Below are 56747 nucleotides of genomic sequence, written 5' to 3'. Positions count from 1 at the left end.
TCCTGCAGCCTGCTTGGGGCAGTTTCTACCAGATTCAGGACAGTTCCTACAATCTGAGGAAGAACTGTGTATATCAGAAGGGCTGCAACGCCGAAAATAATTGCGAGGCAGCATATTGAAGCGATCAATCTGGCCCTGGACAGAATTTTGTGGTTACCTATTGCTTCCGCATCCTCCTCTGAAAGATTTGCTTCTTTTTTCTTCTGGGCAACAGCTTCATTAAAGCCTTTTCGATATCCTATTATCTTATCCTTTGCCAGAGCGTCTGCATCAACGCCAGTCTGCTCATCTGATGCAGATAAAACCAGGCCCTGAGAACCCGTTCCCCTTTCGCTGAGGCGGCTGAGCTTTTCTCTCTCTCTCCTGGCCTTGTTCAAATCCCTGCCTTCTTTCATGAAACCGTAACATTTCCTTACGATGGCATTGTAGATAGGGCATAGGACAAAGGCCAGCAGAATACCGATATAAACTGGCATCAGGGTACTGTTGATCTTGTCCACAACTGCATGAAAACTGGTGGTCTCCATGATTCTCCTGAGGACCAGCAAAATAGTTCCTGCAAGAATCATGGCTCCTGCTGCTTTCACATATGAGCTTCTGAAAAACTTTCTCAAGGCACGTTCCTCCGGCACACTTCTCCCATTATCATTATCAAAATATAATACATCATTTTTACCGGAATTTGAACCTTGCAGCCATGGTATTAAGAAACCGGCGGAGTCCGGCGCGTATGTAAAACCATGTTCCCTGCTTCTCTGCTGCATAAAAAAACACAGAGACCATCAGGGTCTCTGTGTTTCCTCCATGTTTCTGCAGGGGAAAGTGGTTTTATTTCCCCAATTGTTCTGTCAGAACCAGCACTCTAGATGGTGATCTTCTGGAAGTTGAATATTCCGGCTTTCTTATCGCTTTCGATACTGTAAACCGTATACTCATCATCAGCCAGCTCGCTGCCGGCTTTAAAAAGCCTTACTGATTCATCGAACTTCTCTGTTTCTACTCTTACGGAAATCCCGCAGCTAGTTGAAATACTCCGAGGCACCGGCATTACGGTGCAGCCCAGGGACTTCATCAGCTTCTCTGTGGATATGGCTCCGTGAGTAGATTCAAAAGTGTATAGATAATAATGTTCCATTCTGGATGTCTCTCCAGTTCAAGTGTATTTACAGGGTAATCACCTTGGAAACTTCCTGCATAGCGCCCAGTATATCATACATATTGCTTACTGTGCCAACCTTGCAGTCATCTTTCACACCGTAGAAGTTCAGGCATGTTCCGCATACCAGCACCTTTGTTCCCTTTTCAATCAGGGTGTTCAGGTTGTCTACAATCTGTGGCTCGATTCCAGTTGTAAGCTTAACTCCGCCGTTCATAAACAGAATATAGCTTGGAATGTTGTCTTCCTGCTGGCTGAGAGTGAAGATAGCCATCTTTGCCAGGTTCTGTCCCAGCTCATCATCTCCGGCTCCTACTCCGCCTTTATTGAAGAATACAGCATAGCTTCCCTCATCATAGCTCTTTGCTGTCTCAGGGATAGTTCCGTCTCCGTCTTCAAAGGTAACCAGGAATCTGTCTCCCTCTGGAGCTGCAGATGCCTTTCTGCCGTACGTATCTCCAAGACGGGTCAGGTTGTCGATCTGAGTCTGTCCGTCTACTACGATAGACAGATCCTTTGTTCCCTTATCCATCTCTTTCTTAGCCATGATTACCGGAATCGGACAAGCCTTTCCTGCTGCATCTAATTTCATTGGTACTACCTCCTGTTATATATTTCATTCTGGGTAAACCCCGGATACGATTTTACTCCCCGGAGGGATTCCATAACACCCGGCAGCACACCCTATTTTGTTTTGCAATAAAAGAATGTAAATCTATTGACTTGTTCTATCCCAGAACGTAAACCTTTACGTGCCTTCTTCCCCAGGATATGCACTGAGCTGTGCTGTTCATGTACAAGTCTACTACATTTCCCTTTACAGCTCCGCCGCAGTCGTTTGCCACTGCAAATCCGTATCCTTCTATGTACAGCCTGGTTCCATAAGGTATTACAGAAGGATCCACTGCGCAGGTGCCGTATTTGCAGATGCCTCCTGTAGATCCTCTGGCCCCTTCACCTGCATAGTATGCTGTAGTATTGCCAGTAAAGGTTCTGACTACGTTCACAGCACCGGATTGTCCCGTTGCTGAAGTGCCAAAACGGATGCCTTTGTTGGTCATTTCCTTTACAGTTTCTTTAAGGGCCTTTTCCTCAGAGGTCTTTGCTCCGTCAGTGTAGGTTGTGGTTACTGTATATATTGCCTGGCCGTCCTGGCCATTAGATGTAACTACCTTTCCTGAAGGAAGTGAAGGATCCAGAACACTTTCTTCTCCAGCAGGGATGGTTTCGGTAACATCCTTTGTTTCCTTTTCTACTCTCTGCACCTGAACCTTTGTATCTCTTGTGACCTCTGTGTCCAGGGCCGGGGTAACAATGTCCTGATCTGAATATTCTATTCCGTTGGCCTTCAGATTATCGGCCACCGTTCCTCTGGATATGTGAAATTCTTCTTCTTTTCCACCGATTACTGCGGTAGTCTTTACTGCCTCTTTCACGTGGACAGTCATGCCGTTCTTCACTCCCTGGTTCCTGCCTGGAGTGACCTTGTCGATGGAACTGATCTTAAAGCCCGGATTCTTCACTTCCTTCAGGTCTTCAAGTGCCCCTTCTACGTTCCCGGCTCTGGTCTCTACTTCCACCTTCTTGTCTCCGCTGTCAACAGAAGCATAAACCACCGTTACCCTTGAAGGAATCAGATATCTGATCTCAGCAGTCATGAGCGCAGCCACGGCGGCAACAACAAAAATGCCTGCCACCTTTCTCGGCATGGTGCTGGTAAAATATTTCCTGATGTCAAAATGCCAGAATTTTTCGAATATCCTTATCATCGTACCTCTTTCGTAATCAACAAGATATATGAATCGATCAGTCTCTTGCATGGTGCTGGTTCAGCAGCTCGTGCTTCAGGCTCCACAGAGGCTTGGACAGATCCACATAATAAGTCTGAGGATTCTCGAATCGGAGAGTCTCTCCCCACAGAGTATCAATCTGCTCTCTGCAGTAGTCTTTTATTTCATCAAGAGACGGTGAATCATATACGCACCTGCCCTTGTCGAAGATCTTCACCAGAAGTTCTCTGGCAGTGAAATTCTTCAGGTCCTTTCTCTTCCATACTGCGTGCTCATCAAAAATCTCGTAGCTTTCATTGTATGTGAGAGGGCCTTCTTCTCTAAGGGTAATAACGTCTGCCAGGGCTTTCCCTGTTTCGTTGTCATAGAGACGGAAGACGTTCTTGAATCCCGGATTTGTGATCTTCTCAATGTTCTCGGAGATCTTCATCTTCGGAGTCATAACCCCCTTGGTCTCTATGGCTGCCATTTTGTAGACTCCGCCGAACACCGGTTCTGACTTGGACGTAATAAGTCTCTCACCGACGCCGAAGGAATCTATGCAGGCTCCTTCCAGAATAACGTCTCTGATCAGGTATTCATCCAGGGAGTTGGAAATCACTATGGAGCAGTCTTCAAGGCCTTCCTTATCCAGCATCTCTCTGCACTTCTTCGTCAGGTATGCAATGTCACCGCTGTCAATTCTGATTCCCATCTTTGCAGGTTTAAGCTCTTTGAAGACCTTGATGGCATTAGGAAGTCCTGATTTAAGCACGTTGTATGTATCTATCAGCAGAACTGCATTGTCAGGGTAAATAGATGTATAGGCCTTGAAAGCCTCGTATTCGCTGTCGAAGGTCTGGACCCAGCTGTGAGCCATGGTTCCCAGTGCTGCAACGCCGAAATCTCTGTCAGCGATGGCACAGGCTGTTCCTGCGCAGCCTGCCAGGTATGCAGCCCTTGCACCGAAAATAGCAGCAGATGCGCCCTGGGCTCTTCTGCTTCCAAACTCCATAACAGGCCGTCCCTGGGCAGCCCTCACAATACGGTTAGCCTTTGTGGCTATGAGGCTCTGATGATTTATGGTGAGAAGGATCATGGTCTCCACGAACTGGGCCTGTATAAGAGGACCTTTAACAGTCACTATAGGCTCATGAGGGAAAACCGGTGTTCCCTCCGGCACCGCCCACACATCGCAGCTGAACTGGAAATTTTTCAGATACTCAAGAAACTCTTCGGAAAACTCATGCTTCGAGCGAAGATATTCTATGTCCTCATCTGAGAAATGCAAATTGTTGAGATATTCTATCATCTGCTCCAGGCCGGCCATTATGGCGAATCCTCCGTCATCCGGAACCCTGCGGAAGAACATGTCAAAGCAGGCTTCGCTATCTCTTACATCTGACTGAAAATAACCATTGGCCATGGTAATCTCGTAGTAGTCAACAAGCATGGTCAGGTTCTTTGCCTCTATCATGGCGCTATTTTCTCCTTATTCATACAAAGACAGGTGTCCCGGATCATAGTGATCTCAGGCCAGAACTTCAACTGGTGCTTCAGGGGATTCCGGCAGTGCTGCAGTACTCTCCGACGTGGCCGTGCTCTTGCTGTTTTCTGCCAGTGTGGAAGGATATTCCAGTATTACCTTCAATCTCCATGCAACAATAAGTGCAGCCACAAGAATAATGACCACAGCCAGAAGGATGTCATTTACATCATGGATTCTGTCTTTCAGAGGGCTCGGCTTTCTCCTCTTCTTATCCAAGGAGTTCCTTCTCCTGTCTGATCTCCCATTCCGCTCTCTTCTGGACATTCCTTCCTCCTTACCTGCAAAGCAATACCATGTATACTCCGCTTAGTATAAACTTTTCACCAATTCTTTGCAAACTCTCAATGCCTTGAATTTGCAATGCTGCAGCCGCAGTGATAAAATCAGCAGATGGCATGGAAGCCTTTGTGCCCTCATATTAACAGGACACAGGCCTTCCCGGACACTCAAACTCAATTCCGAAAAAGGTTTTATATGAAGGAAATAATCATCGGCCCTGATGACGGTGGAAAGCGCCTTGACCGTTTCATGAGGAAATATCTCTCCAAAGCCACTCTGGGCTCTGTTTACAAGATAATAAGGAAGGATCTTAAGATCAACGGCCACAGGGGAAAAAACGAATACATCCTGTGCGAAGGTGACCGGCTCACCCTCTACCTTGACGACGAGACACTGAAGTCTCTCACCGTATCAAAGGAAGAGAAGCTGAGGAAGAACTCAGTAAAGAAAAATTTCCATGTAGTATATGAAGATGAAAACATATTGATTGCCGACAAGCCTTTTGGCCTTCTTACTCACGGCGACAGCACCGAGAAGAAGAACCATCTGGCAAATCAGGTCGTTGACTACCTGATTGCTTCCGGTGAATATAAGGCAGGTTCCTCACGGACCTTCGTACCTGCACCGGCCAACAGGCTGGACAGGAACACTACAGGACTGGTTCTTTTCGGCAAGAACGCCGCCGCACTGCGGGCCCTTAATTCCATGATTCGCAGCGGAGATGTTTCAAAGTACTACACCACTATCGTATATGGTCATGTGGACCAGCCTCTGGTTCTCACAGGAAGCCTGTCCAAGGACGAGAGAACAAACAAGGTCACTATTTCAGATCTTTCTGTAGACCATCTGAAAGAAGACAAGGTTGTCTCTTCCGGAGATCTCAGGGGCCACGTTAATTCCGACGGTTCCAGAGACATTGAAACCATCGTGGTGCCGGTGCGAAAGCTGAAGAACTCCACACTCCTGGAGATTCAGCTGGTTACCGGGCGAACCCATCAGATAAGAGCTCACCTGGCGTCTATTGGTCATCCCCTTGCAGGAGATTTTAAATATCAGACCAGGGAAGCCTCTTTATTTAACAGGCGCCTTAAGACTTCAGCCGGCATTTCCACCCAGCTGCTCCACAGTTCAAGGCTGCAGTTTCACAATTGCCCTGAACCTTTGGAATATCTGGAGGGACGCCAGTTTACAGCACCCCTTCCCCAGACTTTTACAGAAGCTATTAATATACTGGAAAAAACCACCTCCGGTAAAAGCCGGGGAAATTCACTGAACAAGAAAAAATCAACACGCACACAAAGGAACGAGAAAAACAATGACAAATTCCGAAACAGCAAATAAACCATCAAGAGGCTCCGTTGCACTGGACCTGCTGAAAGATATTGTAATAGCAGCAATAATAGCTGCAGCGATTCTTTTTTTCATCAGGCCAACGGTGGTAAAGCAGACATCCATGCAGTCCACCCTTAATCCCAACGACTACCTGATAATGTACAAACGGGCATATGTGCACCACCAGCCTGAGCGGGGAGACATAATCATCTTCCAGTCACAGCTCCTGGACGACAGAGGCAAGCCAAAGCTGCTTATCAAGAGAGTCATAGGCCTTCCCGGGGATACCATCACCATCTCCGACGGTCAGGTCTACATTAACGGAAGGGCCTACGACGAGCCTTACCTAAAAGACGGATACACTACCGGTCAGATCTACAACTATACTGTTCCGAAGGGAAAATACTTCGTCATGGGCGATAACAGAGTTGTAAGTGTGGACAGCCGCAGCGACGAAGTGGGGCCGGTTTCCGCATCCAGCATCAAGGGCAGGGCTGTATTCAGGCTCTATCCATTCAGCAAGTTCGGTAAAATTTAACAGGGATCAGGATCAGTCAAAGATCCATAACAGGTGTAAGAAATGTCAAGAAAACCCAGAAAACTGGTGGCAGCCAACAAGAAGGCCCGCCACGACTACTTCATAGAGGCCACCTACGAAGCGGGAATAGTGCTTACAGGAACAGAAATCAAATCTGTAAGAGCGGGGAAGGTCAGCATCAAGGAAAGTTATGCCAAGGTGGAAAACGGAGAGCTGATAATCTACGGCATGCACATCTCCCCCTACGAGCAGGGAAACAGATATAACGTGGAACCTCTGAGGCCCCGGAAGCTACTGCTTCACAAGAAGGAAATCAACAAGCTTTACGGAGAGACTAAGAACACCAGCCTCACCATCGTTCCCCTCTCCATGTACATTAACGAAGATGGAAGGGCAAAGGTTGAAATCGGCCTTGCCCGAGGCAAAAAGAACTACGACAAGAGAGCAACTATTGCGAAGAAAGACGCAGACAGAAAAATGGACCGGGCCATCAAAGAATCCCGAAGACGATAAAAGCCGCACAGCTGCGGCTTTTTCTTTTGCTTATATTACTTATTTATCAGTTAATCCAGGAATATCCGCCGCTGAATCTATTATGCAGTCGGCTTTGTACTCTTCCAGCTCGGCTCTGGGCCTGAACCCCCAGGTAACTCCTACGGTGTACAGGCCTGCATTGTGACCTGTCATCATGTCCGTGTTCGTATCCCCGAAATACAGACATTCTTCCTTTTTCACTCCAAATTCTTTAAGGATCTCATATACTCCTGCAGGATCAGGCTTAATTGGTATTCTGTCGGTCTGCCCTTGAACATGGTCGAACAGCCCTTTTCCGAAAATCGTCTCAACCACGTTAACCGCACTTTCGTGAGGTTTATTGGAAAAAACTGCAATCTTGATTCCTTTGTCCTTAAGGGCATGGAGAGACTCTATCACATGGGGATAGGGCTCCACGTGATACAGAGGATCCTCGTTCATCCACTTGCGGCACATAGGAAGCCCCTCTTCCAGATGAGCTGCCTCTGTGTCTCCGGCGGCTTTCAGCGCCCTTTCAAGGGCATTTTTGATTCCGTCTCCTGCAAAATAGTTATAGTCTTCAACGGGCTGTTCCGGCAGTCCGTAGTATTTAAGGGTCATGTTAATGGGACGAGCTATGGACTCCTGAGTTCTGGTAAGAGTTCCATCTAAATCGAAAATACATGCCTTTATCATTTTTCTTCCTTCCCGATTTTGCCAAGAAAATCTTTTGCTTCTATCTTAGAGTTTCACCCTTCCTTCAATCTCCGTATCCATGGGGTCCTGTCTTGATCTAATGGGTTACCCCAAATTGATAACAGGTTGTGGTGCTGTACAATTCCCCGGCTCTGAGAATCACTGATGGGAACCGGGTATTATTTACGCTGTCCGGAAAATGCTGTGTCTCCAGAGCAAAGCCGTGGTGACTGCCGTACACGTGGCCTTTCTTGCCATTCTCTACAGAAAGGTAGTTTCCTGCATACATCTGGATTCCCGGCTGGTCTGTATAAACAGCCAGGGTAATGCCACTTCTTTCTCCAGCGGCTTCCGCAGCCTTCCGGAACCCATCCCCATCTAATGCGAAGTTGTGGTCAAAGCCTCCTGTAAACCGGAGCTGTTCATTATCTGCCTCAAGGTCCTGCCCTATGGCCTTGGGCTTTCGGAAATCCAGGGGTGTGCCAGCCACAGGTTCTACGGTGCCCAGGGGAATGGAATGTCTGTTTACAGGTGTATATCCCCTGGCCATTATTCTCAGGCTGTGGCCCAGCACGGAACCGGATCCCTCTCCATTAAGATTGAAATAGCTGTGGTTGGTCATGTTGACAACAGTATCTTCAGAAGCTGTACCCTCATAATGGATTGTCACCCTGTCATCTTCTGACAAGCTGTAAGTTACGTTTATTCTGAACTGTCCGGGAAAGCCCTGGTCCCCATCAGGACTGACAAGTGAAAAAGTAACGCTTCCATTTTCCCTGTCTATGGCTGTGCTCCACATGCGGAACTCGTAACCTTCCGGCCCACTGTGAAGGTTGTTGACCCCGGAATCGTTCAAAGAAAGATTATATTTTTTTCCACTCAGGGAAAATTCTCCAGAGCTTATTCTGTTGCAGTTTCTGCCGATGGTTCCTCCCATGTGAGGCGGGTTTTTCTCGTAGCCGCCAATGGAGTCGTATCCAAGAGCCACGTCTGTCAGCCGGCCGGCCCTGTCCGGAACCACTATATCTTTGAGGATTGCTCCGTAGTCCAGAAGGGTGATGTAATGGCCCCGGGAATTGGTGATTCTGTAAGATGTAACATTCTGCCCGCGGCTGGTTTTTCCAAATGAGCTCTGTTTTATTGCTATGGTCATATCAGGTCCTTCTGCCTTCCGGCGCTGTCATGCTATTTGGTTATGTTTCCTGACAAAGCCTTGTTTATTCCTGGTGCTCCGGGGCCTTCCGGATATCACCCTATACGCCAGAATATGAGTCTGGGGATTTTCCTATAGTCCCAGTATTTCTTCAACGATCTGAACGGCAGAATCGATGCACTTAGGGCAGCTGCACAGCACCTTCCCTGTATCGATTCCCTTGAGATCCCTGCACACCAGAGCGCCGGTCTTTTCCTTAAAGGCTTCTGTAAGTTCTCTTGAAATTCTGTAGGTGCCGGCCTTGGTCTTTGGGTGGTCCAGATCCCCGTCGCTGTTCTTCAGTCCCGCAAGCATAATGGCTCCAGACAGTGCACCGCAGGTGTTCTCCATTCCGCCCATGCCCAGGCCAAATCCTTCGCCTATCTTGAAGGCCGTAACCGGATCCACTCCCAGTTCATCGCAGAATGTAAGCAGAACTGCCTGGCAGCAGTTATATCCATTGCCATGTAATCTGGCTGCTCTCTCTTGGTTAGTCATTTAGCATCTCCTGTAAATCCTTATTGATAAGCAATCTCTAGTATTAATTAATTCAATTACTTCATGAAAAAATCCCATTTATCTGCGGAGGGTTCCGCACAAAATGAGATTTATCTGGTCTTATTATACACTTTTCACTATATTATTTAAGCCATTGCAAAGCCTGCAATAACGTAAAGCACAAAGGAAATTGCTGTAACAATTCCTATGTAAGGAAGCTGGGCCACTGCATAGTCCACATTGTTGATCCTGCATGCGGAGGCTGACAGCAGCGTAACGTCTGAATAGAAGCAGGCCTGTGCTCCGAAGCATGCAGCTGAGATGATTGCTCCCAGGGTCAGTGGAATGCTGGCACCTGTTGAAACTGCCAGAGGCAGGATGATCGGTGTGCAAACAGCCGGAACGCTCCAGATATTACCAGTTGCAAAGCATACAAGTCCAATAAGAATAAAGGCGATTGCCGGAAGCCATACAGCGTTCATATAAGGTCCTGCAATTTTAATGAGGTAGTGAGGCAGTCCCACCAGATTGATGGAATCCCTGTAGAACAGAGAGGTTACCAGCACTACTGCAATGAACAGCATGTCCTCAAGGCCCTTGTAGCAGGCGTCACAGAATGAACTCAGTGACATCACCCTTGTTGGCAGATATGTAACGAAGCATACGGCAATTCCAAGAGTAACGCCGTAAAGAATATCGTCCAGCCAGAGAGCTGAAACTATAACCACCAGCATAGGAACGATGAAGGTCCAGAGATGAGGCTCTACCTCTCTTTCCTCCTTCTTGCTGTTGTCAGTAATGGCGCCCATAACTTCTCCCAGCTCGTCTCCCTGGTTCTGCATGTTACTTGATTCAGGCCACAGCTGACCGGTCGTTGCAACTCTTTCGTACGCCTTCTTGATACCGCCCATCTTCGGCACGATGCCAAGGATTACCAGCAGCACGAAGAGAACGCAGAGGAACGGATAGAAGGTCTGAGGCGGATTTTCCGGAACCACCCGGCAGTTCTCTGCGATCAGCCGCAGTTCCTTCGCCCTTTCCGGATCACTTTTTTCACATTGAGAAGCCTTCCTCTCTGCCTCCTCTGCCATTCTGTGAGCATAGGTTATCAGCCCCTCGCACTGGATGATGCATGCGTTCCAGAAGTCCACCTTCTCCTGTTCCTCACGGGTCTGAGGAAGGTGAGCATCAATATTTCTGCGGCATTCATCCATGTAGCCCCGGAGGCCCAGCTCCATGATCTTGTCATGATCCGGCGTGGTCTCTCCGCAGACGCCGTTCTCAAGGCCTACACAGATAATATCGTCTTTCTCCAGTTCCTTGATATGTGCCGGCATAACCTGATCTGCCAGGTCTTCCATGGACTTTCCTTCCCAGTAAGGCAGGGTCTCCAGAATTGTCTTCTTGTCTTCCGGAGAAATGTAATAGGGATCCTTCTTCCTGGTGGAAAACTCGTCAATGTCGCTGGTGTACCAGGAGCTGGACTGAAACTCCGGATGGAGGCTGGCTCCTCTGTATGCATTTGTGGCTGTTCCCACAATCAGCTCGTCGTCCAGAATCAAGGTGGTCATCCTCTCCATTATGTATCTGACTACCTTTGCCCTGAAGATGGGAACCGCATCTCCGGCGAATTTCTTGTAGGCCTCTGTCTGGAGCACCAGCCTTTCGGCGGTTATACAAGGAATGGTATTCAGATGTCTTTCCTTCATTCTGCTTATTCTTGGTGAAAGCATTTTTGTCTCCTTTAAAAATAATCTCTTGTTCCTGTTACGCAGCGGTCCGGCTTTCTCTGCCGGAAGCAGTAATGCCGCCGCCTTGTGAATATTTTTCTACAGCCGCCCCAGTATCTCCGTGGCGATTCCCTTTTTTTCAAATACTTCCTTGAAATATTCCAGTCTCTCGTCTTCTGGAGGCTGAAAGCGCTCCTGAAGTCCTCCAATATTTCTCTTTTTGGCTACTCCCAGGTCGTGATATGGAAGGAAGGTGACTTTCTTGATTTCCAGCTGGCTGAGGAACTCCGCTGTTTTCTCTCCTTCTTCCCGGCTGTCGTTCAGGCCGGCTATAAGCGGCATCCTGATGCGGATCTTGGCTCTCACTGACGGGTGGCCGGCCAGCTTCCTGAGATTGTTCATGATCAGCTGGTTGCTCTGACCGGTAAGCTCTTTGTGTTTCTCCGGATCAATAGCTTTGATGTCGTACAGGATGTCTGTAACCACAGGTCTCAATCCCAGTTCCAGAAGAAAGTCTCCGTCACCGAAGCCCGATGTGTCCAGGCAGAGGCCTATTCCTTCCTTTTCCGCCAGATCTGCCATCTCCCTTACGAACTGGGGATGTGTCAGCAGCTCGCCGCCGCTCAAAGTAATTCCGCCACCTGTGTTATCGTAGAAGTCTTTGTCCTGAAGGGCTTCTTCAAAAGCTTCTTCCGGGGTCATCTCCCTCGCCACTGGTTTCAGTGCTCCTGCAAAACATCCTTCTACGCACTTCATACATTTATCACACAGGTTCCTGTCCACATCTATCCTGCCCTCATTGTCTACAAACAGGGCCTTTCGGGGACATATTTCCATGCAGTAACCGCAGTGGATACAGCTGTTTGGCATCCTGATCAGCTCCTGCTCCGGGCTTATGAGTTCCGGATTGTGGCACCACCGGCAGTTCAGGGGACAGCCCTTCAGGAAAATCGTAGTCCTTATGCCAGGGCCGTCCTCCGTTGAGAATTTTTGAATTCCTCCTACCAGTGTTTTCACATTTACTCCTTCTGATATGTTCTGATTTCCTTCGATATGTAAGGGTATATAAAAAAACAGAGGACCGAACGCCCTCTGTGATGTAACCTTCCTGCCATGGCAGATTGTACCTGTTGTATCTGGAGTCAGTGGATTTACAGATTCATTGTCCCCAACAATCTCAAGCAACCTGCAATGGATTATTTCTACAATCAGACCGCTGTGTTTTGTGAATTCGCACAACTGTAAGCTGTCATTTTACTAGCACTGTTTTTTCAAAATTCCCAGGCTGAGGCATGCCTGAAGGGACATTTTCTTCTTTCCCCGGCCTCCAAAATCAATATCCGCCTTGCCATCCTTGTCTATGCTGACTATCCTGCCTGTTCCAAAGCTCTTGTGATTCACCAGAGTTCCCGGTCTGTATGTCTCTGCCTCCTTCCTGACTGCCCCGCTTATCCTGACAGGGCCTGCTTTTTTAATTCCCAGGGCCTGATCAACAAAAGGAGTTTCCCTGTCTCCATATCTCATCATAACCAGCCTGTCTCTGGCTCTGGTTATGCCTACGTAGAAAATCCGCCTCTCTTCTTCTTCGTCACTGTCTTTCCCCGGAAGAATCCCCTGTACACCGTCAATAATTATGACTTCCGGGTATTCCAGGCCCTTGCTGCCGTGAATTGTGCTCAGCACCACAGAAACATTGTCACTGCTTTCTATATTGCAGCCTCTTTCCATAACATCTGCCATTCGCCGCAGCTTCCCGAAAAATTCCGGAATGGTTTCTCCTTCTTCTGCCAGTGCCTGGAGTATGTAAAGCTTTTCATTAGAAGCATTTCTGTAAGACATGGCATTTCTGAGACATCTGAGGGCAAAGGATGCATCATTTTTCTGCCTTATGATTCTGAACTGGTCCTGAAGGACTTTCAAGTCTTCCTTTCCAGTCTTTCCAAGGGCCGGGGAATCGGCCAGAGCATCCAGATAGGGATCATCTCCTGCCCACCTAGGTTCTTCCATGGCCATGTGAAGGGCCTTCCTTGATATCTTCACTCCGAATTTATAATAGATTCTTTCAAGAATGTGAGGATTCACAGGGTTAAGGGCGAAGGTGAGAATGTCCCGGACTTCCCTTACGATTTTATTCGTAAAAAATCCGGCATCCTGTCCTCTCAGCTGGTATGGGATGCCGGCCTTCTCAAGGCGGAGGATCAGGGGCAGCCCGCTGGCATTGTCTCTGTACAGAACAGCTGTAGTTTCACTGCTTTTTCTTAAGATATCCAGAATCTGGTCATACTGATCCTCTCTTTTTCTGACAGTTACAGCCTTGCAGACTCCTCCTTCACTTCTGTCTGCCACCATGTTTTTTTCATAGCGCTTCTGGTTGTGGCAGATCAGCGATGAAGCAGCTTCCACAATCTCTTTCCTGGATCTGTAATTTGTCTGAAGTCTGAAAATACTGGCATTTTCATAAGTTTCCCCAAACTGAAGGAGGGCATCTGGCCAGGCTGCACGGAAGCCATATATACTCTGATCCTCATCGCCGGCCATGAACAGATTGGGATTCCCGCCTGCCAGGTTCCTGATAATCTGGTGCTGAAGCTTTGACGTATCCTGGGCTTCATCCACCAGTATCCACCGGAACCTGTATCTGTATCTGTCTGCCACAGCAGCGAACCTTGGATCTCTCATTATCTGGTCTGCAAAAACTATCTGGTCATCGTAGTCCATCAATCTTCTGGACTTAAGGGCCCTGCAGTACTCCCTGTAAATCTCTGCTTCTTTGTCATCAAGGGAGCCTGTCTTGTCCAGGTCCTTGTCCGGTATGCCCATGTTCTTGATAAAAGTTATCTTCTGCGAGATATCCCTTATGTCGCTGTCAGAAGGATAGTCATTAGAAAAACGCCGGTATAGACTGGCAATAAGACTCCTTCTGTCCTGTTCTGAGATCAGTTCCGGAATCTGGCGGTTGTAAATTCTGGCATAGCTGGCACAGATCCGGAGGCAGAGGCCATTTATAGTGGAAAAAGTTACGTTGCCATAGGTGCTTCCTGGCAGTTCTCCCCCTTCCTGATGGATCATCTGGAAAAACCTGTCTCTCATGTCATCTGCCGATGCGTTAGTAAAGGTGATGACCAGAATATTTCCCGGATTGATTCTCTCATCTCTTATCATGTGAACCATGCGGGCCGTCAGGGTTGTAGTCTTGCCGCTTCCCGGCACCGCAAGAAGCAGCTGGGGGCCCTTGATGTGCTCAATGGCCTGCAGCTGCTCCTTGGATAACTGTATATTCCTAAAAAGCGGTTTTGGTTCAGAATTGTTATTGTAATCTATGATATCTTCCTCTTTGCTAGCTCAGACTTGCGAAAAACTTAGCCAAGTGCCACGTCCAGAATCATCATTATGACGAATCCGAAGGAGAAGCTTAAAGTAGCCAAGTTGGAATGTTTTCCCTCAGACATCTCAGGTATCAGTTCTTCTACAACTACGTAAAGCATTGCTCCTGCGGCAAAACTCAGCAGATATGGAAGCACAGGAATTACAAGTCCTGCTGCCAGTATGGTGATCAGTCCGGCTACCGGTTCCACAGCACCTGACATTGTTCCTGCCAGGAAGGTTTTCCCCTTGGACATTCCCTGAGATTTGAGAGGCATTGAAACAATAGCTCCTTCTGGAAAATTCTGTATAGCTATTCCCAGTGCCAGTGCCATGGCGCCTGCAGCAGTAACTCCGCTGGTTCCATATATCCATCCAGCCAGCACCACACCTACTGCCATGCCCTCAGGAATGTTGTGGATTGTTACTGCCAGAATAAGCTTTGTTGTCTTCTTGAGGCCGCTTTTCGGGCCTTCTTCCTGCTGGTCCATGTGCATATGGGGAGTCAGCTGATCGATGAGGAGCAGGAAGAACACTCCCACAAGGAATCCTGTTGCCGCAGGCATGAAGGCAAGTTTCCCCAGATGAGCAGACTGTTCCAGTGCCGGAGCCAGAAGGCTCCAGAAGCTGGCAGCCACCATGACCCCTGCTGCAAAACCTGTAAGGATCTTCTGAAGTTTCTCGCCTATCTGATTTTTCAGGAAAAAAACCATGGCCGCTCCTGCGGTGGTTCCGACAAAGGGGAGCATCAGTCCCCTGAAAACTTCAAACGTCATTACTTTTTCCTTTAATCCCTTTCCCCGATAAAACGGAACATCCGTACCGCTGCACTGTAACACAGATCTTCTGCATTTTCCATAGCCTGGTCAAGATTCATTACAGAATCCACCACCGGCATAATACTGGTGATTCCCCTGGTGAACATCTCTTCTGCGCCTTTACCCATACTGCCTACCAGAGCAAAACAAGGAATCCCTGCTGCCTTGCATCTCATTCCTACTCCACAGGCAGCTTTTCCGAAGGCTGACTGAAAGTCCATCATGCCTTCCCCTGTTACTACCATGGTTGCTCCGGAAAGAGCACTGTCAAAATCAGCCAGATCGAGAGCAGTATCTATTCCCTTCTCTATGGTGCCATTTGTAAAGGCCAGAAGCCCTGCACCCAGGCCTCCTGCCGCTCCTGCTCCCGGAATGTCAGAAATATTTTTTCCAACAGCATCTTCAACAACGGCGCAGTACCTGGCCATCATTTCATCTGCCTTCTTAAGCTCATCTTCTCTCAGGCCCTTCTGAAGACCATAAGTAAATACTGCACCAGAAGGACCAGTCAGGGGATTGGTCACATCGCTCATTACTACAATTTCTGTCTCACTGATTCTGGAATCAATGGAAGAAATGTCAGCTGAAACCAGTTTGTCCATTGATGCAGGCACCGGATCCAGCTCCTCATTCTTATCATCGAGGAATTTCACTCCAAGTGCTGCTGCCATGCCCATTCCGCCGTCGCTGGTTCCGCTTCCCCCAAGGCCTATGAAGATTTTCCTGCACCCTCTGTCCACGGCGTCCAGGATCATCTCACCTGTACCGAAAGTTGATGAGCTGAAAACATCTCTCTCACCAGGTTTTACCATGGTGAGGCCAGATGCCTGAGCCATTTCCATAACTGCAGATCCATCAGGCAAAATGGTATAACGTGCTTCTGCCGGCCTGCCCAGGGGATCCCTGACCCTGCAGGAAACCTGGCTGCCCCCTGCAGCCTTGCGGATGCACTCAGCCGTTCCTTCTCCCCCGTCAGCCATGGGAATTTCTACTATCTCCGGCTCATGGTAAACCTGCCTTGCTGCCTTGGATACTATTCTGCAAACATCAAAGGCCGAAAGAGAACCTTTGAAAGAATCTGGTGCTATGACGATTTTCATGGCCTTAACCTCTGTCTTGTTTCACGTCTTACTTGTTGTGGCTTTTCAGATATCTGCTTATTACTTCAACGGTCTGATTCTGCTGTTCTGTTCTGCTTATATAGGCTTTTCCGTCTCCAGACTGGATTCCGTAGTTGCCGAACTGTGCATGATTGCCACCCTTGATCACATACTGGGTATAATCGGAAGGCCTGTAGTTCTTGTTCTTCTTCAGCATGTCAGTGTGGCCGTCTCTGGATCCGTAAACCGAAAGCATGGAAAAGCCCTGGTGGTGCAGGTCTTTTGCAGGATAACCTGCCAGCATTATCACACCGTTCAAGCTGTCAAGATGCTTGGCGGCATACATTCCAGCGACGCTGGCCCCCATGGAATGACCTGCCACGTATACGTACTTGTATGAATTGTTCCCTCCCGGTTTATCAAGACCTGTTCCTTTCTCCAGAGCCTTCTTCTCTGCAAGGACCTTATCTGCCTCATTTACATCTGTAATCGACAGATACAGCGGTGCTCTCATCAGGAAAACATCTGCATCCCCTGCTGCAATCTTGCGGCAGAGGGGTCCGTATGCTTCCGGCTCAACCCTGGCTCCTGGATATAAGATTATCAGCGTGTTCTTATCAGGGCCGTCAAAAAAATATCCTCTGTTTGATTCGGTTGCGTCGCCGCCGCTGGCGTCAGTTAGGTTTCCGTTTTTGTCCATAGTGGAAACGCTAATACTGTCACTTCCCGTTAGAGCAGTATGGGCTTCTGTGTCAGCTTCATATACTGTTCTCTGGTTGATTTCAATTGCCAGAATCACCAGGCATGCCAGTATCACCAGGGTCCATATCAGCCTGCTTCTACGGCGCCTTGATCTGTGCTTCTGTTTTTCTTCAACTTCTCCTGAATTTGCTTCATTATTGTCTGGATTAACAGAACTGTTCTTGTTAGATTTCATTTTACTCCTGGTTTTTGTAAATACAATTTGTAGTGCTATTTATTGATCTTCCAAACCCGGACAGTGTTCGTCCTGTTTTCACCTACCGGAATGCCGGCACTGAGGACCACTCGGTCTCCTTTTTTTGCATAACCCTCTTCCTGAGCCCTGGCCACGCAGTGGTCAAAAAGTTCTTCCATCACCATATGGTTCTCCCGGATCATGGGCAGAACGCCTCGGAAAAGAGCCATCTGATGGTATACCTTCAGGTCGTGAGTTGCTCCAACCACAGGAACCTCCGGCTGATACTTGGACATTCTGGCTGCAGTGCGGCCTGAGGTGGTAACAGCTATTATTACGCTGGCATTTACGTCTTTTGCAAGAGAGGCGGCTGCCCGGCTGACGGCGTTGGTTATATCGTCGGCATTCATGGCGTAGCCTACTGGAACCCTAGGCAGCTTCTCGTGGTCAGCCTCGGCCTGGAGGCAGATTTCAGCCATGGTACGCACAGCCTCTGCAGGGTATTTTCCTGCTGCGCTTTCACCAGAAAGCATTACGGCGCTGGTTCCGTCAAAAACAGCGTTGGCCACGTCGTTGATCTCGGCTCTTGTGGGAACGGGATTGGTAATCATCGACTCCAGCATTTGCGTTGCCGTAATTACAAGTTTGCCTTCTTCTACGCACCGGCGGATAAACTTTTTCTGAATGCCCGGAAGGAGGACGTAATCCACTTCAACGCCCATATCTCCTCTGGCGATCATGATGCCGTTAACCAGAGGAAGTATCTCCTCGAAGTTGTCCACTCCCTGGGTGCTTTCAATCTTTGCTATTACTTTAATCTTGCTTCCGCCGTTTTCATCGAGAAAATTTCTTATGGCCCGGGCGTCATCTGCGGATCTCATGAAAGAAGCGGCCACATAATCCACATCTTCTTCAATTCCAAAAAGCAGATCACTTTTGTCCTGGGCTGACAGGTATTCCATCTTGATGTCCACCCCTGGAATGTTGACGCCCTTTCTGTCTGAAAGTGTCCCGCCGTGAACTACCGAACAGATCAGGTCGGTATCTGTGGTCTTCTTTACTTCAAGGACGATCATTCCATCGTTAATGAGGACCTTGTCTCCGGATTTCAGTTCCCTCGGCAGGTTTTTATAGGAAACGGAGACCCGGTTTTCGTCTCCCTGAACCTCTTCTGTTGTGAGGGTGAACTCACTGCCCTCCGCCAGCTCTACCGGCCCCTCCTTGAAGGTGCCGATGCGGATCTCCGGCCCCTTCGTATCAAGCAGTACTGCTGCCGGAATCCCCAGCTGGTCTCTCACCTTCCTGAAGGTTTCAATATTCTCGTGATGATCCTGGTGAGATCCGTGGGACATGTTCATTCTTCCCACATTCATTCCTGCCTCAAAAAGCTTCTTTATCATTTCCGGGCTTCTGGAGGCAGGCCCCAGAGTGCAGATAATCTTTGTTTTTCTCATCAACAATACCATTCCCTTTCACTTTATATGATATGAGTATCAGAACCGGCAGGTCTGTTTCCCTGGCCTTAGAGGATCTGAACTTTTTCCCATAGATTTTTGTTTCCATAGAGTTGTTTTAAGATTCTCTGTTATGTTAACACAAAGGACTATTCCCATTAAGGTGAATTAGTGTATGTTTTACCAATTGACAGTTTATTGCCGGATGGTTATTGGATATCTGCCCACAGATTATCCGCTGATTACCAGATGTTTGCCTGCTGACATCTGGTGTACAAATACTTAAACATCGGTTAAGTATCTTGAACTTTCGGGATTCGATGTTATACTATACACAAAGGTAAACATTGAACAAAATGATACTTAAATGCTTCGGTCCGGTTGCAAAACCGTAACCTGAGGCAGTTATATACAGGAGGTACCAATATGAAGTTTTCAAAGGTAACTGTAATAGGCGGCGGAGTACTGGGAACACAGATTGCTCTGATGAGCGCATACACCGGTCACGATACAACAATCTGGCTTAGAAGCCAGGGATCTATTGGCAGAACTGAGCCTAAAGTAAAACATTATGAAGAGGCCATGCTGGCTGATCTTAATGGTGCCAGAGCCCTGATCGGCAATCCAATGGGCGGATATCTCTATCCGAAGGGTCTGATCAGGAACTGGGAGGGAATCACCTCTGAAACCATCGACCAGCTTGCAGCAACAGCAAAAGACAATTTTGAAAACCATCTTCACATCACTCTGGACATGAAAGAAGCCCTTTCCGGCGCTGACGTGGTAATCGAGGCCATGTCCGAGGATCCTGAAGCCAAGAAGAACATCTACGCAAAGATGAAGGATCTCCTGGACGAGAAAACACTCCTTCTCACCAATACATCCACCCTTCTTCCAAGCATGTTTGCAGACAAAACCGGAAGACCTGACAGATATCTGGCTCTTCACTTTGCAAACTCCATCTGGAAAAACAACACCGGCGAAGTAATGGGACACGCTGGTACAAGCCCTGAAAGCTTCAAGAAGGCAGTGGAATTTGCTGACGAAATCAACATGATTCCACTGGAGCTCCACAAAGAACAGCCTGGTTACATTCTGAACTCCATGCTGGTTCCTTTCCTCAACGCAGCTGAAGCACTGTGGGCAAAGGGTGTGGCAGATCCAGAAACCATCGACAAAACATGGCAGCTGGGAACAGGCGCTCCTGTAGGGCCTTTCAAAATCCTTGACATAGTAGGTCTGGAAACAGCTTACAATATCGTTACTCTGAATCCTGAATACAAAAAAGAAGATTCCGTCATCCGCAAGATCGGCGACCTTCTGAAAGAGAAAGTTGACAAGGGCGAAACCGGAATCAACGCAGGAAAGGGATTCTACAGCTACGGAAAATAGGCGTTAATCAGTCAGCCGGATTTTTCCGGGGTTCACAAGGGGAATGGCGGAATAAAATCTGATTTTATTCCGCCATTCCCCTTGATATTAGCGGTTCATAAGACTACAATGCAGTTGCAGTGAAGATAGAAGATACACGTGCATACATCCTGTTTAGTATTACAAGGACGGATAACAACGTGCAGTAGGACTAAAAGGAGGCATATTATGGATATCAAGACTTTTGAGAGCTATTCAGATTTTCTGGAAGATGAAACTCTTGCCGAAGAAGAGCAGGCAGCCTGGGAGAAAGGATTTGCCGATGGTGAGGTTAAAGCCCTGACCCTGGCAAAGAAGTTTGCCGATGAGGGCCGCCTTGATGACCTGACACGGGCAATTGAAGATCCTGCATTCAGGAAAGAAATGTACAAGAAATTTGAGTAATAGAATATTGAAAGCGCTGCCAGCTGGCAGCGCTTTTTATTGTACGTGTTGTCCTTGCCCAGAGAAAATACCGTCCGAGGAACGTGGCCATATTCCAAAACCCGGTGGAAGTGAAATATCCGGTTTCCCATCTTTTATCATGTGGCCACCGGAAACAAGTCTTTCGGCAATTTGTTCAACATGCTTTGGATCCAGAGGGGAATCGAAAGACTCAAATGTGATGATTAATCGCTGCCCGGGATAAATGCCATTCTTCTGATATTCCATTATCCTCTTTATTGCCTTAAGAGCATAGTCTGGATCATCCATCATTCCAAAATGCTCCCAGTATATCTCCTGACGGCTCTCCACATCCCATATGGTGTAGTCCGGATAAATTAACTTGCTGAATTTTCCCTTTCCTATTCTCAAAGGCTTCTCGTAAAAGAACGATATTCCATATCTGACTAAAATCATAGCAATGATGAATTCCGATTTTGACCTTACAGCGGAAAACTTTGATGAAAGGAATTTCTTATTTTCCTTAAAGAAATCGTTGCCTTTATAATTTTGAGACGCCCACAGCCTGCAAACCTCCTCATTGGTCATGAGCGGATCATCTATCAATTCTCTGATACATTGAGGTTGCTTCATCAGCACGTTTTCCACTATGCAAAACGAATCATAAAGGCGCTTTAGTTTTTTCAAAATCTTCAGCTCATCTGTAACAGCATTCAGCATCTGACTGAACAGCCGCTTTTGAATTAACGCTTGTATCAGCTCCTTCTGATTGCTTTTCAGATATTTGCCTGATTTATCTGAAGGCAAGATTCTTTGATAACACTGGATCACCCCCTTCTTCCTTACAGCTCTGATTTTCCCAGGAGGTGCAGCTTTTAATTGTTTTACCAGTTCTTCTGACAGCATTTCAAGGAAAGCAATCCTGTCATTGACCATTGTTATTAATCCTTTTAGCATTGCACGCCCTTTCTTCACAATAATAGTTTAGATTGCCAGCTATCTGTGTGTCATTTGGTGAGAAAGTTATATCATTGCCTCTGATTTCAGGCAAACGTAGAAATGCTGAAAACGGACGTTTTCCTCTCAAATTTCTTTTAATTATAAAAATGCAGGTGGTTCCGGGATCTGAAGAAGGGCCAAGAAAGAATGCCCTGAAGAAATACAAAGAAAAAATGCCCTGAAATTTCAGCTTTCTTAAAAATCAGGGTATCGTACAAGATTTTTTTCCGTTCTTTTACAGCGAGAAAAAGGATCTTCTAATTCTCAGGGTATTTGGAACAACAAACAGTGGGGTACACATGAATCTGTTCACTATAAATGTGATGGTATTGATCAAAACAAGATGCACAGAGGCAGAATCAACTTGAATCAGGATTGTACTTAACCCTGGGATTTTAAAAAAGCGATTTCTCGCTGTATAAAACTCGTGTTTTTTTGATAGGCGTATTACAGCGTACGGAGAAATGTTTTAAGGCCGCTGCATTCTGAAATAATGCAGCGGCCAGTAATCACTGTTATTAATGGAATTAATGGAAATTTTCTTCTTCCACTTTCTCTGGAAGGCTTAGATCCAGCTTGTCATTCTGCCGGTCCACAGCCAGAGTATACTGAGTCAGGTCGTTTGTACCGATAGAGAAGAAATCGCAGTGTTCTGCCAGGTCATCGGCAATCAGTACTGCCGCCGGCGTCTCTACCATGATTCCAACTTCTACCGGCCCCGTTGGTACTCCTTCCTGTTCCAGTTCTTTCCGGCACTCATCCATCAGCTCCCTGGCAGAAACCAGTTCCCGTACGCTGATTATCATAGGGAACATCACTGCAAGGTTGCCATAGGCAGAAGCCCTGAGAAGGGCTCTCAGCTGAGTTTTGAAAAAGTCCTTCCTTGTCAGGCAGATCCGGATAGCCCTGAATCCCATGGCAGGGTTGGCTTCCTGGTCAAGATTCATGTATCCCACCTGTTTATCTGCACCGATATCACAGGTTCTGATTACAACTTTCCGTGGAGCCAGAGCCTCAAGGACTTCTTTATAAGCGTTGAACTGCTCTTCTTCTGAGGGCGGATTGCCCTTGGTATTCAGATAGACAAATTCAGAGCGGAAAAGGCCAACTCCTTCTGCATCATTTTCCAGAACAGCTTCCACATCCTCAGGTCCGCCTATGTTGGCGTAAATCTTGATTTTCCTGCCGTCTACGGTTACGCTTTCCTTGCCTTTCAGATCCTTCAGCAGAGCTTCTTCCTTTTTGTCCTGTTCCTGACGTTCGAGCATCACCTTCAGGATGTCAGCCGTCGGATTTACATAAATGCTGGAATTGTATCCATGGCATTTGGTATATCCCAGTTGTCATAGAAGAAGTAGCGGTCCTGAAACTCTTTCTCTCCATTCTTGGCCCGGCGGGCCCATTCATGTTCATCGCTGGTGTGATTCATGACGAAATCCAAGCACACACAGATGCCCTTTCTGTGGCAGGCATCTGACAAATTTCCCAGATCTTCCATTGTTCCCAGTGCCGGCTCCACCTTCCAGAAATCGGAAACAGCGTATCCACCGTCGCTTTTTCCTTCCGGGCTTTCCAGCAGGGGCATGAGGTGGAGATAGTTCACCCCCAGTTCCCGCAGATATTCCAGGTGCTCCCTCACGCCCTCCAGATTGCCGGCAAACTGCTCAGTATAAACCATGTATCCCAGCCGCTCTTCGAATGTGGTTTCCTTCATGGTTCCATCCCCGTTCTGCCACCCTGCAAGGAGGCGGATCATTCAGCTAGTTCTGCTCCCGGAGCAGTTTCCTCACTTCTTCCTCTTCAGGCATCACCCTTAGTGCGCCCTTCCTGGTCGTTACAATAGAAGCCGCTGCATTGGCAAATCTCAGCATGTTTTTCAGTTCTTCCTCTGTCCATCCCTCAAGGCCGTGGTCCAGCACTGTGTTCAGCACGCAGGCACAGAAAGTATCCCCTGCGCCGGTGGTTTCAATTGCCCTGGTCTTGAATGCACCTGCCTGGACCTGCTTTCCTTCACAGTACACCCGGCTTCCATCTGCACCCATTGAAAGGCAGATCATGGGGATTCCCGGATAAGCAGTCTTCAGGGTCCTGACCCCTTCATCGAAATCTTCACAGCCTGTAAACCACCGGATTTCGTTGTCAGAAATTTTCAGAACATCGCAGTGAGCCATTCCCCAGGATATCTGTTCTCTGGCTGCTTCCTCAAAAGGCCAGAGGGGCAGCCTGAGGTTAGGGTCGAAGGAACGGATTACTCCTGCATCCTCAGCCGCTCTCACTGCTTCCCTGGTAGCACTGCGAACAGGCTCTCCCGTCATGGATAGAGAACCGAAATGAAAAATCCTGGAAGATTTCACTTTCTCCCTGTCCAGCTCTTCAGTTCTGAGCATCATGTCTGCTCCCGGGCTGCGGTAGAAGGAAAAATCTCTGTCACCGTCTGGAAGCTTCGACACAAGGGCAAGGGTGGTAGGCACATTCTGATCCAGAAACACCCCTTCCACATCGATTCCCTGCTCTGCAGCCGCCTGCTTCAGCCTGAGGCCGAAGGCATCCTGACCGACTTTTCCAATGAAGGCAGTTCGTTTCCCCAGCTTCTGAAGCATGGACAGAACGTTGCACGGAGCTCCTCCAGGATTGGCTTCGAACAAAGCATTTCCTTGTTCAGAGATGCCGTTCTCCGTAAAATCAACCAGCAACTCTCCCAAAGCTGTCACGTCATATTTCTTCATATCTGTAGTTCCTCCAGACAGAGATATTGGTTCCGCGTTCTTGTTTATTTATGATGATTTTATTGCTATTTATATATGAATATCAACATCATTTAATGTGATATTTCTATTTTTTCGGATTAAAATCTCATTTTATTGTATATATTCAATAATGACGAATAATTTCATGCACTAAAACAGGCCATCCACGAATTTGCATCGCAAATGACCTGTTTTTCCTTGTATTTAATTTGTATTTAATACGGAGGTTATTTGTGGTTTTCTGTTTCTGTGGTCCAGGAAGCGCAGGACTTTTCCACCTGCTCATCGTAGAGCTTCATAATTCTGCGCAGAAGGCTGTTATGCACATCCAGTTCCACCTCCCCGATTCTCCTGATGGGAAGGACTTTTGGAGATGTTCCGCTGATAAATCCTGCATCGAAACTATTTACGGAACTTTCGGGAATCGTACACTCTTCTACTTTGATTCCGTTATCCCTGCAAATATCCACAATCTTTTTCCTGGTAACTCCCTGGAGCACCCCTGCCTCACTGCAGGTGTAAACTTCCTCTCCCCGGATGAAAAAGATGTTTGAACGGCTTCCTTCTGTAATGTTTCCATCTGTGTCCGTGAGGATGACTTCGAACACATTATCCTGCTCGATAATCTTGTTGGTTGCCTCCCGTAGAGCCAGATTCCGTCTTTTGATATGTGGTTTTATGCGGACCGCCATGTAAAACTCAGTGTCCACGCCATTTTCATAGGCCTCGGGATCCGGGTACACAGCGTTCATGAGCTTAAGATAAACATCATCCTCTCCGTTGCTGCTGGATATTATTATCTTCACATTGTCATTCCGGACATTGTTGGATTGAAGAAGAAGGCAAATCAGCCTGTTCATTTCCTCCAGAGAAAAAACAGGTTTTTTCCCCACGCCCTGCAGAGAGCGGACCAGCCTGTTGTAATGGTCCTCTGCAAAAAGGGGTTTCCCGTCTATTACCCGGATGACATCGTATACATAATCATCCCCTTTGTTACTTTCAACCTGGAACAGACTTTCATCAATAACCTGTCCGTTCTTCACTACTTTGCCAGATGTATATCGTTCCATTCTCCACTTCTCTCCAGTGATTTTCTGCCGATGCCCCGCAAGCCTCCGCCCTGCCGGAGGAACTTTTTCATAAAGTCATTTCTTCAGGAAGGGCACACGACAGGGGCCATTATACCACATTAACTTTGTACATAAAGTGTTTATTGAACGGTCAGCCGACCCTGAAGAGACCTTCAGAGAGTGGGAGCCTTACGTTATCCGGTTTGACCAGGCGGACAACGTGGGTTCATCTACAGAAAAGGCCTGAACATCGGCGGTAAATACGAGGGTGAAGAAACTCAGGAACTCATTTCCAAGTTAGAAGGTGAGCTGGCCAGAAAGAAAAAGGCATTAAAAGAGAGAATGCCATGGGCGTTCATACAAACACCGATCCGGAAGGAGGTGTCAGGAAAGCTGGTGAAAGGTTTCTATGACGATAATGAGTTGAAAAAAATCGATAATCTCCTGAGCCACGCAAAGCGGGGAGAGCGGATTCGCAGGCTATTAGGAGTGTGATTTTAAGGCATCTGTATTTCTGTATTCTTCAAATCTAATTTACTCGAGCAAAAATGCAGAGTACAGATGCCTCTTTTCGCAATATTAAGCCAAAGATATACGGCGAGAATCAGGAGATTCTGAATCACGCCGTAATAAATCAATGTTTTTTGATTGGCATACAGCGAGAACATACAATCTTGAATCTCGGGGTTATCGTCTAAAAAACTCATTGTAATCTATGGCTGTGACCATTGATAAGCTATTCTTGGTGATCCATCAGCAACATGTATGGTGCCACACTTCTTGAATCCATTTTTCTCTATCGCCCTCTGCATCAAATGGTTGTCATTATGTGTATCTATCCTGATATTTGAAGATTTTAGCTTGCAATATTCCACAGCACATCGAAGCAATCCGTGGATCTGACCGTCTCCCGCTATTCTGTGGATCGTCACATACGGTTCGTCATTCAACCATTGACCATCTTCAATATTCTGGTATGTTGGATCTGCTCCCTCGAATACAGCGAACACGCCATGTATTCCACTTTCGTCGAAGATCACTCTGCACACACCGTTTTGTATATCGGACTTTATCAGACTTGAATCTGGGTAAAAATGCCCCCATTGGTTGGGATTCCCAGATTGAATCATAAAATCCTGTGCATATCTGTAAATCTCCATGATCCGGTGATAATCCCGATCTGTTCCGCATCTTATTCTCAACATAGCATCCTCCATAAATTATGATTAGCGGTGCGTTTGATTTAATTATTTCATTTCGACAAACGGGAATTCATCTCCGGTCAGTGGTCAGTGCATAGCTTTGTTTTACAAAGGACATCACCGTTTCATCGTCCAAGGAATCATCTAATATGATTGAAATCCATGTTTTATGATTCATGTGGTATCCAGGGAATATACTCTCTGCATACTGCCTGACATTTTCTTCCAATGTATCAGATTTCACATTAATAATGTCTATTGGAGTATTATCCTGATTTTTTAGCAATGTCTTTCTTTTTACATTCATAATAAGTGCGAACCATTTTCTGTTATTCTCATGCCTAAACACACCATATGACTGGTATGTTTTCTCGTCCCAAGGAAAATCCGGTTTAACATCAAAACGATTAAGAATCTCTTCTGTGATCCGATTTGCCTGACCAGAAGCAAAGAAAACAGCCTCACAGATTTCTTTACTAACACTTTCAAGCAACTGTCTGTAAGCCTCTCGAACAGAATTCACATAAGCCCCATTGAAATTTTCTGATCTGAGTTGGGCGTACTCTTCATCATTCATTTTATCGATAACTTTACCGTCGATACTCCCTTTCCCGGACACAGAGAGGATTGCATGGAATTCGTTATTCATGAAATCCACTTCATAAATATATTGCTCACCGACCTTCTGAAAGCCGAAGCTCTTCATTTTTTCCGGTATAAACCTTTTTCTACGGAATACTTCATCTTCAATCATTGTGGTTCTTCAACTTTCGATTTATTGTTTTCTAAATAACCACCGATTAACAGCACCCCTCGGATCCGTCCTCGCTACTACAGCAGTTTTCTGGCTCCTCGAACCATCCGAAGTGATGACTCCGGTCGCCAAACACCGTGAAGTATCTGCTAAAGCGGGTGTGCTGTATCATGGCGCAGGTGTTTCCTGATACTGATACCGGAAGGCCTTTGATGAATGTGTGGTTCATATCCAGGGACCAGCTGTGCTCGTGCTCATGGATTCCACCGTCGTAGCGGATAAATTGGCCATAATTCTCAGCTGCATCCTCGATAAGATCCGGCAGCTTCACAGCCCTGATGGTATCGGAAGTGTAGCTGATGTTGCCAACTTTTTCCTCGATCTCCCTGTTGTTGATCGGCACGTCGGTGCATGATACCACGCGGTAGTCGTTCCATCCGGCCTTATACAGCATGCGTCGGAAGTCCTCCACATACATACTGCCTCCCAGGCACTCGCCAAGGAGTACAGGGTCATGGTTTATTTCGTCAGGCACTCTCCTGTCAGCGAAAATGTCGCTGAAGTACAACTCTCCGCCGTTCTTTAAGACACGCCAGATCTCACTGAAAATCTTCTGCTTTTCATCAGCTAGGTTGATCACGCAGTTGGAGATCACCACGTCTACCGATCCGTCCTGGATACCCGCACTCTTCAGGTCTTCGATATACCCTTTTCGAAACTCCACGTTATCGAATCCCCACCGGTCTGCTATCTCCTGATGGTATTTTTCAGCTATGGACAGCTGGTCATCGTTCATGTCCACCCCAATCACACGTCCGGACGGTCCCACGAGCTTTGCCGCAACGTAGCAGTCGCGGCCGGTGCCGCAGCCGAGGTCCAGCACTGTGCAGCCCTCTAGACCGTCTGGCAAAGGTGAACCGCAGCCGTAGTATTTCGTGAGAATCTCGTCGGGGAGCTGTGCGGAGATTTCCTTGACCTGCCGGCTCACTCCGTGGGATGAACAGCAACATACAGAAGTGGCCAGCTGACCGTCATTCTCGGTGCTGGCGGCACTGTAGTATTCTTTTACCAATTCGTGAGTGTTCTTCATTGGTACCTCCTTTGCTTCATTGGAATCAACTATTGAATTACATTGTAGACCTTGACTTTGCCGGGAGCAATCATACCGGGCTGTTCTTTCAATGAATTGATCAGCTGTCTTTCAATTCACCTTCAACATAATTACCCCCCGTTGGCCATTGAAATCAGCGGAATTCGTTGCAATGTAAAAGGTTCAGAGTTTTACCTCTGAACCTCAAAAAATGGTGGAGATGACAAGGAATGAACCTGGGTCCAAAAACCTCTCAACCCATTGATTTCTTGAGATTCTTGACTTGAGCTTCGTCAGTCCCGAACTGCCCATTATTTCGTTAGATAATCCATCATACATCCCATAATTATTAAACTCCCCGTCTATGACGAGGAGTTCCTTTAACTCAATGCCTAGTGCATTGGCAAGTATCAACATTGTCTCAAGAGCGGGTATCGACTCACCCCTGTACCACTTGTATATCGCCTGTTCAGTTGATATACCGGTGATAGTCATGATATCTCTCACAGAGTAGCCGCTTGCTTTCACCAGGTTCCTGATGTTAGCTCCGGTCTTCTCCATGTTGATAGAGATGTCCACCCGTCTGACGGGCTTACGGAAGGTATTCAGTTGTTCCATAATGTGTATCACCCCTTCTCGTTCAGCGCTTAACATAACTGCGGTACTCGAGTATACACTATTACCTCCTGTTTGTGAACTAAACTGTTGGTTTAGAATGTATTCTTTTTGAATTGCGACATGTAACCGAACCTCCGCCGCAAAAAGTTTTCGAACTGTTGAAGAAAGGTATACTCGTTGATCTGAAATTGCATGAACATTCACAGATAACTAATAACAAACGCAATAACTTCAAATCAATGACATTGGACTCAAACATAATAATGCGCCACAGTGAGTATGCTCGACCAATCTGTCAGCAGTTCCGGAAAGGCCCACCTCTGTCAGAGAACCTCTTCTATTTCTATTGTTTCGGTGGTGTTTGCCTTGTCCAGAGCAAGCTGAAGCAAAGTGAGTCGTTCACTTTCTTCCTCATATGCAGACACCGCTTCATCTATATCGAAATTCGCTATCGAATAGTCGACTATGTTTGAGCGGAAGTCTTCTATCCTTTCCCTTGGGAGTGAAGACGCCATGTCGTTGAGTTTTCTTATTTCTTCTCTGAGCTGAGGCATATAAACCAGCGCCTGGTCTATTGTCAGGTCACCAAACCCCGGCAGCGTATGTGTCACGTTAAACATGTTGATTGCGTGCTTTATCTTGCGTATCTTCGCGTTAATCAACGCAAGTTCTTTCTGAGTCTTTGCGAAGTCATACTCTGGCCTGAGGTCTTCGACATTTTCAGTAGATGAAACCTTGAACTTCGAAGCCTTGTCTTCTCTCCGAAGAATGTTGTTCCTTTTGTTTTCGAGTGTTTTGAGCAGTTTATTTGCTTCAGCAGATGTATATTTCATGTATTTCACCTCCAATTAATCCTTCCTCATGTCACAAACGGATTATATACCACAGATGAAGAAACATCACTGAACCCGCAGTTTAATTGGGCAAAATAATCCAATGGCATTTTTTTGCAACGAAAAAGCTTTTTATTTTAGAGTTGCGAAGCCTTCACACATGTCAATCCACTCGTAGTTCTCCCCTGTCGACCGATACTAACAGGTTCTTTTTATGTCTGTATTTCAGCATATTTGTTAGCAATAATAACTTTTTTACTTGCTTGTCATATCTCTTATCTCTTGTGCCTCTTCTGCCATTCCTCTGATTTTGAGGAGCTTAATCAACCGTTCTGCTTCAGCTCTCATTTTATCATCAGATAAGTCTGCAGTTGATGCATAGCCGCAAGTTCTGCCTTTTTTAACCATTGTTGTAGCCATCTCTTATGCTTTCTACGAAAGCCGGATATAAAAATAACCCCGCACCGGATTGTGCAGGGTCATGTATTCATCTTCCGGCCGGAAGGATAACTAGTCCATGAATTTCACCATGAGATCGTCGATGGCATCGGTGTAGTGGTTTTCCCAGATTACATGGCTTCAGGTGGGTCTGAGAGGGTTTGTATGCGTCTGAAAAAAGGCGCAAAAAATCCGCTGGCCATTGAAATCAGCGGAATTCGTTGCAATGTAAAAGGTCCAGAGTTTTGCCTCTGAACCCCAAAAAATGGTGGAGACGACATGAATCGAACCTGGGTCCAAGTATTGGTTTTTCAACGTTTCTAAAACCCTGCGGACTCAATTGCGGACTCCGACATAGGTTTGCGCCACATCTGAGCAGGTCTTTTTCAGTATTTTCTGTCATTGAAATTGTACTCCCTATGTATTTTTCTAAAAAGAAAAAGCTCAGCTGTTAAGCTGAGCTCTCATTGTTTTTATATCTATTACAGTGCCAGTCCTGTATCATATCCTTCACGGATTGCTGTAAGAGCATTTCCTGCTTTTACGGCACTGCCGATTACATGTACGTCAGCACAGTGTTTTTTAGCAACTTCCTCAAGCGGATTGTAGTTCCTGTATCCGAATGCAGATACTACTGTTGCTGCAGGAATCTCTACTTCCTGACCGTTCTGATCCTTATATATAACAGCATCGGAAGCGATCTTTGATACTGTAGCGTTGGTAATGATCTTCACCTGCTGCTTGTACAAACGCTCCATTGTCGGCACCCTGTTCCATGGGAACATCTCGACAAAGATGTTAGGACGCATCTCCAGAATAGTGACGTCACGATTGGTCTGGGAGATGAACTCTGCAGTTTCACCGCCAACTTCTCCACCGCCGCATACTACGACCGGGCCCTGTGGAACATCAACGTTTCCGAGGAGAACATCTTCAGCTGTAAGAATCTCTCTGTCCTTGATGCCGTCTATCGGTGGTGTGAATGGTCTTGATCCTGTTGCAAGGATGATTGAATCCGGCTTTACTTCGGCAATCAGTTCTTCATTTACATCGCATCCCATGTGGAACTTTACACCAAGCTTCTCACACTGTGCTCTGTAGCTTGAGATAACTGTTGCAAGAATGCCCTTGCCCATAGGATATGAAGCGCTCCTGAATGCTCCACCAAAGTGTGTATCCCTGTCATAAACGTCGACTTCATGACCGCGGATTGCTGCTGTTCTTGCTGCCATAAGGCCTGCAGGACCCGCACCTACTATCATTACCTTCTTTCCTGTTTCTGCTTTGGACAGATCATTTTCATACTCGCGTGTTACCCTTGGATTCACAAGGCATGTGAAGTTCCCTTTGAAAGTTTCTCCGAGGCATCCCTGGAGACAGCCAATGCAGTGATTGATCTCATCAAGTCTTCCCTCTTTTGCCTTTGCCGGGAAGTAAGGATCTGCAAGGCTTCCTCTGCCTACCGCAATAAAGTCCGCCTTTCCCATTTTGAGAACTGTGTCGGCCATCATCGGCTCGTTGATTTTATTTACCGTAATTACCGGGCAAGATACAAGCTCCCTGATCTGTGCTGCAGCATCTGCATTCATTCCATTAACAGCAAACATGGAAGAGATCACCTGATGATTAGGTTCTGACGCATAGCATCCATTTGTAACATGTATGGCGTCTACGCCGAGCTCATCGAAATGACGCGCCAGAGCATAACTTTCGCACTCGGTTCTGCCGCCGGTTATATATTCATTTACAGAAAATCTGACAATTACAGGATAATCAGCACCTACTTTTTTGCGTACCTCCGCATATACCTCATCGAAAAATCTGATCCTATTGGCAAAGCATCCACCATATTCATCAGTTCTCTTATTGATAAAGCCTGAAAGGAACTGCGCAATCAGATATCCATGTCCTGCATGGATATCTATACCATCAAATCCTGCTTTTTTTGCGCGCGCAGCCGCTTCTCCGAAAGCTTTTACTACATTATGTATTTCTTCAACCGTCATTTCTCTTGGCATGTTCATAGCCATCGGGTCTTTTATTGCAGATGGAGCAACGCACTCTCCCGGTGCATCCGGCATCTTCTGCTTTCCAGAGTGATAGATCTGGCAGAAGATCTTGCTCCCGTATTCATGTACTGTGTTCGTAAGTTTAATGTTTTCTGCTATCTGATCATCGTTATAGAAGCCAGAGATGTAAGCATATCCCTTTGCTGATTCTGTTACGCCGTAGTCCTCGACTATTATCAGGCCCCAACCGCCTTTGGCTTTTTCTTCATGATACTTGATGAATCTCTCAGTCAGTGTTCCGTCCGGATTACATACGTTAGTTACCATTGCAGGTACTACCAGTCTGTTTGGTATCTCGCAATTACCAATCTTCTTAGGTGTGAATAATACGTCCAGCATGTCTTCCTCCTTGTTAACATATCTGCTGTATTTCTTCTGACACCTATAGCTTAATTTCTGTAACCATTACAGAGTCAAGCATTGTTTTGTTGTTTTTTTAACGAATTTTGCAGGGAAGGGTCGGGGTTTTTATTTCTATATGCACAAAAAACAGCTCTGTTATTTGTACTCATACATCCAGAGCTGTAATTTTGACCTATAACCGTTATAGATCATCTGAATTGACCGGTTCATTCTATCTCTATAGGAACCTCTATTTCCATCATCCGCTTGAATGATCCGCTTTCATCATATCCTCTTCCGATGATGATTCCTCTTGGCACTCCAGCAAGATTATATCCATTATCCTGGATATATCCGTTGATTTCTCTCGGCAGTTTTCCGGTAAAGTCTCCCATCTCGCCCATATTTACGAAAGTGCACAGGCAAAGTTGCTTCGGTACTGTTTTTTTATTCCCACTGTCTTTTATTTTCAGTCCCTCATAATATGTCTTATCGATCTTATACCACCAGGTTTGCCCTTCATCGTTGAATTCTACACAATTGTCGAAAAAAGATATATTCCGGCTATCAAATATTTGTGAAACCATTTGTTCATCCGATATGAGGCGGTCATATTTATCGCCATCTGATTTGCTGCAGAAAAACATCTCCGATGCTTCCTTTTCCAATACAATGTATTTGCCTAAATTATATCTGCAGATTCGGAGCTTCTTTTTCAGCTGCTTCATCCTTGTCTTGTACAGACTTTTATATTCTATTTCATTCGTAAGCCGGGATTCCATTTCAGAAAGCTTTTCCGTAACCTTCTTATAATAGTCTCCCGTGACCATTGAACCTATTTCACCAAGGTTCATTCCCCATTCCTTGTATTTAATGGCATCTATGAGCATAAAAACATCAGCCATCGAATAGATCCTGTACTTGCCGTCTTCGCTTCTCTTCGGATGTATTATGCCCTTTTTTTCATAATACCTGATCATCTGATCTGATATCTGAAGCATCTTTGATACATCACCAATTCTAAGCTCTTCAGCTTTCATCACACTTTCCTCCGGCACATTTTGTGAATCGTGTATACCATCACCTTCAATGAAAAACTTGGTCTTTTCTGGATTTTTTCATCCTTTTACTTAATAATAGCATAATCAATGCACAATATATGCCTTGGAGTTGTTCCAAGGCATTTGCTTCTGTTGTCTCCCACGTTCCCAAGTTGTCTCCTCATTTTTCTTATTCCATGTGCTCAATAGTATTGATCCACATTCCAGTTCATATATAACGGCAAACTGCAGGTCGTTGTTTGCTCGCACATATTTATAGCGATGTTTTTCTCGGATAATTTGAAGCCAAATTCCGGCTGATACTTCTTGCAGAACTGTTTATAGCTCTTAGCCTGGGTATTGTCTGCAGCTTTCACTTCTACCGGTATCAGACGCGCCTTGTCCTCATATATAAAGTCTACTTCAGCAGTATTGCCTGAACGCCAGAAGTATGGCTCCTTATTTACTGAGACAAGCTCATTAAATACATAGTTCTCTGAAAACGCACCCTTAAACCGGGCATACATGCCTGTTTCGCCAAGAATAGTTTCTGCCGAGAGTCCGGATCTGACTCTTAGCAGACCAAGATCCGACATATATACCTTGAAATACGTCCTGTCTGCAAATCCTGCCAGAGGCAGTTCCGGTTTCTCAACCATAAAGCACTGCGTTATGAGGCCTGCATCGCTCAGCCATTGCAGTGAATCCTCGAGTTCTGCAGATCTCTTGCCTGCTTTCACATGCGAAAACACAAATTTATTGTTTTCCTTTGCTAGCTGCACAGGAATGGAATCCCATATCCATCTGATTTTTGGCACATCTTTGATTGGTGCATATTTGGTAAAGTCATCCCCATAGTCCTTCAGAATCTCTCTCTGGACTTCTGTAACCTCATCATAATCGTGAGTATCGAGCCAGGTCTGGACTGCCTCAGGCATCCCACCGACTATGTAATAATCCTTCAGCATTTTTTTCATAGGAACAGCATACAGATCCGGGACCGCTCTGTCTGTTGGCCAATTCCCTAATATCTCGATCAGATTCTTTCGCCCGCTGGCAATAACGAATTCCTTAAAGCTCATCGGATATAGCTGAAGCCGGTTTACCTTTCCTACAGGGAATGATATATGTTCCCTTCTTATTGCAACACCCAGCAGAGATCCTGCGCATATAACATGGAGTTCCTGCTTATTTTCACAGAAATATTTGAGCGCAGTGATAGCCCTCGGACAGTTCTGGATTTCATCGAGAAAAAGAAGAGTCTCTCCCGGTACGATGACTTTGCCTGTGAGAAATCCGATTTCAGACATGATCCTATCCACATCAAAGTCATAGTCAAAGATCGCTCCTGCATTTTCGGACTCCTCAAAGTTCAGATATACCATGTTCTCAAAACACGTCCTTCCGAACTCATTAATAATATAAGTCTTGCCGCACTGTCTGACTCCGGTCATCAAAAGTGGTTTTCTGCGCCTGCTTTCTTTCCACTTTACAAGATCGCTTATTATTTCTCTATACATATTACCTCCAAAAGTCATGCCCTATTTGCAGATATTATACAAAAAGTCCTATGACTTTTGCAAATTACTTTGCATTTATCATAGGACTTCTAGCAAATAAAAACCCGAGATCATCTGAATCTCAGGCAAAATTTGGTGGAAACGGCGGGAGCATCCCCGACCAAGATTGCGACCTTTTCGCCCCGAATTCCTATTGCTGTGTAGTTCTGTATGAGCCTTATTGAATGGAACCAAAAGCCTATTCTAATGCCACTGCAAAGGCGGCATATAGGATCAATGCCGCCTCTACAAATTAAAACAATTAGTGGAAAATCACAGTATGGCGATGGCACTCAGGTACTATACCTTCATCCCAGCCTTCCAGAAAAGCGCCCCCATCAGATAATTGATTTTCAAGATCATATCCTTTCAATATGATTATTTCTTCCGAGAACGGGACGACATCTTTTTCAAATAACACCTCCCGGCCATCTACTATAAAGATGATTGCTCTTGTGAGCCAAATATCGTAAGTACATTCGCCGTTTACAGATATACGTTGATTTTCATTTACAAGCCTTATCTCGTCAATAGATGCTCCTATTGGTGTATCAATTTGTTCTACATCAGCAAATGCAGATTTAATCTCATCTTCCGTTGTTTCTTCAAATCTTGACACAGCTACATCATCAGTATGTCCGAAATAATCGACTGTTTCCTGACAATTAGTAAGATTGTACACTTTATCATCTATGAAAAAACCAACTCTTTGAGTCACGCTGTTTGTGAAAACAAACCTATCACATCTGTATTTCGCCAAGGTCTTGCCAATCAGCGATCGTACAGTGTTCTGGTTAAACCTCATATCTATGCTAATCATTTTATTCTCCTTTTACGAAATGTATTTTCTGATACTTTATATCACCGTGATCGTCGCTTTGCCTTATGTTTATTTCAACAGCGGGAGATCCGTCCGAGGAGGATACTTCACGGTATGAAAGAATTGTACCGTCTTCATCTTGGTGACATAGCCTTTGCCATTATCCAATGAAACTTCGCATATTGGTAGAATCTGCCGAAAACCTTTTCTGGCATGTATCCATGAACAAGTACATCTGAAGGCTCTAAGACTCGTAGCATCTCTTCAACGCCTACTTCCATCAGTCTTTTGTCCTCAGCACTTCTTATGCAGCCGTGTGTACTTATACACACGATACCATGCTTTGGGACTCCAAGAAAGCAATAATCAAAGCTTCTTTCGTCACTCCATCTTATATTTGGTATAACTGGAATTCCTTGTTTCTGAAGATAAAACCCTACCGCTCGATTGAAATATGTATTCGTTTGCTGAATGCATGGGGCCTGGTTTACTAGAAGCGTACAGTCCGGTGTAATGACTCCGTCAAATTCTTTGAATAAGCCAAGATACTTATCGGTTGCCGTCAGAACTCTGGCAAAGTACTTGTCATGCATATAGAAATGTACATACTGTCTTTTGTTCTTTGTTCGGCTCGCCTTTTCGAAAGGAATCAGGCTCCGAGGTATTTGCGTGTTTTTTAAATCCAGAAGCATCGGTATACCTGGTTCGCCAACCACCTCCTTTCAACAAACTTATCCATAGTCTTTATAGTCCTTATAACTCAATCTTAAATTTTCTCTTTAAAATCACATCTAACATGTCCCGAATCATAAGTAAATCATCCTCTGTTGAATCCACGGGAATGATGATTTTTGCAATTTCCCCTGACTCGATTGGGATTAACTGGGTGTGGTTTTTCCCACGCCTCCTTTCTGATTGCAGATCGCAATGGTTTCGCATTTTGCCATTCCTAACCTCCTAACTCAGCAGCTTCTGGTCCTTGCTGGGAAACATGTCACGAAGCCAGCCTTCCACGCAGTACCAGTCAACATATCCGTCATCAAAGAACGAGTCGGCAAATACCCCGCAGGCATCGGGAACTTCACTGATGCAGTAGCTCAGTGCCTCCATTTCCGCTGCCGCGGATTCCATTCCATTCTGGCGGAAGATCCTGCCGAGAAGTGTGATCATAGCGTCCGGTTCATCAGAACAGGCCGCTGTTTCCAGCTTACGCACAATCTCCAGGACCGTTTCCTCATCCATCTCCTCGGTCATCTCAGTAAAATGCTTCGCAGCTCTTCTTGCCAGTGCATCCACTAACGGGCATCCTGCGCAGCTTTCTGTTTCACGGGCTCCGGTTTCTCCCAGCCCCATCGCAATAATTTTCATTGTTTCCTTTGTTGTAGCCATCTCTTATCCTTTCTCCGAAAGCCGGATAGAAAAATGACCCCGCACCGGATTGTGCAGGGTCATGTATTCATCTTCCGGCCGGAAGGATAACTAGTCCATGAATTTCACCAGGAGATCGTCGATGGCATCGGTGTAGCGGTTTTCCCGGATCAGCTTGTTTTTCATTTCGATTAGACAGAGAACGATGATCCGGCGTTCGTCGTAGCTCAGCTTATATCTCGGTTCAAACATCATGCTTACCTCCGTTTCTTCATTTTTCTTCAGCATAATGTACTCCCGACGGACCTGCAATTATGCGAAATCAGCTCGGAGAAAATGGAACAGAAAAAATTCCGGACGCAACTGTGCGGCAATCTCGACTCCCCTCATAGCAGGGGAGCCGAAAAAAATCCCAGATTTTTTCCCAGATCATATGGCTTCAGGTGGGTCTGAGAGGGTTTGTATGGGTCTGAAAAAAGGCACAAAAAAATCCGCTGGCCATTGAAATCAGCGGAATTCGTTGCAATGTAAAAGGTCCAGAGTCTTGCCTCTGAACCCCCAAAAATGGTGGAAACGGTGGGAGTCGAACCCACGTCCAAGAATGTATCCGGGAGATTTTCTCCGAGCGCAGCTGATAGTTTGATTTTCACCTTTCCTGCCGTCTGTCAGCAAACTGCAGTCAGGCTATCCCGTAATGTTCCTGAGCTTCCGGGCTTTCACTCAGGAGTTTCCTGCATATATGAGGCCGGTTTACCGATCTGCAGGTGAATCGGGCCGACCCGCGGGCTGAATTAAGCAGCCAGTGCGAAATTGCTATTATTATTTCTAGCGTTTATATTTAAGTTGCCACTTTTTACGTAGACTTGGCGACTACGGCTCGCTTACCTCTGTTCAACAACCCTGTCGAAACCATTACGTTCCCACATATTGAACTTTGTACCAAAAGCTGTTCTGCTTTGGTCTTACAGGATACATTTTCCTAGCGATAATGTCAATATTAATTTTCAATTTTTCAGGACATATCCAGCTTAGCCAGGATTATTGGTATAGTACACAAATTAATACAAGATATTTGTTATTTTCCTACAATTCTTCATTGACATCACCATTGCCTCGTTTATAATAATACACAGCCGTTGGAGATATTTCATGTTTGTTTGCACAAAATATTCAAAGATGGCAGTGACACTCTGGCACTCCATTGTCAGGCAGAGAAGTTCAATTTTTCCTACCGGACAGATCAGAGTACGGAATTAAGCAGCAATGGACTAGAGAGGATGAGAGAAATGACTAGAAAAGTTGGAGTAATAGGTACCGGACATGTTGGTGCCCACGTAATGTTTGCCATGGCCGCATACGGTGTTTGCGATGAACTGGTTGTTACCGATATTAACCAGCAGAAGGCAGAAAGCGAAGCTCAGGATATTTTCGACACCATTTCTCTTCTGCCAAAGAGAGTAAGGGTATCTGCCGGCACCTATGAGGACCTTGCGGACTGTGACATTGTCGTAAATGCAGCCGGAAAGGTCGACCTTCTCATTGGTTCGGTGGACAGAGGCCTCGAAACCGAGTTCACCATCAATGCCGTTCACACTTGGGTGGACAGATTGAGAAAAGCCGGCTTCAATGGAAGGCTTATTAATATCAGCAACCCTTGTGATGTTGTGACGAGAGAAATTGCCCTTGGCCTGGGACTTCCTGAAGGCCATGTTTTCGGAACCGGAACGGGTCTGGATACAGCTCGTCTTAAGTCTCAGTTGGCTGAGCAGACTGGCCTGGACCACAAGTCCATCATCGCGTTCATGCTGGGCGAACACGGCAATTCCATGTTCTGCCCGTGGTCCTGCGTCTATATTAGCGGCAAGCCTTTCTCACAGCTTGACAAGTCTGATCCGAGATTCGATTTTGAGCCGGAAGAGCTTGAGAAGAGAGCCCGCATGGGTGGCTGGAAGACCTTCGCCGGAAAGCACTGTACTGAATACGCAATCGCTTCAACAGCAGCACGGATGGCTGAGGCAGTGTTTAATGATTCGAAAATGATCATGCCGGCCAGCCGGGAGCTTCACGGAGAGTACGGAGTTGAAGGAGTTTTCGCCGGAGTTCCATGCGTAATCGGAAAGGACGGAGCAGAGGAAGTTCTGGATCTTCACCTGACCCCTGAGGAGCAGAAGAAGTTCGATGACAGCATCGCTGCAATCAGGGAAAACATGGCAAAGGCAGATTCCATGTTCCCGGTAAAACAGAACTAGGAGCCCACTCCATAACTTCACCAGAAACCTGAGCCGGAACAGGTCTCCATATAATATTAATTGATGCAATTCAAGCAGACTTGCAGCCTGAACCGCATGATCTGCTTACCTCCAATCATACAACCAAAACTATGAACTAATACAACTAAAGCAACACACATTTTCAGATTATGCAAAGCGCGCATTATTTGGAAAAAATCCCTGAAGTGTTTCCGGCTGTCCGACACTTCAGGGTTATTTATTGTTCGCAATATCCGGGAATCAGCAGGTGCCCGAAAGGCACAGGTTCTGATCACCCAAGTTTTTTCTTCTGTCCTTTTCCGGTAAAAACCATCTGCAGCTTTCTGGGAAGAAGCCTGTAGAAAGGGAGCCCAAATCTTACTGCCCCGGGAATGATAATAAGCTTACCTGAAGCAAGCTTATTCAATGCATACCGGGCACAATAATCCGGATCTATTCCAGGCAGGGCAAATCTGACCCCTGCGGTTTTGTTGAAATTTGTATCAACAGGCCCCGGGCAAAGGGCACTTATGCGTACTGTACTGTTTTTTTCTTTCAGTTCTCTGTAAATTGAAGATGTCAGGCTGGCGACATAGGCTTTGGTGGCATAGTAAGTAGCCATATAGGGTCCGCCGTACATCAGCCCGGCCACGGAAGCCACATTGAGAATCTGGCCGCCGCCTACTCCGCCAATCCGTCCTGTTTTTTCCCCTAGAGACTCCATGTACGGAATCATCCTGCGGCAGAGGATCTGAACTGCTGCCACATTAAGGTCGATCATTGACAGCTCCCGGTCCAGATCCAGCTCTTCAAAGGAACCTACAGAACCGAAACCTGCGTTGTTCACCAGAAGGCCCAGATCATCTACAGTTTCCAGGTGGCTGCAAAGCCGGAGGCATTCATCTTTTCGGCTCAGGTCGCAGGGAAAAACCTCCGGGGAAGAAATGCTGTTCTCCGAAGATAGCTTCTCTGCAATTTCATTTAGTTTTTCCTGGTTTCTGGCCACCAGAATCAGCGACCAGCCCCGGGCCGCCAGCTGTTCTGCCAGAGCCCGGCCGATACCTGAGCTGGCACCGGTAATACAGGCTGTTGCCATTTTTTCCTCGATTCTTTCTGTTTCTATTTCCAACCGTGACGCTGTACAGGATCCTTGTAGATTTCTTTGATGGTGCCTTTCTTGTACTCATCTCTCAGCTGTTCCAGGTCGTCTACCTGTCTGAGAAGCTGGGCACCAATATCTGTGTCAACGATCTGCATTCTCTCCGGGAAGGTCTGGACTATCTGCATCTTAGGATCGTGGAAGCGCTGGCTTCCGTCTTTTCTAATAGGCTCGTAAGGTTTGTGCTCGGAAAGGGCCATGAACCTGGAATTGAAGATAAATGTGTATCCGGCGATTCCCGTGGTTTTCTGGTAAGCCTTCGATATTCCTCCGTCGATTACGAAAAGCTTGCCCCCTCCCTTTATCGGGCTTTCTCCGTCCTTGATCTTAACCGGAACGTGGCCGTTCAGAACCTTTCCTGTAGCAGGGTCCAGGCCGAAGCTCCTGATGATCTTGTCGCAGATAGCGGGATCGTTTATGAGCCTGTAGTACGGAACTGTATGCTCCTTCTTTGCTTCTTTTGAATCAGTGAAAACTCTCTCAAAAGTTGTCATCTTATCTTTTCCGAAAAGAGGAGAATCAGGTCCCAGCCACAGATACCACATCAGGTCTGCTGCCTCTGCACTGGTGTGTCCGATAGGCGGATTGAAGTATGCGTTTCTGATCTCTTCATCCAGATATTCCATCAGGTCAGCTCCCTTATGTGTTTCGCCGTTGATGGTCACATCCAGGAATTCTCCGTTCTCGTCCATTGGAATGCATCCGTGGAAAAGAAGATTTCCGTTCCACTTCTTGTAGAGAGCGCCGTGGCTGTAGATGTAGCGGATGTGCTCCTGAAGCTTATCCGAATTGATAATGGATCCCTCCAGGGCCACCATTACTTCTTCCTCTTCTGGTGTAAGCTTATAAGGATCTGCCGGGTCAACTGTAGGCAAGTTCACATCCTTCATCTGGTACTCTTTGCCATAGGCCGTAACTATCCCTCTCTCCCTGTCGATTTTGTCCAGCAGCAACCTGTGCTCCAGACCGTATTCAGGATGATCCATGATCAGCTGGCCTTCAATCTTGAACTGAATCACAGCTATCATCTTGTGCATCCTTGCGGCAAGAATCTCCGGGATCGGGTCGAATCTGTTTTTGTCCAGAATGTGAGGAGCAAAAGCGGCGCACTGGTCATCGCCGTAAATCTGCTGGGCGAAGGTAGCCAGAGGTCTCAGATTAATGCCGTAACCATACTCCAGCATGTCGAAGTTGTTATAGCTGACGTTCATCCTTATGATATTGGCAATGCAGGCCCTGTTTCCGCAGGCTGCACCCATCCACACGATGTCGTGGTTACCCCACTGAATGTCCACATCTCTTCTGGACATAAGGAAGTCCAGAATTTTATGAGGCTTAGGGCCTCTGTCAAAAATATCTCCGATTATGTGAAGCTGATCCACTGCCAGGTTGCTGATGGTTCCTGCCAGCTCCTTGATGAAGGTGGCAGCTGCTCTGTACTCGATAATGGAGTTGATGATCTCCGCATAGTAGCTGCTTCTGTTCTCGTCATCATCGGCAAAAAGAAGCTCCTGCATAGCGTATCCGGAATTTTCCGGAAGAAGTTTTGCAACCTTTGAACGAGTGTACTTGCTGGACACCATCCTGCAGATGATGATCAGTCTGTAAATTGCGGAAGCGCACCACTGGTTGAAATCGTGTTCGGTCTTTCTTCTTCTGATTATCTCGTTGTCCGGGTCATAAATCAGGGCTGCCAGGTTGTCTCTTTCTTTCTCGCTGAGAGTATTTCCGAAGGCCTCGTCTATCTTCATGCGGATAGTTCCTGAGGCGCTTCTTACGATATACTGGAAGGCATCGTATTCTCCGTGAAGGTCGCTGAGAAAATATTCCGTGCCCTTTGGCAACGCCAGGATGGCCCTCAGGTTTATGAGTTCCGAATTAACATATCTGTGATTTGGGAATTTCTGAGCCAGCATCTGCAAGTACTTGTAATCTGCCATTTGTTACTCCTGTATGTATGTCTTTGATCTTCAGAAAACGAAATAAGCCGCCGAAGATCTCTCCGGCAGCATCTGTTCAATATTAGTCTTCAACTCTTGTAAGAGTAGCTCCAAGTCCTGCGAATTTCTCCACAAACTTCTCGTACCCTCTTTCAATATGGTAAATATCGCTTACTTCTGTTTTGCCCTCTGCGGCCAGTCCGGCAATAATCATAGCCGCTCCGGCTCTCAGGTCTGTGGCTCTCACAGTTGCTCCGTGAAGCTTCTTCCCTCCGGGAATGTAAGCCACTCTGTTCTCCACGCTAATGTCTGCTCCCATTCTGTTCAGCTCGTTAACGTGCATAAAACGATTCTCAAAAACGGTCTCCTTAACCTCGCTGCTTCCTTTGACTGTTGTGAGGAAAGCCATAAACGGAGACTGAATATCCGTAGGGAATCCCGGATAAGGAAGAGTCTTGATGTTTGTAGCAATCAGCTCCTTATCTCTGGCATTTACATAAATACCGTCATCCACCACATCAACCTCTACGCCGCACTCCTTAAGCTTGGCTATAATAGGACGCACATGGCCAGGGAGCGCATTTTTTACGAGAACATCTCCTCTGGTAATTGCTGCTGCCAGCATGAATGTGCCAGTCTCGATTCTGTCCGGAATTACAGAGTGAATGGATCCGCCCATCTTCTTAACACCTGTAACTCTGATAGTATCTGTTCCTGCTCCCTTGATCTTTGCTCCCATCTTGTTCAGCTGGTTTGCCAGGTCTACAATCTCAGGCTCTTTGGCAGCATTCTCGATAATTGTGGTTCCAGCAGCCATGGTAGATGCCATGAGAATATTCTCCGTAGCTCCTACACTTGGGAAGTCCAGGTATATAGCATCTCCGATGAGCCCCTCGTCTCCGGCAGTAATTATAACCTGTTCGTTGCCGTAGTCTTCCACAACATCTGCTCCCAGAGCTTTAAATCCCTTGAGGTGCAGGTCGATAGGTCTCTTTCCTATGGCACAGCCTCCCGGAAGAGGCATAATAACTTTGCCGCATCTTGCCAGAAGAGGTCCCATAGCAACAGTGCTGGCTCTCATCTCTGTAACAAGATCCCTGTCTCCCTGAACGGTCTTTATTTCAGATGCCTGGATCTCCAGAAGCCCGTGGCCGTCATCCTTAACGGTTGCACCAAAATTCTCCAGCATCCCCTTCATCACCTTTACGTCGGCAAGATCTGGAACACCGTCTATGATGCAGACCTCATCTGTAAGAAGAGTGGCCGCCATAAGGGGAAGCACTGCATTTTTTGCACCACTGATGAGAACCTCCCCGTGGAGAGGTCCGCTGTTATTAACTATTAATTTCGCCATTTGATTCTCCGGTCCTTTAGTCTGAGTTTGATTATCCCTTCTGCCTTGTCCGCTCAGCCTTCCATGGTATTTACAGGTCTGAATTAACGGCTCCTGGCAGCCGGCAGCTACTTGCTGCCCGTTTTCTTAATTATCTTCCTGTTCCTGCGGCTTCTTGCTCTCTCAGCATACTCCTTCTCCTTATCTGTCCTGAGAGAAGAGAAAATGTCAACCAGAGAGCTGATGCCCATTCCGATGTTGCTCGCCTTATCCATAAGGGACGAGTTTGCCCTGACTGCATCTGCAATGCTCTTAAGTGCATCCTCTGCTTCGTCTGCAGCAGCACCCATGGCCTCTGTCTTCTCTGCAGCCACTGTTGAGATTCGCTTTGCATCGTCAAGAACCTGGTTAGTCTTCTTGAGAGTCTGAATAGCCTTAGCTGTCAGCACCACCAGGTAGATCACCAGAACGATAAGAGCCACCAGCAGTAACATAATTATTAGCTGTCTGATATCAACGGTTACAGTCATGTCATTCTCCTTATTCTTCCCTGCCGTCCCTGCAGGGCAATCAGATTATATCATCTAACATACTACCTGTAAATTTCCAGCAGCTCTTCAGTGTACCCCTTGGAACTGTGGACTGCAAGTTCCGGGAGAATCTCCATCTCCGGACCAGCTCCTTTGACCCCGTGAACCAGAAGGATATTGGGACGCTTTCCTTTTCTTGGAACCACCGGTCGAATAGCCTTAGGTTCTATGCGGCAATTTCGCATCTCCCATATAATATCTGCCAGCCGAAAGGGTCTGTGTACCATGTAAAAAGAGCCTCCAGGTTTCAGCAGGTATGCGGCGCACCGCAAGAAGTCTCCCAGGTCTGCACTTGTTTCGTAGCGGGCCTTCAGCCTGCCGGAATCAGCAGATGGAATTCCCGAGCCGGCCTTGAAATACGGGGGATTTGAAACAACTGCATTAAAGCTGCCTTCCAGCTCAGGTTTCACAATTCTTATGTTATTCACATCTTCATTTATAAAGCTGAGCCTGTCCTCAAGGCCGTTGATGGCCGCCGTTCTCCGGGCCATGTCCCAGGCTTCAGTCCTCAGCTCTATCCCTGAAATATCTGATCCGGGAATCTTATGACTCAAGATAAGGGGTATTACACCGTTTCCTGTGCCCAGGTCCATAATCTTCACGCGGCTGCCGCGGACAGGTCTGGCCCCAAGCTGTCCTGATGTCCAGGCTGAAAGGAGGACACTGTCCACTCCGTAACTGAAGCCGCCTCCCTGTATTACCTTGAGCCCCCCAAAGCCTGTATCGTCCAGTCTCTCTCCCGGTTTAAGCTCTGTCATTTCTGCTGCCCGTTTTCTGGTCTATCTGCTTTTCCTTCATGACCATGGTTCTTCTCCCGGTTTTCTTTTTTCCCCGGCCTGCTGATCCGGCCTTTTCCTGACCTTCTCCTCCTGCTTTTCACATCGTCTTTGGAGAAGGTCTGACTGCCGTTTTTGTCCTCAGACTTGCCGGTCTTGTTCCTCCTGCCGGAGTTTTTCCCAGGCTGATTCTTGTTGTCCTGGTTGCTGTCCTCTTTGTTCTTCGGTTTCCTGTTGGAATCTCCGCCGGAGTTTCTGGCCATTCTTTTGTTTTTGCCGGCTTTTTTCCTGCGGCCCTTTCCCGGGTTGGTTCCTCTGTGTATGTGTTCCTTCTCCGGATTCTGGTGATATTCCAGTTCCTGGCTAAGATCACTGTCTCCAGTTTGGTTTTCGGCATCCCTGTGTGGTCTTAATCCGGCGCTGATTCCACTGGTTTCTGACTTTATTCCGTCATTCCCAGCGGCCTCCGCCGGCATTTCCTTCTGATTTATATTCTCTGGATCTGCAGTCCAGCTGTCACCTGAGAAATCCCCGGTATCCACTGTTCCGGAAACTGTCCCATCCTGGTAGGCCATCTCAAACTTGTCTTCACCGCGGCAGCAACTGCAGTGACCGTGGCCTGTCATCTCATTGATTTCTTCTTTTGTAAAAGTCCTGGTCTCTGTACTAAGGGATTCTTCTCCCGTTTCCTTGTCCTTGATTATGTCCCTGGTCACAACTGTGCCCCGGATAAGGTCTACGCTCATTACCTTGATCTGACCGTCCCGGGTATTAAGCTTCTGACCTTCTGATGGCATTCCTTTTCGAAGATCCACATAAGTATCATTCTCAAAGTTCAGGCAGCACATCAGTCTTCCGCAGGATCCTGATATTTTTGAGGGATTGAGAGAAAGGTTCTGATTCTTGGCCATCTTTATGGAAACGGGCTGAAAATCCGAAAGCCACTTGCTGCAGCAGAAGGGTCTTCCGCAAATGCCGATTCCACCCAGCATCCGGGCCTCGTCTCTTACACCTATCTGTCTCAGCTCAATCCGCATACGGAAGTGAGATGCCAGATCTTTTACCAGGTCTCTGAAGTCAACTCTGTTCTCAGAACTGAAGTAGAAAATCACCTTGCTTCCGTCAATTGTGTATTCTGCGTCCACCAGTTTCATGTCCAGACCTCTGTTCTGGATTTTCTCCTGGCAGATCTTCATTGCCTCGCCCTTCTTGGCATAGTTCTGCTTGTACCTCTCCAGGTCTTCGTCCGTAGCCCTTCTCTGAACAGGTTTCAGAGGGGCGACAATCCGGCTGTCATCAACCTGGCAGTTTTCAATCATCACATGCCCCAGCTCCATGCCACGGGCAGTCTCAACAATGACCATGTCTCCCAGGTTGTACTCCTCGCCCTGGGGATCGAAGTAATAGCTTTTGCCCCCGTGGACAAAGCCCACTCCAACGATTTCTTTCATATATTTAAACTCCTTCTAATGGAAAATTGTTTTCTTCTTGCGGCAGAACCGGCTTCCTTGTCAGTGAAGTTCCAGGAAGAGTTTCTTCAGTCCCGCCTTGTGAGACATTCCATCTAAAATGTCTTTCCTGCATTTTTCTGTGAGAAGAATGGTTCTTGAAAGGACCTGGGGATCTTCCCCTTTTTTCATGGCCTCTCCCAGAAAGCTTTCCATACTGCTTAGAAAATCAAGACATTCTTCCCTTCCGTCCAGTTCCTTATCAAAGGCCTTTCTGAAAGCGTAGAACTTGCAGTTCCCAGTCATCATGTTAATGAGATTTGAGAAGTCCTTTTCCCCCTCAGTTGCTCTGTTCAGGCTGAAAGATTCTTCTCCTGATGTTCCTGCTCTGAGGCATATACATCTTGATATGACAGTCGGCAGCAGAGATCCGCTGTTGTTCAGGGAAAATATGAGCAGTATTCCCTCTTCCGGCTCTTCTATGTATTTGAGCAGCTTGTTCTGCACAGTCTCGCTGAGCCTGTCTGCATTATTAATTACGCCTGTTTTTCTGTTTCCGTAGGCCCTCATGGACATCCTGCTGATGAAGTCCTGAGCGTCCTCTACCTTGTACTGCTGCTTTCCGCTTTGGTTCATGAAAATCAGATCCTCATGGAATCCTGCATGGAACCTGATGCAGGATCCGCAGCTGCCGCAAGGCGAACCGTCCTCATGAGGATTTTCACAGAGAGCGGCCTGGATCATGTAATCAACCAGCCTGTCCCTTTCCTCACTGTCGTTTCCTTCAATTATGTAGGCCTGAGCAAGAGAATTGTTTCTGATCAGGCCGTTTATGTATTCATATGAGTTCATTTATTCTGTATATCTGTTTGTGTATTCTGTCTGCAGGCCAGAAAGGCTGTTATTTTGATGAGTCAGAACCCAGAAGACCGCCGAAGAAGGTATCCAGAATATCTGTAATATTGTCTCTGACCTCTTCCTTCGTTCTGTCTCCGTCTATAACCATTATCCTGGTAGGGCAGCTCTCGCAGATCTGCTTGTATCCTTCATAGACTTTTCTATGAAAATCGGCTTTCTCCTGCTCCAGCCTGTCCAGAGATTCTTTTCCGATCCGGGCTCGTCCCTTCTCCGGGTCGATGTCAATAAAAATAGTCAGGTCCGGCTCCAGCCCTGCTGTTGCGCTGAGATTGACAATTCTCACCTGATCTCCCAGGTCTCTTCCAAATCCCTGATAGGCAATACTGGAGTCCACAAATCTGTCGCTGATCACTATCTTTCCCTGGTCCAGAGCAGGCTTGATCACCTGTGCCACCAGCTGTGCCCTGGCAGCCGCATAGATCAGCATCTCTGTAGTATCTGCCATCTCCATGTTGGCCTTATCAAGGAGAATCTCCCTGAGCTTCTCGCTGATTGCAGTGCCTCCCGGTTCCCTGGTGATCAGCACTTCTTTTCCTTTTGCCTCAAAATATTCCCTGATATATCCTATCTGTGTAGTCTTTCCGGCACCGTCAGGACCTTCAAGACTGATGAAAATACCTTTGCTCATGATTCCTCCAATGCTGAACACCTGCTGTAAGCCCGGATACGAAAATCAAGGTACAGCCACCGGCTCCACCCTGATCAATTGCCATTACCTTTTCTTTCCGGATCTTGCGGGGGCCTTTCTGCCGGCTCTCACTGATCCGGAACCGGTATCTTCCTCCTGAGAAGATCTTTTTTTTCCCTTCCTGACGTACTTATTAGTAAAATCGGTGACCTGAGCGCGGCCAATCACGTACATTGGAAAGGTCAGGAGAAGAGCCAGAATAAGCTTGAAAAAGAACATTCTCCCTCCCGGTTTCCGGGCTTACTTCCACAGATCCTGCGGATAAATGCCCTGTTCTTTCATGGCTCTGAATTTCTTCACAACCTCAGGCTTGTCTTCCTTATAAGTAACTCCAAACCACTTGTCATCTGTTGGAAGAACCTTGATGGTTGCCTCTCCCTTCTTGATCTGCAGATCGGCGCAGTGGTGGAGAAGGAATTCAGCCTTCATAGGATTTTCTGCCACATCTGTTCTGAGGAAGTTTTTGAAGCCTTCCTTCATGACGCCTATGTATTCTTTGCTGAATCCCCACAGGTTCATGGACACCGGCGTTCCGTCAGGAATCACGTCCATATTTCCGGACTCGTCCAGACCTGTAATCTTTCCGGCGTATTCACCATCTTTGTTTCTTCCCAGCTCGAAATGCTCCTCAACATCTGTAAGGAGGCCCTTTTCTGTCTGGCAGATGCCTCTGTTAACAGTTCCGTTGTCGGAAAGAGTGTTCTCAATCTGATATCCAACCATGCAGTAATGGTCTGGAGAGCTGTGGTCCTTAAGATAGTCGTATATGATGCCAAAGGCCTTTGTTCCATAGTAATCGTCTGCGTTTATTACGGCAAAAGGTCCGTCGATAATGTCTCTCGCCGTAAGAATTGCGTGACCTGTGCCCCATGGTTTGGTCCTTCCTTCAGGAACCTGAAAACCTTCAGGAATATCGGACATTTCCTGATATACGCAAACTGTTTCCAGTTTAGTTCCTGCACCAGGTGCAATATGTGCTTCGAAAGCTTCCTGGAAATCCCTGCGTATAACGAATACGACTTTTTTGAATCCTGCTTTCCAGGCATCGTACAGGGAGAAATCCATGATGATATCGCCCTGATCTGTAATTGGATCGATCTGTTTATTTCCACCGTAACGGCTTCCCATTCCGGCAGCCATTACTACCAGTACTGGTTCCTGTGCCATTTCTGCCTCCTTCACTTAATGGTTTCCTAACGGTCTGTCAGTGCCTGCTCTATCCTCTGGCGAACTTTCTTCTCGCCCATAATCTGCTGTATTGTCCATACATCAGGGGACTGAGCTCTTCCCATGAGGGCAATTCTTATGACTGTGCTGACATGGCCTACATGACCCTTGTAGTCATCAGGATTTTTCTTGTAGTCCTTAGGCTTTGCCGCATATCCGCAGCTGGATGCGATCTCTCTGATCTTCTCGAACCACTGGCTCTGATCATCGCTGTGATCATATGTGGAGAGATACTCTCTAAGAATTTCATCTGCATCTTCTGCTGCCTCTTCCGGATACTTGTCTTCTATCTTAAAGGACTCATCGAAGAAGTAGCTGATGAAGCTGACGATCTGCCTTGCATATATCAGGTCTTTTCTCGGCTTCTTGTCACCTCTTCCGATGTTCAGGATCTGGGTGAGATAGTCCATGTCTTCAAACATGAATCCGTATTCTGGAGCGAACTCATCTGACCAGTTTTTCAGGAACTGGGCCAGCTCTTCTGCAGGAATTCTAAGGAGAACATCCTTGCTCACATCGTTCAGTTTGTCTAAGTCGAAGAGTGCGCCTGAGTTGCTCATTTTTTCCGTAGTGAACTTGAACTGATCAATGTCGGCCTCTGGATTTGCGATTCTCCACTCCTCGAAGTTTGAGTTAAGGATAGTCAGCAGGTATTCTCTGACTGCAGCCGGGTGATAGCCCATATCCCTGTAATAGCTAAGAGACAGCTCCGGGTCCTTTCTCTTGGAAAGCTTCCTCTTGTGGCCTTCCTCGCCTATCTTCATAAGCTGAGCTGTGTGGCAGTAAACCGGCAGCTCCCATCCCATGTCTCTGAAAAGTTCAACGTGAATTGGCAGCGATGGCAGCCACTCCTCGCCTCTTACAACATGGGTTGTCCTCATCAGATGGTCGTCGATGACATGGGCAAAATGATAGGTTGGAATGCCTGTTGTCTTGATGATGACGATATCCTGGAAATTCTCAGGCACGTCAAGGCCGCCTCTGATGGCATCTACCACCTTGTTCCGTTTGATGTCCTGTCCTGCAGCGTTAGGTGTTCCCTCAGATCTGAGCCTTATGACAAAATCCTCCCCGGCCTTGATCTTGCTGATCACTTCAGCCTGAATCTCCGGATCCTTGTCCCAGTCTCTGTACCTGGACCAGCCAGCATATATTCCAGGAGCCAGTTTCTGCGCCTCCTGTTCAGCTCTTATGCTGTCAATTTCTTCAGATGTGAGGAAGCAAGGATAAGCCTTGCCCTGGGCGATGAGCCATTTTGCAAAAGTCCTGTAGATCTCTCCTCTGTGGCTCTGGGTGTAATCACCGTAATCTCCCACATCTCCGTGTTCTGTAACTCCTTCATCGAACTTGATGTCAAAGAATCCAAGGGAAGAAATCACTGTCTCCACTGCGTTCTCCACGAAACGCTTGTCGTCTGTGTCTTCTATTCTGAGATAGAAAACTCCGCCGCTCTGATGAGCCAGCCTTTCATCGACAAAGGCTCCGTACAGGTTGCCCAGATGGATGAAACCTGTAGGACTTGGTCCCAGCCTGGTGACCATTGCACCTTCCGGCAGATTTCTAGGGGGATACATAGCCTCATAGTCTTCCGGGGTCTTGGTAATCTCCGGATATATCAGCTGACTCAGCTCTTTATAATCCATAATGTCTAACTCCTGGTAAAAATTCTTCAGGGATCAGCGTTCAATAAGCGTTCAATCCCTGCTAAAGCGCCTGATAAAGCTAGATTATTATATACTATGGTATGTTCTATTGCAAAAATAGGGCTCTCAGCAGTAAGCCAAACAAAAAAACATGCGTTTTCTACAGCGAGATTACTCATTTTGAAAATCCCAGGGTAAGGTACAAGATTAATTCATGCAAACACTGTATCTGTACATCTTGTTTTAGTGAATTTAATCGTATTTAAGGTGAACAGATACACGTATTTTACACAGTTCGCTGTTTTAAGTACCCTTAGAATCATTAAAACCTGTTTTCCGCCGTACAAACAAGCAGAAAAATCTTGTACGTTACCCTTCTTTTTCATGAATTTGAAATCTAGAGGTATTTTTTCTGTGTATCTCTTCCTGGCGTTCTGAAAATCCACTTAATGCACCTATTGATTCCTGAGTGCACCCCCCGAATCCTCTAATTCATCATCCTTCTGACCTTTTAATTTTTTCTGATATTTATTCCGGATATATTAACCGGCTTTCGTCCATGTGTTCCAGAACTTCTTCCAGATACTTTCTGGACTCATATTTTGCCATATTCAGGTTATTATCCAGGTAGTTGCCACAATCACGGGCAGCGGCCCCCGGTATCTCTCCCTCGAAATCTGCCATGAAGGAGAACATATTTTTTACAAGGTCTACCACATCACGGGATTCCAGGTCGCCCTTCATTACCAGGTAAAAGCCGGTGCGGCAGCCCATTGGGCCGAAGTAGATCACCTGATCCGAACACTCTGGGTCGTTTCTGAGAAAAGTGGCACCAAGATGCTCGATGGTGTGGCACTCCGCGGTGTTGATGACCGGCTCCCGGTTAGGGGCCTTCATGCGGATATCGAAAGTTGTAACAATCTCAGCGCCCACCTGATCCTTGCGGGAAACGTAGATGCCGCGCTTGAGCTTCAGGTGGTTAACGGTAAAACTTGGAATTTTTTTCATATTTCTATTATCTGTCATTGAATTGCCTCCTTGTTATCTGCTCAATTATAACAGGGTGAGGTCTGTCAGTCACTTATCGGGTTCACTCCTTCTTTTTCCAGCTTTGACACCTTGATGGCTTCTATGTAGTACATGGGCTGGCTGCTGCCGTCGCTCATTTCTATTGATCCTTCCCGGAGGATTCCGGCCACCCGTATCCAGGATTTTTCTGACTGGAGCTGGGACAGGTCCTGGTCTGATTTGAATTCGAAGTCCACATACCCCCCTGTGCAGTAAGGGCAGGTGGGGCCGTTTCTTCCCACCAGGGTATACTTGCCGAATTTCAGGTAAAAGCCCTCGATGACTACGCTTTTGTTTTTGTAATCGTTAAAGTTCTGGAACCAGTCGTTGATCTGGGTCATGTAGTGGCTGTCACCCACAGTAATATCGGCTTTTTTCCAGTAAAAACCATCCCGGTCTTTTGATATGTCGTAGGGATATACGTCCTTTACAACGGTAAGGCGGTTCAGGGTGCCGGAAGTGCTGGCTTTATCAGTGCCGCTGGTATTGCTTGTGTTGCCGGGATTTTTTCCCTGACTGACAGAGGCTGACTTGGATGTGGCCCCAGTCTGGCGAACTGCCGATTCTATTTTTTTCCAAGGCACAGCGCAGAACAGCAATACCAGGCAGAGAAAAACAATCCAACCTTTCGTGTTCTTCATATTAACCCTGCCTTTCCCTGAGCTTCTCGACGGCCCGGAAAATTCCAAATACCAGAATATCCACCATCACTATGCAGGCACCTGTAGGCACAGACCGGAAATAAGAGAAGCAGAGGCCTGCAATGAAGCAGCCAACAGCAATTACAGCCGACAGGATTATGGTGGTCTTAAACTGCCTGGTCACACCCATGGCTGTCAGGGCCGGGAACACTATAAGGCTTGAAATCAAAAGGGTTCCCATCATTCTCATGCCGAGGACCACTGTGACAGCCGTCAGGATGGCGATTATCACATTGTATTTCCGGGAATCAGTGCCTGTGGCCGAAGCGAAGGTTTCGTCGAAGGTGACGGCAAAGATCCGGTTGTAATAGACTACAAAGAGAATCATGACCAGGACACTGAGAATCACAGACAGATACAAGTCTGTTCTGCTCATGGCCAGGATGCTTCCGAACATGTAGTTGCACACGTCTGTGTTCATGCCGGTGGTCAGGGATATGACCATGATCCCTGTGGCCAGGGCGCCGCTGCACAGGAGAGCAGTTGCAGCATCTCCTTTGATTTTTGAGTTGTCTTTCAGTTGCAGGAGGAAAAAAGCTGCGGCAATGCAGGCCGGAATCGAGATATATAACGGGGAAAATCCGAAGGGATAGGCGACAGCCAGGGCGGCGAAGCCTACATGAGATAGTCCGTCCCCGATCATGGAGTAGCGCTTCAGCACAAGGCTGCTTCCCAGCAGCGAAGCACACAGAGAAACCAGAATCCCGACTACAAAAGCTCTCACCATAAACGGGTAAGACAACATTTCAAGAAATCCATTCATCAGCAGGCTCCTTTCAGGAAGGCGGCCCCTGCAGGATCTTCCATGTAATCTTCAGTAGTGCCGAAAAACTTCACCTCTCCAGCGATGTGGAGTATATGATCTGCTTCCTCCACTGCCCCTCTGACATCGTGGGACACCATTATCACGGTGATTTCTTTTTTTCTTCTGATCTCCCGGAGAATATCATAAAGGCCCCTGGCAATTACCGAATCAAGACCGGTCACAGGTTCATCCAGAATCAGCAGCGTACGTGTGGCACAGAGAGCCCTGGCCAGCAGCACCCTCTGCTGCTGGCCTCCGGAAAGCTCCCGGTAGCATCTGTTTCCAAGGCTGGCGATTTCCAGGAGTTCAAGCCTGTCATCTGCCAGTTTTTTCAGTTCTCTTGTGTAGAAAGCTTTGCCGCCCAGGCGGTTGAGACATCCGGACAGCACCACCTCCCGGACGCTGGCTGGAAAATCTCTCTGAATCTCAGTCTGCTGAGGCAGGTAGCCGATCTGGTCGGATTCCAGGCCCCAGCCGTAAGACAGGTTTCCAGACACCGGCTCCTTAAGGCCCAGCAGGCCCTTGATAAGCGTGGTTTTTCCGGCACCATTCTCGCCAACTACCGCAAGATAATCTCCTTTTTCCACATTAAAAGAAATGTTTCTCAATACGGTTCTGCCTTCATAGGCAAAAGTCGCGTTTTCGCAGGTCAGAAGGCTCATCAGTTCAGTGCCTCCTTTAATACCTTAACATTGTGCTCCATGAGGCTGACGTAGGTGGCGCCGTTCTTGAAGTCCTGGTCGCTTACGTTGTGGACGGCGTTCAGGAGAAGGGACCTGGCGCCGGTGGCCTCTGCAATGGACTTTGACATTTCCTCATTGGAAAGCTCTATGTGGAACACTACTGGAATCTTGTCTGACTTCACCTTATCTGTAAGGAAGGCTACTGTCTTTGCCGAAGGCTGGGTATCGGTGGAGCATCCAGGGAAAGCAGCGTAGTACTTCAGGCCGTATTCATCGCAGAAATAGCGGAAGGGGAACCTGTCGGCAACGATGATTTCCTTGCGTTTGCTGTTTTTCACTACATCTCTGAATTCTCCATCCAGCTTGTCTATCTTCTTTATATAAGCGGCGGCGTTTTTCTCATAGGCGGCTTTGTTCTTCTTGTCCAGTTTTCCCATGGTATTCGCCATGTTTTTAACTATAAGAGCGGCATTTTTCGGAGAAGTCCACACATGCTCGTCCATCTCCGGTTCTTCTTTTTTTCCTGCAGATTCATCTGCCTCTTCCTCCTCTTCCGGCTCCATGCCTTCCACAGTGACTTCCTCAACGGTCTTCACCTGGTCCATGAGCTTGAAAACAGTAATCTTCGAAGTATCCAGGGATTTCAGCACCTTCCGCACCCATTCATCAGAATCTCCACCTACATAGACGAACATGTCACAGTTCTGGATTTTCTTAATGTCTTCAGGGGAAGGCTCGTAGGTATGGCTCTCTGCCCCGGGCTTCAGCAGCATGGTAACATCAGCCTTGTCACCTGCTATCTGCCTTGCAAAATCATACTCCGGAAAATTCGTACAAACGATTGAAATCTTTTTACCTGTGGAACCGCCACCTGATTTGCGGCTTCCGGAACCGGCGCAACCCGAAAAAGCCACAGCCATGGCCAGAACAGCCACAACTATCGCGATCATTTTTTTCTTCATGAAAATTCTCCTTATTATCTTCTAAAATCAGCTAAAATCAGCTTCCCGATCTTTGATAATAAGGAAAAAATCAATTGTCCATCCGGACCCAGCGGGTAACGGGGGTAAGCAGTACGAGATCGGTTGAACAGAGGATGAGAATCTGAATGATGATATGGAAAAAAAGAGCTGGTTCCCCGCTGTTCTCCGGGGTTCCGGAACCGAAAAGTCTTGCGGCATTTTCACAGCGCTGAATAGCTGCACAGATAGGACAGCCCTGGCCGATGCAGTCATGATCAGCCTCCTGGGCAATAAAAAGAACAGACAGGAACAGGGACACAACAAAAACTCCGGTGCAAAGCACCGCAATCCATTTCCTCTCCCTTGTGATTCCTGTCTCCATGATCATCTGCTCCTGTTCCCTCTATGAGGGATGTGCTCTGGGGCTCTATCTAATTGTCTCCTGCAGTCAACACGCTACAGCTCCCAATCTTCGGACCTGACCGCCATGGCTATCAGGCCATCTGGCTGCGCATCCTCGCTTGCCTCAAGAAACTCTGCCCGCCCATGGCTATGGGCCTATCTGGCATTTCTGGCAAAGGCCGTAAAAAACTGTTCTCTTCGGGTCCATCATAAAATGATGTTCCTGAAGCAGGTGCTCTCCAATACCAGAAAGCTCCTGACATTGTATGTGTATCAGCGTTCCGCAGTTAATGCACTTGCAGTGAAACTCCTCAGGAGTGGTGTTCTGCTGATCCGGATCAAGGTACTCGTAGCAGGCCGGGCTTCCTGCCCCTGTCACATACTTTGCCACCAGGCCCTCTTCCACCATTTTGTCCAGCTGCCTGTAGATGGTAGCAAGGCCAATAGGTTTCTCACCATTCCGGGCG

At 46.9% G+C, this 56747-nt stretch carries 59 protein-coding genes and 1 other RNA gene (2 of these 60 cut by a window edge); 6 read left to right on the top strand and 54 right to left on the bottom strand.

All coding sequences use genetic code 11. The features are described 5' to 3' along the window. The 6 genes from FYJ66_RS02725 to FYJ66_RS02700 form a co-directional block, all read right to left on the bottom strand. Positions 1 to 614: the 5' portion of an AI-2E family transporter gene (locus FYJ66_RS02725; protein WP_206156973.1), read on the bottom strand. Its footprint begins 883 nt before the window's first position; 614 of the gene's 1497 nt are visible here — the first part of the coding sequence; its start codon is at positions 612 to 614; the stop codon falls past the left edge of the window. Positions 615 to 862: 248 nt separating this feature from the next. After that, positions 863 to 1135: a putative Se/S carrier protein gene (locus FYJ66_RS02720; RefSeq protein ID WP_154571978.1), complete on the bottom strand. Its 273-nt coding sequence runs from the start codon at positions 1133 to 1135 to the stop codon at positions 863 to 865. A 28-nt stretch (positions 1136 to 1163) separates the two neighbouring features. Beyond that, positions 1164 to 1748, bottom strand: a complete 585-nt coding sequence (gene yedF, locus FYJ66_RS02715; protein ID WP_154571977.1) for a sulfurtransferase-like selenium metabolism protein YedF — start codon at positions 1746 to 1748, stop codon at positions 1164 to 1166. Between the two features lie 136 nt (positions 1749 to 1884). Continuing rightward, entirely contained in the window at positions 1885 to 2925 is a 1041-nt protein-coding gene (locus FYJ66_RS02710; protein WP_206156972.1) for a 3D domain-containing protein, read from the bottom strand. 37 nt (positions 2926 to 2962) lie between these two features. After that, on the bottom strand, positions 2963 to 4402 hold the full coding sequence (locus tag FYJ66_RS02705) for a nicotinate phosphoribosyltransferase (RefSeq protein WP_154571975.1): 1440 nt from the start codon (positions 4400 to 4402) through the stop codon (positions 2963 to 2965). Between the two features lie 54 nt (positions 4403 to 4456). Continuing rightward, positions 4457 to 4738 (bottom strand): hypothetical protein, encoded by a 282-nt coding sequence (locus FYJ66_RS02700; RefSeq protein WP_154571974.1) that lies wholly within the window; start codon positions 4736 to 4738, stop codon positions 4457 to 4459. A gap of 210 nt (positions 4739 to 4948) precedes the next feature. On the opposite strand from FYJ66_RS02700, the gene FYJ66_RS02695 reads away from it, so the two are divergent. From FYJ66_RS02695 to smpB, 3 genes are read left to right on the top strand one after another with little or no spacing between them, the layout of a single operon-like run. Then, positions 4949 to 6094, top strand: a complete 1146-nt coding sequence (locus FYJ66_RS02695; protein WP_206156971.1) for an RluA family pseudouridine synthase — start codon at positions 4949 to 4951, stop codon at positions 6092 to 6094. Beyond that, entirely contained in the window at positions 6069 to 6623 is a 555-nt protein-coding gene (gene lepB / locus FYJ66_RS02690; RefSeq protein ID WP_154571972.1) for a signal peptidase I, read from the top strand. The genes FYJ66_RS02695 and lepB overlap by 26 nt, the downstream gene beginning before the upstream one ends. Before the next feature lie 42 nt (positions 6624 to 6665). Further along, positions 6666 to 7136 (top strand): SsrA-binding protein SmpB, encoded by a 471-nt coding sequence (gene smpB, locus FYJ66_RS02685; RefSeq protein ID WP_154571971.1) that lies wholly within the window; start codon positions 6666 to 6668, stop codon positions 7134 to 7136. Between the two features lie 39 nt (positions 7137 to 7175). Here the strand turns inward: smpB and FYJ66_RS02680 are convergent, their stop codons facing one another. The 11 genes from FYJ66_RS02680 to FYJ66_RS09170 all read right to left on the bottom strand — a co-directional run bounded on the left by FYJ66_RS02680 (position 7176) and on the right by FYJ66_RS09170 (position 19033). Then, on the bottom strand, positions 7176 to 7832 hold the full coding sequence (locus FYJ66_RS02680; RefSeq protein ID WP_154571970.1) for an HAD family hydrolase: 657 nt from the start codon (positions 7830 to 7832) through the stop codon (positions 7176 to 7178). Positions 7833 to 7929: 97 nt separating this feature from the next. Beyond that, positions 7930 to 8985 carry an aldose epimerase family protein gene (locus FYJ66_RS02675; RefSeq protein WP_154571969.1) on the bottom strand — a complete coding sequence of 352 codons (1056 nt, stop codon included), beginning with the start codon at positions 8983 to 8985 and terminating at the stop codon, positions 7930 to 7932. Between the two features lie 132 nt (positions 8986 to 9117). Next, positions 9118 to 9522, bottom strand: a complete 405-nt coding sequence (locus FYJ66_RS02670) for a C-GCAxxG-C-C family protein (RefSeq protein ID WP_154571968.1) — start codon at positions 9520 to 9522, stop codon at positions 9118 to 9120. 146 nt (positions 9523 to 9668) lie between these two features. Further along, the gene (locus FYJ66_RS02665) at positions 9669 to 11255 is read right to left on the bottom strand and encodes a pyruvate formate lyase family protein (protein ID WP_154571967.1); all 1587 of its coding nucleotides are present in this window, start codon (positions 11253 to 11255) and stop codon (positions 9669 to 9671) included. A gap of 96 nt (positions 11256 to 11351) precedes the next feature. Further along, on the bottom strand, positions 11352 to 12269 hold the full coding sequence (locus FYJ66_RS02660) for a glycyl-radical enzyme activating protein (protein WP_338071102.1): 918 nt from the start codon (positions 12267 to 12269) through the stop codon (positions 11352 to 11354). A 240-nt stretch (positions 12270 to 12509) separates the two neighbouring features. Further along, the gene (locus FYJ66_RS09395; protein ID WP_338071118.1) at positions 12510 to 14528 is read right to left on the bottom strand and encodes an ATP-dependent helicase; all 2019 of its coding nucleotides are present in this window, start codon (positions 14526 to 14528) and stop codon (positions 12510 to 12512) included. 83 nt (positions 14529 to 14611) lie between these two features. Next, a complete protein-coding gene (locus FYJ66_RS02650; protein ID WP_154571965.1) occupies positions 14612 to 15391 on the bottom strand; it encodes a ZIP family metal transporter in 780 nt (259 codons plus the stop codon). An 11-nt stretch (positions 15392 to 15402) separates the two neighbouring features. Next, positions 15403 to 16533 carry a glycerate kinase gene (locus tag FYJ66_RS02645; protein WP_154571964.1) on the bottom strand — a complete coding sequence of 377 codons (1131 nt, stop codon included), beginning with the start codon at positions 16531 to 16533 and terminating at the stop codon, positions 15403 to 15405. Positions 16534 to 16561: 28 nt separating this feature from the next. Continuing rightward, positions 16562 to 17470: an alpha/beta hydrolase gene (locus tag FYJ66_RS02640; RefSeq protein ID WP_154571963.1), complete on the bottom strand. Its 909-nt coding sequence runs from the start codon at positions 17468 to 17470 to the stop codon at positions 16562 to 16564. A gap of 35 nt (positions 17471 to 17505) precedes the next feature. After that, positions 17506 to 18870 (bottom strand): pyruvate kinase, encoded by a 1365-nt coding sequence (gene pyk, locus FYJ66_RS02635; protein ID WP_235897328.1) that lies wholly within the window; start codon positions 18868 to 18870, stop codon positions 17506 to 17508. Continuing rightward, the gene (locus FYJ66_RS09170) at positions 18851 to 19033 is read right to left on the bottom strand and encodes a hypothetical protein (protein ID WP_206156983.1); all 183 of its coding nucleotides are present in this window, start codon (positions 19031 to 19033) and stop codon (positions 18851 to 18853) included. The genes pyk and FYJ66_RS09170 overlap by 20 nt, the downstream gene beginning before the upstream one ends. Positions 19034 to 19350: 317 nt before the next feature. Here FYJ66_RS09170 and FYJ66_RS02630 point away from each other — a divergent pair, with 317 nt between their 5' ends. Both FYJ66_RS02630 and FYJ66_RS02625 read left to right on the top strand, forming a co-directional pair. Further along, a complete protein-coding gene (locus tag FYJ66_RS02630; RefSeq protein WP_154571961.1) occupies positions 19351 to 20316 on the top strand; it encodes a 3-hydroxyacyl-CoA dehydrogenase in 966 nt (321 codons plus the stop codon). Between the two features lie 207 nt (positions 20317 to 20523). Continuing rightward, positions 20524 to 20739, top strand: a complete 216-nt coding sequence (locus FYJ66_RS02625; protein ID WP_154571960.1) for a hypothetical protein — start codon at positions 20524 to 20526, stop codon at positions 20737 to 20739. Positions 20740 to 20775: 36 nt separating this feature from the next. On the opposite strand, the gene FYJ66_RS02620 is transcribed toward FYJ66_RS02625, so the two are convergent. From FYJ66_RS02620 to ssrA, 19 genes are all read right to left on the bottom strand, one after another. Beyond that, positions 20776 to 21696, bottom strand: a complete 921-nt coding sequence (locus FYJ66_RS02620; RefSeq protein ID WP_154571959.1) for a hypothetical protein — start codon at positions 21694 to 21696, stop codon at positions 20776 to 20778. A gap of 569 nt (positions 21697 to 22265) precedes the next feature. Further along, on the bottom strand, positions 22266 to 23006 hold the full coding sequence (locus FYJ66_RS02615; RefSeq protein WP_154571958.1) for a putative PEP-binding protein: 741 nt from the start codon (positions 23004 to 23006) through the stop codon (positions 22266 to 22268). Positions 23007 to 23032: 26 nt separating this feature from the next. Next, a complete protein-coding gene (locus tag FYJ66_RS02610; RefSeq protein ID WP_154571957.1) occupies positions 23033 to 23494 on the bottom strand; it encodes an alpha-amylase family glycosyl hydrolase in 462 nt (153 codons plus the stop codon). 4 nt (positions 23495 to 23498) lie between these two features. After that, the gene (locus FYJ66_RS02605; RefSeq protein ID WP_154571956.1) at positions 23499 to 24464 is read right to left on the bottom strand and encodes a PfkB family carbohydrate kinase; all 966 of its coding nucleotides are present in this window, start codon (positions 24462 to 24464) and stop codon (positions 23499 to 23501) included. 248 nt (positions 24465 to 24712) lie between these two features. Further along, on the bottom strand, positions 24713 to 25555 hold the full coding sequence (locus FYJ66_RS02600) for an aminotransferase class IV (protein ID WP_154571955.1): 843 nt from the start codon (positions 25553 to 25555) through the stop codon (positions 24713 to 24715). Between the two features lie 713 nt (positions 25556 to 26268). Then, positions 26269 to 26760, bottom strand: coding sequence for a GNAT family N-acetyltransferase (locus FYJ66_RS02595; RefSeq protein ID WP_154571954.1), 492 nt, complete (start codon positions 26758 to 26760; stop codon positions 26269 to 26271). 67 nt (positions 26761 to 26827) lie between these two features. Beyond that, entirely contained in the window at positions 26828 to 27511 is a 684-nt protein-coding gene (locus tag FYJ66_RS02590; protein ID WP_154571953.1) for an MmcQ/YjbR family DNA-binding protein, read from the bottom strand. 46 nt (positions 27512 to 27557) lie between these two features. Next, positions 27558 to 28601 (bottom strand): methyltransferase domain-containing protein, encoded by a 1044-nt coding sequence (locus FYJ66_RS02585; protein WP_154571952.1) that lies wholly within the window; start codon positions 28599 to 28601, stop codon positions 27558 to 27560. A 204-nt stretch (positions 28602 to 28805) separates the two neighbouring features. Continuing rightward, the gene (locus FYJ66_RS02580) at positions 28806 to 29219 is read right to left on the bottom strand and encodes a helix-turn-helix domain-containing protein (protein WP_206156970.1); all 414 of its coding nucleotides are present in this window, start codon (positions 29217 to 29219) and stop codon (positions 28806 to 28808) included. A gap of 323 nt (positions 29220 to 29542) precedes the next feature. After that, a complete protein-coding gene (locus tag FYJ66_RS02575) occupies positions 29543 to 30052 on the bottom strand; it encodes a hypothetical protein (RefSeq protein WP_206156969.1) in 510 nt (169 codons plus the stop codon). Between the two features lie 255 nt (positions 30053 to 30307). Next, entirely contained in the window at positions 30308 to 30472 is a 165-nt protein-coding gene (locus tag FYJ66_RS02570) for a hypothetical protein (protein WP_154571949.1), read from the bottom strand. Between the two features lie 500 nt (positions 30473 to 30972). Then, on the bottom strand, positions 30973 to 32898 hold the full coding sequence (locus tag FYJ66_RS02565) for an oxidoreductase (protein WP_154571948.1): 1926 nt from the start codon (positions 32896 to 32898) through the stop codon (positions 30973 to 30975). A gap of 230 nt (positions 32899 to 33128) precedes the next feature. Further along, complete coding sequence (locus tag FYJ66_RS02560; protein ID WP_154571947.1) at positions 33129 to 33941, bottom strand: MerR family transcriptional regulator; 813 nt, start codon at positions 33939 to 33941, stop codon at positions 33129 to 33131. 203 nt (positions 33942 to 34144) lie between these two features. After that, positions 34145 to 35461, bottom strand: coding sequence for an ATP-binding protein (locus tag FYJ66_RS02555; protein WP_154571946.1), 1317 nt, complete (start codon positions 35459 to 35461; stop codon positions 34145 to 34147). 301 nt (positions 35462 to 35762) lie between these two features. Next, entirely contained in the window at positions 35763 to 36320 is a 558-nt protein-coding gene (locus FYJ66_RS02550) for a hypothetical protein (RefSeq protein ID WP_154571945.1), read from the bottom strand. A 134-nt stretch (positions 36321 to 36454) separates the two neighbouring features. Then, complete coding sequence (locus FYJ66_RS09470) at positions 36455 to 37036, bottom strand: DUF4417 domain-containing protein (RefSeq protein ID WP_154571944.1); 582 nt, start codon at positions 37034 to 37036, stop codon at positions 36455 to 36457. 241 nt (positions 37037 to 37277) lie between these two features. Then, positions 37278 to 37709: a hypothetical protein gene (locus FYJ66_RS02540; protein WP_154571943.1), complete on the bottom strand. Its 432-nt coding sequence runs from the start codon at positions 37707 to 37709 to the stop codon at positions 37278 to 37280. 90 nt (positions 37710 to 37799) lie between these two features. After that, positions 37800 to 37976: a hypothetical protein gene (locus FYJ66_RS02535; protein ID WP_154571942.1), complete on the bottom strand. Its 177-nt coding sequence runs from the start codon at positions 37974 to 37976 to the stop codon at positions 37800 to 37802. A gap of 277 nt (positions 37977 to 38253) precedes the next feature. Further along, positions 38254 to 38610: a transfer-messenger RNA gene (gene ssrA, locus FYJ66_RS02530) on the bottom strand. A gap of 364 nt (positions 38611 to 38974) precedes the next feature. Between ssrA and FYJ66_RS02525 the strand changes: the two genes are divergently transcribed. After that, positions 38975 to 39937 carry an L-lactate dehydrogenase gene (locus FYJ66_RS02525; protein WP_206156968.1) on the top strand — a complete coding sequence of 321 codons (963 nt, stop codon included), beginning with the start codon at positions 38975 to 38977 and terminating at the stop codon, positions 39935 to 39937. Positions 39938 to 40229: 292 nt separating this feature from the next. On the opposite strand, the gene FYJ66_RS02520 is transcribed toward FYJ66_RS02525, so the two are convergent. From FYJ66_RS02520 to FYJ66_RS02435, 18 genes are all read right to left on the bottom strand, one after another. Beyond that, the gene (locus FYJ66_RS02520) at positions 40230 to 41033 is read right to left on the bottom strand and encodes an SDR family NAD(P)-dependent oxidoreductase (protein WP_154571941.1); all 804 of its coding nucleotides are present in this window, start codon (positions 41031 to 41033) and stop codon (positions 40230 to 40232) included. A gap of 23 nt (positions 41034 to 41056) precedes the next feature. Next, positions 41057 to 43036, bottom strand: a complete 1980-nt coding sequence (locus FYJ66_RS02515; protein ID WP_154571940.1) for a fructose-1,6-bisphosphatase — start codon at positions 43034 to 43036, stop codon at positions 41057 to 41059. An 82-nt stretch (positions 43037 to 43118) separates the two neighbouring features. After that, positions 43119 to 44390 carry a UDP-N-acetylglucosamine 1-carboxyvinyltransferase gene (gene murA, locus FYJ66_RS02510; protein WP_154571939.1) on the bottom strand — a complete coding sequence of 424 codons (1272 nt, stop codon included), beginning with the start codon at positions 44388 to 44390 and terminating at the stop codon, positions 43119 to 43121. A gap of 107 nt (positions 44391 to 44497) precedes the next feature. Further along, positions 44498 to 44899: a hypothetical protein gene (locus FYJ66_RS02505; RefSeq protein WP_154571938.1), complete on the bottom strand. Its 402-nt coding sequence runs from the start codon at positions 44897 to 44899 to the stop codon at positions 44498 to 44500. Positions 44900 to 44961: 62 nt separating this feature from the next. Further along, the gene (locus tag FYJ66_RS02500; protein WP_154571937.1) at positions 44962 to 45717 is read right to left on the bottom strand and encodes a tRNA1(Val) (adenine(37)-N6)-methyltransferase; all 756 of its coding nucleotides are present in this window, start codon (positions 45715 to 45717) and stop codon (positions 44962 to 44964) included. After that, on the bottom strand, positions 45714 to 47186 hold the full coding sequence (locus tag FYJ66_RS02495) for a PSP1 domain-containing protein (protein WP_154571936.1): 1473 nt from the start codon (positions 47184 to 47186) through the stop codon (positions 45714 to 45716). Before FYJ66_RS02495 ends, FYJ66_RS02500 begins: the two co-directional genes overlap by 4 nt. A gap of 60 nt (positions 47187 to 47246) precedes the next feature. Beyond that, the gene (locus tag FYJ66_RS02490; protein WP_154571935.1) at positions 47247 to 48035 is read right to left on the bottom strand and encodes a hypothetical protein; all 789 of its coding nucleotides are present in this window, start codon (positions 48033 to 48035) and stop codon (positions 47247 to 47249) included. Positions 48036 to 48084: 49 nt separating this feature from the next. Next, positions 48085 to 48729 carry a dTMP kinase gene (gene tmk / locus FYJ66_RS02485; RefSeq protein ID WP_154571934.1) on the bottom strand — a complete coding sequence of 215 codons (645 nt, stop codon included), beginning with the start codon at positions 48727 to 48729 and terminating at the stop codon, positions 48085 to 48087. Between the two features lie 84 nt (positions 48730 to 48813). Then, positions 48814 to 49008, bottom strand: a complete 195-nt coding sequence (locus FYJ66_RS02480) for a hypothetical protein (RefSeq protein WP_154571933.1) — start codon at positions 49006 to 49008, stop codon at positions 48814 to 48816. A 21-nt stretch (positions 49009 to 49029) separates the two neighbouring features. Then, entirely contained in the window at positions 49030 to 49956 is a 927-nt protein-coding gene (locus FYJ66_RS02475; protein ID WP_154571932.1) for a sugar phosphate nucleotidyltransferase, read from the bottom strand. 26 nt (positions 49957 to 49982) lie between these two features. Continuing rightward, complete coding sequence (locus FYJ66_RS02470; RefSeq protein WP_154571931.1) at positions 49983 to 51659, bottom strand: glutamate--tRNA ligase; 1677 nt, start codon at positions 51657 to 51659, stop codon at positions 49983 to 49985. Between the two features lie 528 nt (positions 51660 to 52187). Then, the gene (locus FYJ66_RS02465; protein WP_465250555.1) at positions 52188 to 52685 is read right to left on the bottom strand and encodes an S-ribosylhomocysteine lyase; all 498 of its coding nucleotides are present in this window, start codon (positions 52683 to 52685) and stop codon (positions 52188 to 52190) included. Between the two features lie 47 nt (positions 52686 to 52732). Next, positions 52733 to 53368 (bottom strand): hypothetical protein, encoded by a 636-nt coding sequence (locus FYJ66_RS02460; RefSeq protein ID WP_154571930.1) that lies wholly within the window; start codon positions 53366 to 53368, stop codon positions 52733 to 52735. A gap of 1 nt (position 53369) precedes the next feature. Beyond that, positions 53370 to 54191, bottom strand: a complete 822-nt coding sequence (locus FYJ66_RS02455) for a metal ABC transporter permease (protein WP_154571929.1) — start codon at positions 54189 to 54191, stop codon at positions 53370 to 53372. Beyond that, positions 54191 to 54895, bottom strand: a complete 705-nt coding sequence (locus FYJ66_RS02450) for a metal ABC transporter ATP-binding protein (protein WP_154571928.1) — start codon at positions 54893 to 54895, stop codon at positions 54191 to 54193. Before FYJ66_RS02450 ends, FYJ66_RS02455 begins: the two co-directional genes overlap by 1 nt. Continuing rightward, positions 54895 to 55878: a metal ABC transporter substrate-binding protein gene (locus FYJ66_RS02445; RefSeq protein ID WP_206156967.1), complete on the bottom strand. Its 984-nt coding sequence runs from the start codon at positions 55876 to 55878 to the stop codon at positions 54895 to 54897. The genes FYJ66_RS02450 and FYJ66_RS02445 overlap by 1 nt, the downstream gene beginning before the upstream one ends. Before the next feature lie 70 nt (positions 55879 to 55948). Next, positions 55949 to 56260 (bottom strand): hypothetical protein, encoded by a 312-nt coding sequence (locus FYJ66_RS02440; RefSeq protein ID WP_154571927.1) that lies wholly within the window; start codon positions 56258 to 56260, stop codon positions 55949 to 55951. A gap of 168 nt (positions 56261 to 56428) precedes the next feature. Then, positions 56429 to 56747: the 3' portion of a Fur family transcriptional regulator gene (locus FYJ66_RS02435; RefSeq protein WP_154571926.1), read on the bottom strand. It continues 113 nt past the right edge of the window; the window shows 319 of its 432 coding nt (coding positions 114-432); its start codon lies beyond the right edge, outside the window; its stop codon occupies positions 56429 to 56431.

Source organism: Allobaileyella intestinalis (genome assembly GCF_009695865.1).
Classification (GTDB): domain Bacteria; phylum Bacillota; class Clostridia; order Peptostreptococcales; family Anaerovoracaceae; genus Allobaileyella; species Allobaileyella intestinalis.
Note: the sequence above shows the minus strand (reverse complement) of the source record. Positions and strands in the feature narration are given on the sequence as shown.

What these genes read in the sequence shown, in the direction of transcription:
- FYJ66_RS02455 (WP_154571929.1), bottom strand. Translation starts at nt 54,191, where the DNA reads ATGAATGGATTTCTTGAAATGTTGTCTTACCCGTTTATGGTGAGAGCT.
- murA (WP_154571939.1), bottom strand. Translation starts at nt 44,390, where the DNA reads ATGGCGAAATTAATAGTTAATAACAGCGGACCTCTCCACGGGGAGGTT.
- FYJ66_RS02625 (WP_154571960.1), top strand. Translation starts at nt 20,524, where the DNA reads ATGGATATCAAGACTTTTGAGAGCTATTCAGATTTTCTGGAAGATGAA.
- FYJ66_RS02580 (WP_206156970.1), bottom strand. Translation starts at nt 29,219, where the DNA reads ATGGAACAACTGAATACCTTCCGTAAGCCCGTCAGACGGGTGGACATC.
- FYJ66_RS02440 (WP_154571927.1), bottom strand. Translation starts at nt 56,260, where the DNA reads ATGGAGACAGGAATCACAAGGGAGAGGAAATGGATTGCGGTGCTTTGC.
- smpB (WP_154571971.1), top strand. Translation starts at nt 6,666, where the DNA reads ATGTCAAGAAAACCCAGAAAACTGGTGGCAGCCAACAAGAAGGCCCGC.
- FYJ66_RS02630 (WP_154571961.1), top strand. Translation starts at nt 19,351, where the DNA reads ATGAAGTTTTCAAAGGTAACTGTAATAGGCGGCGGAGTACTGGGAACA.
- tmk (WP_154571934.1), bottom strand. Translation starts at nt 48,729, where the DNA reads ATGAGCAAAGGTATTTTCATCAGTCTTGAAGGTCCTGACGGTGCCGGA.
- FYJ66_RS02560 (WP_154571947.1), bottom strand. Translation starts at nt 33,941, where the DNA reads ATGAAAGCTGAAGAGCTTAGAATTGGTGATGTATCAAAGATGCTTCAG.
- FYJ66_RS02670 (WP_154571968.1), bottom strand. Translation starts at nt 9,522, where the DNA reads ATGACTAACCAAGAGAGAGCAGCCAGATTACATGGCAATGGATATAAC.
- FYJ66_RS02565 (WP_154571948.1), bottom strand. Translation starts at nt 32,898, where the DNA reads ATGCTGGACGTATTATTCACACCTAAGAAGATTGGTAATTGCGAGATA.
- FYJ66_RS02445 (WP_206156967.1), bottom strand. Translation starts at nt 55,878, where the DNA reads ATGAAGAAAAAAATGATCGCGATAGTTGTGGCTGTTCTGGCCATGGCT.
- FYJ66_RS02605 (WP_154571956.1), bottom strand. Translation starts at nt 24,464, where the DNA reads ATGAAGAAATATGACGTGACAGCTTTGGGAGAGTTGCTGGTTGATTTT.
- FYJ66_RS02450 (WP_154571928.1), bottom strand. Translation starts at nt 54,895, where the DNA reads ATGAGCCTTCTGACCTGCGAAAACGCGACTTTTGCCTATGAAGGCAGA.
- FYJ66_RS02540 (WP_154571943.1), bottom strand. Translation starts at nt 37,709, where the DNA reads ATGGCTACAACAAAGGAAACAATGAAAATTATTGCGATGGGGCTGGGA.
- lepB (WP_154571972.1), top strand. Translation starts at nt 6,069, where the DNA reads ATGACAAATTCCGAAACAGCAAATAAACCATCAAGAGGCTCCGTTGCA.
- FYJ66_RS02675 (WP_154571969.1), bottom strand. Translation starts at nt 8,985, where the DNA reads ATGACCATAGCAATAAAACAGAGCTCATTTGGAAAAACCAGCCGCGGG.
- FYJ66_RS02705 (WP_154571975.1), bottom strand. Translation starts at nt 4,402, where the DNA reads ATGATAGAGGCAAAGAACCTGACCATGCTTGTTGACTACTACGAGATT.
- FYJ66_RS02590 (WP_154571953.1), bottom strand. Translation starts at nt 27,511, where the DNA reads ATGATTGAAGATGAAGTATTCCGTAGAAAAAGGTTTATACCGGAAAAA.
- FYJ66_RS02650 (WP_154571965.1), bottom strand. Translation starts at nt 15,391, where the DNA reads ATGACGTTTGAAGTTTTCAGGGGACTGATGCTCCCCTTTGTCGGAACC.
- FYJ66_RS02495 (WP_154571936.1), bottom strand. Translation starts at nt 47,186, where the DNA reads ATGAAAGAAATCGTTGGAGTGGGCTTTGTCCACGGGGGCAAAAGCTAT.
- FYJ66_RS02525 (WP_206156968.1), top strand. Translation starts at nt 38,975, where the DNA reads ATGACTAGAAAAGTTGGAGTAATAGGTACCGGACATGTTGGTGCCCAC.
- FYJ66_RS02615 (WP_154571958.1), bottom strand. Translation starts at nt 23,006, where the DNA reads ATGCTCGAACGTCAGGAACAGGACAAAAAGGAAGAAGCTCTGCTGAAG.
- FYJ66_RS02475 (WP_154571932.1), bottom strand. Translation starts at nt 49,956, where the DNA reads ATGGCACAGGAACCAGTACTGGTAGTAATGGCTGCCGGAATGGGAAGC.
- FYJ66_RS02550 (WP_154571945.1), bottom strand. Translation starts at nt 36,320, where the DNA reads ATGATTAGCATAGATATGAGGTTTAACCAGAACACTGTACGATCGCTG.
- yedF (WP_154571977.1), bottom strand. Translation starts at nt 1,748, where the DNA reads ATGAAATTAGATGCAGCAGGAAAGGCTTGTCCGATTCCGGTAATCATG.
- FYJ66_RS02515 (WP_154571940.1), bottom strand. Translation starts at nt 43,036, where the DNA reads ATGGCAGATTACAAGTACTTGCAGATGCTGGCTCAGAAATTCCCAAAT.
- FYJ66_RS02695 (WP_206156971.1), top strand. Translation starts at nt 4,949, where the DNA reads ATGAAGGAAATAATCATCGGCCCTGATGACGGTGGAAAGCGCCTTGAC.
- FYJ66_RS02570 (WP_154571949.1), bottom strand. Translation starts at nt 30,472, where the DNA reads ATGGCTACAACAATGGTTAAAAAAGGCAGAACTTGCGGCTATGCATCA.
- FYJ66_RS02595 (WP_154571954.1), bottom strand. Translation starts at nt 26,760, where the DNA reads ATGTTGAGAATAAGATGCGGAACAGATCGGGATTATCACCGGATCATG.
- FYJ66_RS02665 (WP_154571967.1), bottom strand. Translation starts at nt 11,255, where the DNA reads ATGCTTTCACCAAGAATAAGCAGAATGAAGGAAAGACATCTGAATACC.
- FYJ66_RS02465 (WP_465250555.1), bottom strand. Translation starts at nt 52,685, where the DNA reads ATGACAGATAATAGAAATATGAAAAAAATTCCAAGTTTTACCGTTAAC.
- FYJ66_RS02600 (WP_154571955.1), bottom strand. Translation starts at nt 25,555, where the DNA reads ATGGAACGATATACATCTGGCAAAGTAGTGAAGAACGGACAGGTTATT.
- FYJ66_RS02500 (WP_154571937.1), bottom strand. Translation starts at nt 45,717, where the DNA reads ATGACAGAGCTTAAACCGGGAGAGAGACTGGACGATACAGGCTTTGGG.
- FYJ66_RS02645 (WP_154571964.1), bottom strand. Translation starts at nt 16,533, where the DNA reads ATGAAAATCGTCATAGCACCAGATTCTTTCAAAGGTTCTCTTTCGGCC.
- FYJ66_RS02490 (WP_154571935.1), bottom strand. Translation starts at nt 48,035, where the DNA reads ATGAACTCATATGAATACATAAACGGCCTGATCAGAAACAATTCTCTT.
- FYJ66_RS02680 (WP_154571970.1), bottom strand. Translation starts at nt 7,832, where the DNA reads ATGATAAAGGCATGTATTTTCGATTTAGATGGAACTCTTACCAGAACT.
- FYJ66_RS02505 (WP_154571938.1), bottom strand. Translation starts at nt 44,899, where the DNA reads ATGACTGTAACCGTTGATATCAGACAGCTAATAATTATGTTACTGCTG.
- FYJ66_RS02700 (WP_154571974.1), bottom strand. Translation starts at nt 4,738, where the DNA reads ATGTCCAGAAGAGAGCGGAATGGGAGATCAGACAGGAGAAGGAACTCC.
- FYJ66_RS02585 (WP_154571952.1), bottom strand. Translation starts at nt 28,601, where the DNA reads ATGAAGAACACTCACGAATTGGTAAAAGAATACTACAGTGCCGCCAGC.
- FYJ66_RS02555 (WP_154571946.1), bottom strand. Translation starts at nt 35,461, where the DNA reads ATGTATAGAGAAATAATAAGCGATCTTGTAAAGTGGAAAGAAAGCAGG.
- FYJ66_RS02610 (WP_154571957.1), bottom strand. Translation starts at nt 23,494, where the DNA reads ATGATCCGCCTCCTTGCAGGGTGGCAGAACGGGGATGGAACCATGAAG.
- pyk (WP_235897328.1), bottom strand. Translation starts at nt 18,870, where the DNA reads ATGATAAAGAAGCTTTTTGAGGCAGGAATGAATGTGGGAAGAATGAAC.
- FYJ66_RS02470 (WP_154571931.1), bottom strand. Translation starts at nt 51,659, where the DNA reads ATGGATTATAAAGAGCTGAGTCAGCTGATATATCCGGAGATTACCAAG.
- FYJ66_RS02460 (WP_154571930.1), bottom strand. Translation starts at nt 53,368, where the DNA reads ATGAAGAACACGAAAGGTTGGATTGTTTTTCTCTGCCTGGTATTGCTG.
- FYJ66_RS02520 (WP_154571941.1), bottom strand. Translation starts at nt 41,033, where the DNA reads ATGGCAACAGCCTGTATTACCGGTGCCAGCTCAGGTATCGGCCGGGCT.
- FYJ66_RS02620 (WP_154571959.1), bottom strand. Translation starts at nt 21,696, where the DNA reads ATGCTAAAAGGATTAATAACAATGGTCAATGACAGGATTGCTTTCCTT.
- FYJ66_RS02720 (WP_154571978.1), bottom strand. Translation starts at nt 1,135, where the DNA reads ATGGAACATTATTATCTATACACTTTTGAATCTACTCACGGAGCCATA.
- FYJ66_RS02480 (WP_154571933.1), bottom strand. Translation starts at nt 49,008, where the DNA reads ATGTTCTTTTTCAAGCTTATTCTGGCTCTTCTCCTGACCTTTCCAATG.
- FYJ66_RS02710 (WP_206156972.1), bottom strand. Translation starts at nt 2,925, where the DNA reads ATGATAAGGATATTCGAAAAATTCTGGCATTTTGACATCAGGAAATAT.
- FYJ66_RS02535 (WP_154571942.1), bottom strand. Translation starts at nt 37,976, where the DNA reads ATGCTGAAGAAAAATGAAGAAACGGAGGTAAGCATGATGTTTGAACCG.
- FYJ66_RS02575 (WP_206156969.1), bottom strand. Translation starts at nt 30,052, where the DNA reads ATGAAATATACATCTGCTGAAGCAAATAAACTGCTCAAAACACTCGAA.
- FYJ66_RS09170 (WP_206156983.1), bottom strand. Translation starts at nt 19,033, where the DNA reads ATGGAAACAAAAATCTATGGGAAAAAGTTCAGATCCTCTAAGGCCAGG.
- FYJ66_RS02640 (WP_154571963.1), bottom strand. Translation starts at nt 17,470, where the DNA reads ATGAAATCTAACAAGAACAGTTCTGTTAATCCAGACAATAATGAAGCA.